Origin of the sequence: Streptomyces sp. NPDC007901 (genome assembly GCF_042959465.1) — a bacterium.
Lineage (GTDB): Bacteria > Actinomycetota > Actinomycetes > Streptomycetales > Streptomycetaceae > Streptomyces.
The window spans coordinates 57,446-104,762 of sequence record NZ_JBIBKW010000028.1; the positions used below are offsets into that span (position 1 = coordinate 57,446).

Consider the following 47,317-nt stretch of genomic DNA (forward strand, 5'->3'; position numbering starts at 1 on the left):
GGTCACGCACCGGCTGTTCGGACTGGGCCACGATGACGCCGGCCGTGCCCAGCACGAGGGAGGCCATGCCCTCGGTGATGTTGCCGAGACCGACGGCTGCGCACTGGTGGTCGCCGCTGCCGACGACCAGGGGGGTCCCCTCGGCCAGGCCGGTCTTCTCCGCCACCTCCCTGGTCACTGCGCCCGCGACGGTGCCCGACGGCACGTTCTTCGAGTACTTCGCCGCGTCGACACCGAAGATCCCGGCCAGCTTGTGGTCGTACTGGAAGGTGTCGCCGTCGACGATCTGCCACCAGCCCGCGTCGTCGGTGTCGTCGATGTAGTCGTCGGCGCCGTAGGCCTTCATGACGAGGGCGTGGATGCTGTGGATGAGGGCGGTGCGCTCGTACAGCTCCGGGTGGTGCTTCTTGACCCAGTAGATCTTCGACGAGGGCCAGACCTGCCCGAGGGGGAATCCGGTGATGTCGTAGAGGTCGTCGGCCGTCATGCCGTGCTCGGCCAGCTGCTGCTCCATCCAAGGGAGCATCTCGGCGTTGCGCAGGTCCTGCCACATGATGATGTCCCGGACGAAGCCGCCGTCCTCGTCGCGCAGCACGAAACTCGACCGCATCATGGTGAAGCTGATGGAGGCGATGTCCTGGGGGTCGATGCCGCTCTTGCCGATCGCCTCGCGGGTGGAGTCGTAGCAGTTGTCGATGATCGCCTGCGGGCTGCACTCGACCCAGCCGGCCTGCGGGTAGCGCAGCGGGTTCTCCTTGTAGCCCGACGCTATCTCGTCGCCGCGGAGGTTGAAGATGACGGTGCGGCATCCGGTCGTGCCCGCGTCGATGCCGATCACATATCTTTTGCTGTCCACTGAGATTCCTCCTTGAATTCAGTAGATTCAGACGTGCCGCCGTCCCGAGCGGCCCGATTTGTGCTGCACCAGAATCCGGTCAGGAAATTACCGGAGATCTGTCGCGAAGTGATTCAGTTGTTGTACATGTAGCGGCCGCCAGTGACGTCCACCGAGATGCCGGTGACGTACGCGCTCTCGTCGCAGACGAGGAACATCACGGCACCGGCCGTGTCCGAGGGCTGGGCGATCCGACCCATCGGCACGTTGCCGACCTGCTGGGCCTTCGTGGTGTCCGTGTGCGCTCCCTGGTCGGTGAGCGGGGTCTCGGTGACGCCGGGGCAGACCGCGTTGACCCGGATGCCGTCGCTGACGAAATAGCCGGCGGCGTACTTCGTGAGACCGATGAGACCCGCCTTCGACGCCACGTAGTGGGGGCCCGCCCAACTGCCGCCGCTCTTTCCGGACGTGGAGGAGATGTTGACGATGCGGCCACCGGTGAGCTTCATGTAGGGGTGGACTTCGCGCAAGCACCGGAACGCCCCGGAGAGGTTGATGTTCATGACGAAGTCCCATTCCTCGTCGGAACATTCAGGCAGTTGCGAGAACCGGGCGACGGCCGCGCCGTTGACCAGGATCGTGATCTTCCCGGTCCGGTCGAAGACCTCCCGGAAGGCACGCTTCACGGACGGCGAGTCGGAGATGTCCATGTGCACCGCGAAGGCTTCGCCGCCGGCCTCCTGGATCTCCTTGACCGTGTGCGCGTTGGCGTCGTCGTCGATGTCCGCACAGGCCACCAGCGCGCCGTGCGCGGCGAGTTCCAGGGCCACCGCGCGGTCGATGCCGGATGCCGCGCCGGTGACCACGGCGACATCGCCCTTGAGTCGTTCGCTCCTCATGGCTCCGCCTCAGTCCCTGGTGATCTCGATGTTCGAGAAGATCTCCTCGAACAGCGGCAGTTCACGGATGATCTGGTCACCCGCGCGCGTCCCGACGATGTCCGCCCCGGCGGCCACGCAGCCCAGCGCCACGGCGGTGGTCCAGAAGCGTCCGGTCCCGGCGAGCTTGATCCTGACTCCGGAGTCCTTGAGAGTGTCGTTCATCAGTTTGATGACCGCCATGTCCGGCCCGCCCTCCCGTCCGGTGGACGACTTGACGTAGTCGCCGCCGCCCTCGGCCACGCTGTTGCAGGCCGCGACGACCTCGTCCGAGGTCAGCCGGGACACCTCGACGATGAACCGGGTCTCCCGTCCCTGGGCGGCCTTGACCAGCTCCCGGACCTCCTTGGTGACCTTGTCGTACTCGCCGTTCTTGAGCGCCCCGAACTCGATCACGGGGTCGATGAGGACGGCGCCGCGCCGGACCGCGTCCTCGACCGCGGCGACCTTGGAGGTCAGGGTGCCGGTGCCGAAGGGGTAGTCGGTCACCACGTTCGGCAGCACGTCCGTGCCCTTGAGCTCGCTGACGATGTAGTCGAGGTAGTTCGGGTTCACGCAGCACGCGTGGACGTTGTGCTCGAGGCAGACCGCCACGAGCTCCTTGATGGAGTCCAGGGTGGTGTCGGGGTGGACCAGCGATATGTCGAGCATCTTGGCGAACGACTGCGCGTCGATCTTCTTGCCGCGAATCTTGATCACGATTTCGGACCTCCCTAGAGGCTGTTCTCAGTACCCCTGGATTAGATCTGTATATACAGGCAAGTACGAGATTGGACGAGAGCGTATGTGCGGCGCCTGGGCCAGTCAAGAGACTGGTTCAGGGGAGTTGGGCAGAGGTGTTCAGCATGGCCGCTCCGCAGGGCGGGAGGCCGCGCTGATCGACTCGCAGGCCGCGTCGGCCACGGCCTCGGCGGTCAGGCCGAAGCCGAACAGGCCGCGCTCGAAGCGGGCCGCCATCGCCATGCCGACAGCGTTGGCGACACCCTGGCCGAGCGGGCCCGTCGTGGTCTCGACACCGGGCGTGTGTCCGTGCTCCGGGTGTCCGGGCGTGCGGCTTCCCCAGCTGCGGAAGGCCTGGAGATCCTCGAGTTCGAGGCCGTATCCGGCGAGGAACAGCTGGATGTAGAGCGTCAGGCTGGTGCGGCCGGGGGGACAGTACGAAGCGGTCCCGGCCGGTCCGGTCGGGGTCTGCGGGGTCGTGCCGCATCAGTTTCCGGAAGAGCAGGCAGGCGGCCGGGACCAGGCTCATCGCCGTCCCGGGGTGGCCGTTGCCCGCCTTCTGCACGGCGTCCATCGCCAGGACGCGCGCGGTGTCCACGGCACGCTGGTCGATGTCGCTCCACTGCAGGTGGTCGGTGGTCGTGCGGGAGTGCACAGCTTTTTCTCCTTCGGAGTGACGGAAACGCTTTCTCCTCGGGGTGGTGCCGCGCCGCGGGCGGGTGGGGAGGCAGCCTGCCGCCCGCGGCGCGAGATCGGCCGGCTCACACGTCCGGGATGGCGTCCCATCGGGCGCGGGTGTACTGGCCCGGGTAGGGCGCCTGCGTCCACGGCATGCCGAGTTCGTGTGCGGCGCGCAGGGGCCAGGCCGCCTCCCGCAGGGCCACGCGCCCCAGGAAGACCGCATCGGCCTCACCGGCCGCCAGGACGGCCTCGGCCTGTTTGGGATCGAGGATCAGTCCGACGGCAGCGGTGGGGATCCCGTTGTCCTCGCGGATCCTGGCGGCGAGGGGGACCTGGTAGCCGCGCGTGGCGGGAATGTCGGCGGGGGCGATGCTGCCGCTGGACACGTCCACCAGATCCACGCCCCGCTCGCGCATGAGCCCCGCGAACCTGCTGGTCTGTTCGATGTCCCAGGCGTCCGGCAGCCAGTCGGTCGCCGAGACGCGCACGAACAGCGGTTTGCGGTCCGGCCAGACCTTCCGGACGGCTTCGACGACTTCCAGGGGGAAACGCACGCGTCCCTCGAAGGATCCCCCGTACTCGTCGGTCCGGTCGTTGGCCAGGGGCGAGAGGAACTCGTGCAGCAGATACCCGTGCGCGGCGTGGATCTCCAGGACGTCGGCACCCGCCCGGTGCGCGCGCCGCGCGGCGTCCGCGAACCGGGTGGCGACACCTTTCATCTCGTCCCGGGTCAGCGCCCGGGGCGCGGGGCGGCCCGGGTGTTCCCTCGTGGACGGAGCGACCGTGGTCCACCCACCCCGGTCGGGGGGCAGCACGCCGGACGGCTCACCGGGAAAGCCACGCCAGGTGGAGGCCTTGCGGCCGGCATGGGAGATCTGGAAACCGAACGCCGCGCCCTGGGCGTGCACGAAGTCCACGATGCGGGCCCAGCCCTCGGCCTGCCTGTCGTTCCACAATCCGGCGTCCTGCGGCGTGATCCGGCCGGCGGGATCGACCGCCACGGCTTCGGACATGATGAGCCCGAAGCCGGTCTGGGCCCGTGCGCCCAGGTGGGCCAGGTGCCAGTCGTGGGGCATGCCGTCCTCCTCGACACAGGAGTACTGGCACATCGGGGAGAGCCAGATCCGGTTGCGGACGGACACACCCCGCAGGGTGCAGGGCTCGAACAGCAGCGGCATGGTCACCGGTCTCCTTGGAGGTCTGCGGCGGGCGGAACGCCGGGTGTCGTCTGACGGGGTCGCTGTCGCGCCGGTCAGTCATGGCCGACCGGGGCCGTGGCCGCCGCGTTCATGAAGCGGCGCTGGTACGACACGACCTGGTTCGCCGAGGCGAAGCGCGCGAGGTACTCGGGCTCGGCCGTGATGACCAGCCGGTCGACGACGTCCGCGAACTCGGGATCGGTCATCAGCTTGTCGAGATCCCGGTAGTTGGCGCCCTCCATGCTGCACACGATCAGACGGGTGTCGGGCAGGTGGGACTGCTTGAGCAGGCGCAGGTTGTGCCGGACGGCGTCCAGGCCGTCCCACCCCTCCGCGTCGTTCAGGTGCCGGTAGGAGACGAGATCCTCGCCGTAGTGCAGGACGTCGATGAGTTCACGGTCGCCGCCCGAGGCGGACAAGTGGTCGGTGTCGACGAGGAACGTCCTCAACTGCTCGAGGCGGGACCTGTCCCGGGTGGCACGGTAGGAGGCGACGAGATCACGCACGTGCCTGGCCTGGGAGAGCCGGTGGCGGATGAAGCTGTTGATGAAGTACGGCTTCGCCTGCAGCGCCAGGGCGCTCTGGTACGGCTCGAACATGAGCGTGTAGTTGACGCGGTAGCCGTGCTCGCGCAGGGCCAGAGCGAGGGTGTGCGACCGGAACGCGTCCTGCGTGGACGGGGAGGCGTAGTGCGCGCCCAGCTTCCGGTCGCCGCTCATCAACTCGTGCACGTTGCCGGCGTTCACCGGGCCGGTGTGCGGGACCTTCACCACGAGCCGGTACGGCGAGAGGATCTCGCGGTACACCGCGATCTCGTCAAGGATCTTGTCGAAGTCCGGCTCGAAGGGGTTCTCGATCTCGACGCTGACGTCACAGCCGGGACCGAGGACGTCGCCGAGCTCCGTCATCACCTCCTCCAGCGTGTGGAACTTGCGCCCGACGTTCGCCTCGGGATTGTTGATGAACAGGTCGTAGACGATCCCGGGGTTGCAGGTGAGGTTGCCCAGCAGACCCGCGACGGGGGCGACCTCGTACGGGTTGGCGGAGTCCGCGGAGTACACGACACCGGTCGGCCGGCGAACGCCGTTCCCGTCGAAGCCGATGTCGCGCACGAGGTCGACCGACAGCAGACCGTCGGGCTCCAGTGAGCTCTCGATCCGGAAGCCTGCCGGGATTTCCCCCTCGGGCACGGCGAACGTCCTGATGACGTCACGGAACCGGTCCGTCACCGCCACCGCGCTCGCGCACCGGTTGAGCGCTTCGAAGTCCCGGCGCTCCAGAAGGAGGTCGCGAACCCGGCGGACGTCGCCCTCGTGACCGCGGGCCGCGTCCGCGGTCAGAGCGCCGAGCGTGTAGTGCACTCCGGTGCGCCCGGCACCGGCAGACCGGTAGTTGACATGGGGCATCTTCTCGCCTTCCTGCGCTACAGGAGGAGTACGCGGGAGCCTCACTCCACAAGTAGATACACCTGAGTTACTGAGGCATTACCTGTATATACAGGGAAAGCTAGGTGGTCGCTCCCCGCATGTCAACCGATCGGATCCATGACGTTCGCGCACGCACGCGTCCACACATCGAGAAGGCCGACACCATGTGGCCCACCCGGGAGGCTTCGGATGCGGGATGCCGAGCAGCCCACAGCGGGCCACCACAGCAGCACGAAGTCCGGCATGGCCGGCATCGGACGCGCCGTGAGAGCGGGGCGCCCGACGGCAATCGGTCAGGGACTTCGAAGGCACGGACGAAGTGGTTCCGGGCTGCCGGCAGCCCGGCTTCCGGGCGCCGGGGGCGGTGATGCAGGCTGTTCCGCACCGCCATGAGGGTTCACCACACCGAACGCCGCCACCCCTCGGCCGCGGGTGATCGCCTAACCGCCCGGTGACGACCTGTCAAAGCCCCGGCAGCGTCCCTCGCCGGGCAGCCGGCGGGTGCCGCCGGACGGCTCACCGACAGCGTCACTCGAGCGTGCGACGCTCACTCCGGCGGGCGGTGGAACTCGAAGGTCACCTTCATCTTGTCGCCACGGAAGAGCACGTGGCAGTACTCGAACGGCCCGCCCGAGGACGCGTAGTTGGTCTCCTCAAGCTGCAGGAGGGTGAAGCCGGGTTTCACCTGGAGCAGTTGGGCGTCGCGCTCGCTGGCCAACGCCGTCTCGACGGACTCGACGACCCGCGCCGGCTTCAGACCGTAGTCCGATTCCAGCACGTCGCGCAGCTGCACACCCTCCAGGTCCTTGTCACCCAGGTCCGGGCACACACCCACGGGGATGTAGGAGAGGTGGATGCTCAGCGGTTCGCCGTGCACGGTCCGCAGCCGCTCGATCCGGTACACCGTGTCGCCTTCGCCGAGCCCCAGCTCCTTGCGCACCCGCCCCGGCGCCTCCACCTTGGAGGAGTTCAGCAGAATGGTCTTGCTGGAGATCCCCAGGTCGTCGAGCTGGCGCTGGATGCCGATCGGCAGGTGCGCCCTGTTGGCAATCTTGGGTTCGGCCACAAAGGTCCCCTTGCCGGGAACCCTGTAGACCAGCCCCTGCTGGACGAGCCTCGTGATCACCGCCCGCGCGGTCATCCGGCTCAGTCCGTACGTCGCGCTCAGCTCGTTCTCGGACGGGATCTGCTTGTTCGGCAGCCACTCCTCGTCGGCGATTCTGTCCTTGATCGCCTCTTCCAGCTGTACATGCAGCGGCGTCGGGCTCGATCGGTCCAACATGGCGGCCCCCGTTTCGGCAACATGTATGTACAGGAACGGTCAGCATATCACCTGCTAGTGGCACGAGGGTGGGAGTTTGTCAACACCTCGGACCGCCGCGGTCACCAGGTGGCGGTGAGCACGATCTTGCCGACCGTCCTTCCCGACAGCACCTCCAGGTGTGCCCGGCGGATGGTGTCCGTCGTGATCCCGTGCAGAGTGGTGGCCATCGTGGTGCGGATCGTCCCTGCCTCGACGAGCTCGGCGGTGCGGTCGAGCAGCCGCCGGTGCGCGGCCATGTCCTGTGTCTCGAACATGGGGCGGGTGAACATCTTGACCCAGTGCCAGGTGACCGACTTGTCCTTCAGGGGAAGGATGTCGAGCGCCGTGGGGGAATCAAGCGCGGCCACCCGGCCGAACGGTACGGCGATTTCCGCGAAAGCCTGCACGTTGCCCTCGGTGTGCGGAGCCAGGATGTAGTCCACGCCCAGGGGCGCGGCCCTCTTCACCTCCTTGACCAGGTCATGGTGGTCGACGACGTGGTCGGCGCCGTGGGCCAGTGCCCACGCGCGGGACTCGGGCCGGGAGGCCGTCGCGATCACTCGCAGGTTCGTCAGCCGCTTGGCGAGCTGGAGGGCGATCGAGCCGACGCCACCCGCCCCGGCGAGTACCAGCAGGGTTCCCGTGCTCTCGGCGGAGAGCCCGAAGTGGTCGAACAGGGCTTCCCATGCGGTGATGGTCGTCAAGGGCAACGCCGCGGCTTCCGCGAAGGTCAGACCACGCGGCATCCGTCCCACGAGCCGGGCGTCCACCGCATGGTAGGTGGCGTTCGTGCCGTCACGCGTGACGTCGCCGGCGTAGTAGACCCGCTCCCCCACTGCGAACTCGGTGACATCGGCTCCGATCGCCTCGACAGTCCCTGCGGCGTCGTAGCCCAGGACCCTGGACTCCCCCTGCCCCATGCGGGCATGCAGCTTCGCGTCGACGGGGTTGGTCGAGACGGCGTGGACCCGCACGAGCAGGTCGCGCGGTCGCAGCCCGGGCGTCGGCAGGGTGCGGGTGAGGAACGCGTCCGGGTCCGCGGCACCGCGGCCTCCCTGCGCGACGATCCCTGTCATCGTGCCGCCCATCGCTGCCTCCATCAGATCGGTTTTGCGCGTCGGCGCCGCGCAGGCGCTCCGGCCGCCGGTCCGGACGCGGCGAAGAGGCGTGGATCATGCGCGGTCCCGTTCGCCCCACCATGCCATGGTCACGATCGCCGCTGCGTAGCCGACCGAGCCGGTCGGCCCCGGCCCGCCGCCGCGGCACCCGCTGCAGAGGAGGCAGCGCGGCCTCCACACCCGTGCTCCAACCTGCGCGACAAGCAAGGAAGTTGGACTCGGCGATCGCGGGTCTGCGTGCGAACTCCTTCCGCAGGAACCGACTTGGCCGACAGTCCGTGCGTGATCCCGAACGGGACTGGACGCGCCGCGGAGACCCGCCGCGCCGATGCTGGTGGAGTGAGGGATTTCGAGGCCCCGAGCGGCCCGACTCGGGTGCGAGTTCCTCCGGGACTCGCGATCGAAAGGAAAGTCGATCTTGCGAGAACGCGCATTGACACTATGCGCCACCCACTGTCCAGTCTTGCGACCAGCTGCCATCAGTAGCAAAATGCGGGACACCGTTCCGCAATACGACACATGTATGTAGGCCAGGGAGTAGCCCATGAGTGACAGTCCGCGCCTGAACCGTCCGGTCACCGTCCACTTCCGCGCAGACTGGGGGCAGGCGAACTTCCACCGGATCTGCGGTTGGCTGTCGCAGGAACTCGGCGACCGGTCGCCTGAAGGCTCCCGGTTCGCCGTGTGGAACGGCCGGGGCGGCACGGACCAGATCGCGGCGTTGCGCGCCAAGGAATGCGACATCACCATTGCCACGCCGACCGCGGCACTGAGCATGCTGCAGCAGGCCGGCGAGCTGGAGGGGCTGGCCGCCCTGGGCGTCATCCCCCAGCGGGACAGGCTCGTGGTCGCGGTGGATGCCGAACTCCCCGTGTCCACCGTGGCCGACCTGGCCTCCATCGACCGCCCTCTGACGATCGCGACCTCCCAGGACGACGGGGTGAACCTGATCGGCCTGGCCACGCACAAGGCGCTGCGGCTGGCCGGCCTCGACCTGGACCGGTTCTCGTTCTTCTACGACGAGCGCCCCTTCCCGCCGATCGCCCGGTTCGCGGCAGGCGAGGCGGACGTGCTCATCCACGAAGCCATCATGACTCCGCACTGGCAGAGCATCGACCGAGTCCGTCCGGTGAAGTACCTGCCCTGGGGCGACGCCGTGCTGGACGCGTTCGAGGCCGAGGGGTGGGGCCGGGCCGTGGTGCCCGCCGGCTACCTCCCGGGACTGGAGAAGGACCTCACCACGCTCGAGTTCTCCGACTTCGGAGTGCTGTGCCGCGAGGACCTGGCCGACGACCTCGCCTACCTGGTCACCTGGTGCATGGTCCGCACCAAGGCGGCCCTGGAGGGCCAGTACAAGCACATCCCCGCCGACTACTCCCCCGTCGGCTACCCCCTCGACCCGGCCGCGATGGCGCGCACCCCTCTGCCGTTGCACCCGGCCGCGGCACGCGCGTATGCCGACCTGGCCGACGCCGACCTCACGGCGGACGACGGCTCGGTCATCTGGAAGTGATCCAGTAACCGCGGGGTCGGGCGCACCAGCAGGGCTCGGCCCCGGGTCCCCGTCAGCGCCCGGTCTCGTCCCTCGACGTCCCGCTCAGTCGCGCACGGCCCAGCAACTCGTCCAGGACGGCCGCGTGCGGCTCGGCGGTATTGCGCACGTGGACGTGCAGCGAGGCCGGCCCGGTGTCGAGTTCCTGCGCCGGCCGACGCATGGTCACCTCAACAGCGTGGAGAGCAGCCAAGCCGTGCGCACGGGCGGTCGGATCGGCTGGACCCTGCCCGCACACAACACCGAACCGCGGGCACAGCTGGCCGAGGTGCGCGAACGCGGATACGCCGCCATGAACACACCCGGCGACGCCAGCGAGATCGCCGCCCTCGTCCGGGACAAGCGAGGCCGTCCGCGCGCCGCGCCCATCACGACTTCGCCGACACGGTCGTACGCATGGCCAAGGAGCTGAGCGACCGCGTCGGCTGATCGCGCATCCCCACGAGCGGCCGGAACTCCCCAGGGAGTCCGGCCGCTCTACGCATGCCGAAACGCAATACCTCCGGCACGACGGTTGCCGAGCCGCGTATTTGGTATCACACTGACGGCCAGTGTTCCGCATAGCGCTACAAGAGCCTTCCCGTCCGTTGCGATCTTCGCAAAGGAGCCCGGTATGTCTGCCCTTGAGCCCAGCCTTGACGAGGTCGAGAAAGCGGTGAGCGTGATGCGCGCTCGGTCCGCCGAACCGGCCCAGGACTCGCTGCTGAACAACATCAAGCCGCCCGCGGACGGCGGCCAGCAGGTTTTGCTGCGCGTGGACCCGCTCGCGGCTCTGTGGGCCGACCACCGAGTGCGACTGCTGTGGCGCGGGGTGCTCGACTTCAGCGACGACGGCACATGGCTCACCGGTATGGGCCCGTGCCGGCGCCGTCGTCCCCTGCGGGAACGTTCTGCAGGGCGGCCCGGCGCAGGAGCACGGGCAGTTCTACCACTGGCACACTGTCTGCGACGTCGTGATCCGCTACGGCGCCCACAACTCGCCTCTGTCGCCCGGGCAGATCATCGCCACGCAGAACCTGCACGGAGTGAACTCGCGGTTGAGGATTGCCGTTCCGAACTTCTGCGCCACGAGTACGACGCCTCGCCACCGGCCCAGGGGGCGGACGAGGCGGTCCGTCAGTTCCCGACCATGGTCGGTTCCACCCAGTTCGCGGCACTGCGCAACAGGGACGAGATCCGCACGTGCAAGGAGTGCGGTCACGTCAACAGTCCTTTCCCCGTGGAGGGTTGGGGCCGGCCACGGCAGGTCCGCCGGACAACCGCGGTGCGGGCCGCCGAGGCCGCCATGCGTGAGGCCGCCGTCACCGACGCCTGACAACGCTCCAGCTCTGGGTGGAGCACGGCCCGTGCATGTGCCCGTGCTCCACCTGTGTCCCTCGCCGTAGTCGCCCACGCCGTTCCCGGAACGCCGACCGCTCACCCACGGCCGCCGCATCACCTTGCAGCATTACGCGTCCTGTTGCTGCCGCACGCCCGAGTCAGAGCCGCAAGCACGCCGCCCTTCCAAGGCCTTTCGTGTCCTGCTGCGCCGCAACCCCGCACAGGCCCCGCGTCCTTGCGCCCCGCCGGTTGCCCCGTTGCCGTCCCTCACCTCATCAGAGGAGTACGAGCCGTGTCCTCTTCCCTTCAGCCAGCTGCGGCGGCCGAGACCGCCGACAGCCGGCCCGCCGTATCCCGACCGCTCGCAGTGGCACTTCTTCTCGTCTGGCCCGCCCAGCTGCTGACCGTCGTGGGATCGATCGGCAGCAACGCCATGCCACAGATCGCCGAGCACATGCGCACCCCACACATCGCCTGGTTCACAGTGACCTTCGTCCTGGTCTCGCTGATGACCGTGCCGTTCGCCATGAAACTGGGCTCCGTCTTCGGCAAACGCCGCATCATGGTCATCCTCACCGCGGCCGGCCTGGTCGGTGACATCGTCGCGGCGGTGGCCCCCAACTTCACGGTCATGCTCATCGGCCGCGCCATGGGAGGCTTCTACGGGCCGGTGGTGCCGCTGGTCATGGCGAGCGTACGCGAGATCTTTCCCCGGGCATGGGTGTCCACGGTGTACGGGATCATCACGGGGTCGATCGGCATCGCGCAGGTCGGCAGTCCGCTGCTGGCCGGTTGGCTCATCGACGACTTCGGCTGGCGTGCGGCCCTTTGGTCACTGGTGATCTCGACCCTCGTGGCGGGAGCATGCCTGCTGGCGATGCCCGAAACACCCCGCAAGGGCACCGTCAGGAACTTCGACTGGGCGGGCGGTCTGCTGCTCGGCGGTGGGGTGGCCCTGCTCGTCTTCGGAATCGGCAAGGGCGGCAGCTGGGGATGGACCGCGGCCGGCACCATGATCTGCCTGGTGGCGGGCGTGGCCGCCCTCGTGGGCTTCGTGCTGGTGGAGCTGCGCGTCCAGCAGCCGGTCGTCCACGTGCGGATCCTCGCCAGGCGTGCGGTCGCCGCAGCCGTGATCGTGCCGTCACTGGTGCAGGGCGTGTTCTTCGTCGTGCCGACGGTCCTGACCTTCCTCGCCCTGTATCCGGCCATCCCGCACGTCTCCGACGGCCTGGGGTGGAGTGTCACCCACACCGCGGTCGTCGGTATCGCGGCCGGCGTGGTCACCGTCCTGGCGGGAGTAGCCGTGGGTCGGCTGCTGCGCAGAACGGGCCCCCGGTTGCTGTGGTTCGTCAGTACCGGCACTCTCTCCGTCGGCCTGCTGCTGGCCGGGCTCTACCACGGCGACGAGGTGGAGATCATCCTGACGGGCGTGGTCATCGGTCTGGGGGGCGGCATGCTCGTGTCCACCGTCGGCTCGATGATCGTGTCCGTGGTGTCGCTGGAGGACCAGCCGGCGGCCAGCGGCATCTCCTCCCTGCTCTATCAGGCATCGGGAGCGCTGACATACCAGTTGCTGTTCCTTCAGTTGGACGATCACTCCACGGTGATGCGGGGTGTGACGTTCTACGCGGACGCCGGCTTCCGCAACGCCTACTTCGTGCTCGCCGGCCTCGTCGCCGTCGGCTTCCTCCTGACGCTGGGAATGCCGCGGCTGCAGCGCCCCGAGCAGGCGCTGCAGAGCTGACCGGGAGCGAACCCCATCCCGTCCGGATACCGAACCGAACGACACCCCCTCACACACGCGTCCAGGAGGCGCCCCCATGTCCGACCAGGTTCCCACGCTCCGGCGCCCTGTCACCCTTCACTTCCGCGGTGACTGGGGACAGGCCAACACGCAGCCGGCGGCAGTCCCCGCAGCAGTACGCCGGGGCGCCGCGGCGGATCGCCAACGTCATCCGGGTCGTACCACCACCGCGATCATGTGCGCCGTCAGGACCTGAGCCGCCACGAGTCCAGCCGTACTCCCGAGGGCGGATGGGGAGGTTTCGCATCCGCCCTCGCGGTCATCCGAACACGTGATACTCACGCGTCCCGTTCCGAGGACGCGGAAGGGAACCGCGGCGGGCGCTTCTCATGGAACGCGGTGATTCCCTCCAGCGCGTCTTCCTGGTAGAAGTCGATGGTCTCCAAGGCGACGGACAGTTCGAAGGCAGGTGCCGCCAGGCGAAGGACGTGGTTGAGAGCCCGCTTGGTGGACCTCACCGCTCGTTGCGGTCCCGCGCCGATCCGGTCGGCCAGATCGTAGGCCCGCTGCAGCACTTCGTCTCCCGGCACCGCCAGGCTCACCAAGCCGATGCGCTCGGCCTCCGCGCCGGTGACGAAGTCCGACGTGAGGAGGTAGTACTTCGACTTGGCCATCCCGCACAGCCATGGCCAGAGCATCACGGCGTGGTCGCCGGATGCGACACCGAGACGCATGTGGCCGTCTGTGATGCGGACCGTCTCGTCGATGATGCTGATGTCGGCAGTGAGCGCGACGGCAAGGCCGGCGCCCACAGCAACTCCATTGATCGCGGAGATGATGGGCTTCTTGCAGTCGAGCATGTTGTTGACGATGTCCAGCGCGACCTGGCCCGACCTCAGCACGCGCTCGCTTCGCAGGGCTGCGCGGGGATCGGCGTCCTGCTTCAGATCGCCGCCCGCCGAGAACGCGCGCCCGCGCCCGGTGATCACGGCCACGCAGGCGTCGGGATCCTCGTCGAAGGTTCGCCAGACAGCTGCGAACTCGTCGTGGAGTCGTTCGTTGGCGGCGTTCAGCCGTTCCGGCCGGTCAATGATGATCACGAGGACGCCGTTCGGGCGGCGCTCGAAGGACAGATGCTCGTAGTCGTCGTACCTCATGTCACTCGGCCGCCGCGTCGCGCTTCTTGGCGTATGCGAGCGCGGTCGCACACAGGATCTCGAACATGATGTTGGCGGCGTTGAGCGCTGTCTGGCCACTGGGGTCGAACGGCGGTGACACCTCCATGACGTCGCCGCCGATGACATCGAGACCCTGGAATCCTCGCACGAGCGCCAGGGCCTGCTTCATGGACAGACCGTCGGGCTCGGGGGCTCCGGTTCCGAAGGCGTAGGGGACATCGAGGACGTCGATGTCGAAGGTGACGTACACCGGCGAGTCGCCGACGACGCGGCGCACCTCGGCGAGCGTCCCGTCGACCCCGATGCGGTCGATGTCCTCGATGGTCAGCAGGGTCATGCCATGGTCCTTGTGCCAGCTTCGGTCCTCGTGAATGAACCGGGTTCCGTGGATACCGAGGCTGATGGTCTTGGTCGCGTCGACGTAGCCGTGCTCGATGGCGGCACGGACGGCGTTGCCGTGGTGGATGTAGTCCCCGCCGAAGGGGTCGTCGTAGGCGTCCGGATGCGCGTCGAGGTGGATGAGGGCGATCGGCCCGTTGTCGCCGACCAGGCCCTTGATGGCGGAGTAGGTGACACCGTGATCGCCACCGGCGGCGACAACCGCGGCGCCGGTCGCGGCGATGCTCGCGACGAACTCGGCGGCCAGGTCGATGCTCAGCTTCGGGTCCATCGGGTTGACCGGTGCGTTGCCGGCGTCGACCACATCGCAGAGCTCGAACGGTGCTACCCCATGGAAGCTGAGCTGGCGGATGAGACCGGACATCTCACGGATCTGCGCGGGCCCGAGCTTCGCCGATCCCCGCCCGCTCTGGAACTCGAACGGCAGACCGACAAGGGCGATCTCCGCACCGTCGAGTTCGGGCTTGTAGGGCCGGCGCATGAAGGTGGAGAGACCGGCGAAGCGGGCGATGGACCGGCGTCCCAGCTCGGCGGCCACGTCATTGATCTGGTTCGTCATCTTCCTTCTCCTTGGGTGCAGTTGTTCAGTCGTTGGCCAGAGCCAGGACGGTGGCCGCCAGGACCCGCGTTCCCGTTGCCAAGTCGGTCAGGTCGGTGTACTCGTTCGGGTTGTGGCTCAGACCGCCGCGGCTGGGTACGAACACCATTCCGGTCGGGGCGTGCCCGGCCAGGTGCAGCGAGTCGTGGAAGGCCCCGGAGTCGATCGGCACCGCCGGGATGCCGAGCAGCCGGGCAGCGTCCGCGATAGTCCGCTGGATGACCTCGTCGAACGGGGTCGGAGGCATCTCCATGACCCTTGCGATCGTCGCGCCGTCCTGTGAAGCCACGATCGAGCGCAGCGTGGACTCGGCCGACTCAAGTGTCGCGGTTTCCGGATGCCGCAGGTCGACGCTGAAGGAGACGCGTTCGGGAATGACGTTGATCGATCCCGGTGCGACGTTCATGCGGCCGATGGTCAGCCGCAGGTTGTCGTCACCCGCGGCGAACAGGCGGTAGGCATCGGATGCGATGGCGGTCGCCTTGCGCAGGGCGTCGTCGCGTGCGCCTTTGGGGGTGCTGCCGGCGTGTGCCGCGACACCGGTGGTCTCGACCTCGAACCATCGGGTTCCCTGGATCCCCCGGACGACGCCGACGGGGATGCCGACCGCCTCGAGGATCGGTCCCTGCTCGATGTGGGCTTCGACGAAGGCCGCCAAGGGAGCACCCAACGGACGTGAAGGGACATCGGAGAAGTCGGCGACGACAGCGGACAGCTCCTCCTCGACGGTGATGCCGTCCTTGTCGGCGGTCCCGAGGAAGCCTGCGAGCAGCCCTGGGTCGGTGAACGCGGAAGCTCCCATCGATCCGGGAGGGAAGCGGCAGCCCTCCTCGTTGGTCCAGATCACCGCCTCCACCGGACGACGGTGGGACACACCGCTGTCACGGAGCGCAGCGAGCACCTCGATGGCCGCGCATACCCCGTAGGCGCCGTCCAGCTTCCCCCCGGTCGGCTGACTGTCGGCGTGGGAACCTGTGACGACAGGCAGGGCGTGGGGGTCTGACCCTTCGACCCGGAAGAAGAGGTTGCCGATCGTGTCCTGGTGGGCAGTCGCACCGTAGCCTCGGGCGAGGTCGATGAGAAACCGGCGGCCCCGAAAGTCGTCCTTGGTGAGGGCCTGCCGGTTCACGCCGCCGTCGTCGCGGGCGCCGAAGGCAGCCAGGTCGTTGATCAGCCTCCCCAGACGATGCTCATCGACCGCCGTGGCGAGCGCGCGGACGTCCTCGCTCGAAGGCCCTCTGGTGGTTTGATTTGTTGACGAAGCAGTCACACGCTCAGCAGCTTTCGGTCGGCCTGGCCGGTTTCGGATCCAGGAGCGGTTAGGTCGGGCGGTATTCCGGTTACGCCGCGAGGCGGGCGGCGCCGCTCACTCGGCTGCGGTCAGGATCGTCGCCGACCGGGGAAAGTTAGTCGTGGACGAGGCCGTCCAGCGCGTCCGCCGCGCATGTGGTGTGCCGACTGCGGCGATACCGCCTGAGAGCGAGTACCACTCGTGTTCGGCGGTGTACTGCGGTTCCTTGGGGAGAGTCATGTCTTCTGTTCCTCTTCGGTCCTGCGGTCTCACTGCGGACGTCGGTAGCAGGGCAGCTCCGCGACGACGACCGTCTCGTTGATGCCGCGGGACGCCGACCGCGAGTTGGGTGCCCCTGCTCGCGTGGTCAGGGCTCACGTAGGTCATCGCCACCAGGCTGCCGCTCGTCGGGGCCGGTGCCGACCTGGGCGCCCGTCACCCGGTCGACCACTGCCTGTCCGGCACGCGGCGAGCGGCTTGCTCCGGCGAGTCCGACGGAGAGCCTGGTCCGCCCCGCGTCGAAAGGGGTGAGGTCCCCGGTCAGCTCGTGGCCGTACGGCATTCCCGCCTCCAGGCGGAGGGTGTCTCGACACGCGAGTCCGGCAGGGCACGGCACCGAAGCCGGGGCCGGATCAAAGGAGAGCCCGCCGGATTCCTCCGGCATCGACGACTGGCACGAAGATCTCGAAGCCGTCATCGCCGGTGCGGGCCGGCTGGAATGACGTCCCACAGGTCCCGATGGGATGGACGGTCAGACGCCGGTGGTCTCGCGTACAGGGTGATGTCCGGCCGTCTCCGACGAGTGGCGCAGTGGCATGTCCCACCCGGCGGACTCCGTCATGGCCGCCCAGGTGTTTCCGGTGGCCCTGGGCCAGGGGAACGTGTCGGAGAGGCTGGGGCACGGTGGTTCCGGTGGCTTCACTCATTTCTTCGTCGCCGTCGTGGCCGTATCGATCGCGGCCGCGTAGGTGTCGCGAAGCCGGCGCTTGAGGATCTTCCCGTAGGCGCTTGTCGGCAGCGCGTCGGTGAACCAGACGTGGCGGGGCTTCTTGTAGGAAGCCATGTTGGCGCGCGCGAAGTCGATGACCTTCTCGGCGGTCAGGTCCGCGCCGGGGACCGGGACGATCACCGCGGCGACGACTTCCCCCCATATGGCGTCAGGGACGCCGATGATGGCGATCTCATGGACGCCGTCGAGCTTGCCGAGGACGTCCTCGACTTCCTTGGCGTAGATGTTCGAGCCGCCGCTGATGATCATGTCCTTGATGCGGTCGGTGATGAACAGGTAGCCCTCTTCGTCCAGGTAGCCGGCATCGCCGGTGTGGAGCCAGCCGTCTCGGATCGTCTCCGCGGTGGCGTCGGGGCGGTTCCAGTATCCGCCCATCACCAGTTCGCCGCGGACGCAGATCTCCCCGGTCTGGCCTGCCGGGAGAGCGTTGCCTTCCGGATCCATGATGCGGATGCGGGTGGCCATCGTCTCCCGTCCGGCGGACCGCAGTCGTTTCAGGGCGGCCGGGTCGCCATCGATCCGATGGGCCGCCTTGGGCAGACACGTGATGGTCGCAGCGGCCTCGGCCTGGCCGTAGAACTGGATGAAGACGGGCCCGAAGACGCGCAAGGCTTCTTCCAGGTCCTTCAAGGGCATGGGTGCCGCGCCGTAGACGACCGACTTCAGGCTGGACAGGTCGAAGTCGCCTGCGTCGGGCGCGTCGAGGAGCATGCGGATCATCGTCGGGGCGAGCATGGTGGCCGTGACGCCGAGCTTCTCGATGGTGCTGAAGACGGCGGCCGGGTCGAAAGACAGGTTCTCCGGGAAGGCATGTGCGGCACCGACGGCGATGTGGGGCAGCCCTACGCTGGTCGAGCCGTGGGAGATCGGAGCGAGGTGAAGGATCACGTCGGTGGCGGCCAGGTCCGGACCGAGCTCGACGAGGAAGTGCTGCGTCATCGCCAGCAGGTTCCGATGGGTCTCGATCGCCCCCTTCGGCTTGCCTGTCGTCCCGGAGGTGTAGAAGACCCAGGCCGGGTCATCCGGGTCGATGAGGATGTCGGGCCGTGTCGGTTCCTCGGCCGAGATCCAGTCCTCCCACGCCTCATAGCCCTCGACCCGGCCGCCGAAGGCGACCCAGTGTTCGACCGTGGGCAGGGTGCCGCGCAGGTAGGCGATGCGGTCGGCGAGGTCGATGTCGACGATGACGATGCTCGCACCTGAGTCGGTGATGGCGTGGCGGTGGTCGTCGGTGTGGCCACGCGGGTTGAGTGTCACGGCACCGCACCCGGCGGCGATGACACCGAAGTAGGACTCCATGCCCTCGTACCTGTTGGTGGTGAGGATGACGACACGGGAGCGCTGTTCGGTCCGCTTCAGGATCGCGTTGGCGAGCGCTGCGACTCGGGCCGCCCCTTGAGCGTAGGTGACCGTCTCGCGATGGGTTGCCACCCACAGCGGTCGGTCCGGGTGTCGCTGGGCGCTGCGGAAGAGAAGGTGGGCGAGATCCATGTGATGTCGATTCTGCGTGGCGGTTCGCGGGCTCATGCCTTGAGGAAGCCGTGGGCGTGGAGCTGGTCGGTGAGCAGCCCGAAGGTCTTGTCGATGCGGCTGACGATGCTGTCGACCTGCTCGGGGGTGATGATCAGGGCGGGCGTGAGCATGAGGTACTCACCGAAGGCGCCGTTGTTCATGCGCCGGCCACCGATCAGCAGACCGTTCTCCATGGCGATGCGGCGGAACTCGATCGCCGCTCTGGCTGTTCCGGGGAACGGCCGCTTGGTCTGGCGATCGGCCACGATCTCGATGCCGCACATCAGTCCCCGGCCGCGGACGTCGCCGATGATCTCCCAACGTCGGGCGAGATCGTCGAGCCGGGACCGAAGCAGGTGACCCATCTCGGCGCCGTTCTCGATCAGGTGGTGTTCACGCATCTCGTCGAGGACGGCGATTCCGGCGGCGCAGGAGATGGGGTTGGCGTTGTAGGTGTGGGACAGATCGAACCCGCCCACCGCGCGAAGGCGTGCGACAAGGTCGGCTGAACAGGCGATGGCCGCCAGGGGAACGTATCCGGCACCGAGGCCCTTGGCGATCACGGCGATGTCCGGGAGGGCGTCCGGGACATGGTGTGCGGCCAGGAACCGTCCGGTTCGGGTGGCGGACATGACCTCGTCGAAGACCAGGAAGACGTCATGACGGTCGCAGATGTCACGCACCGCGCGCAGGTAGGAGTCCGGTGCGACGTTGGCGCCGGTCGCCGTGCCTCCCACAGGCTCCATGATGAACGCGAGCACGTTCTCCGGCCCGAGCTCGACGATCGTTCGCTCCAGCTCCGCGGCAGCCCACAGCGCGCCTTCCTCGGACGTCATCCCCGTCGGCGGACGGTAGGTCAACGGCGCCGGCACCTTGGTCGAGGGCACCGTCATGTCGCCCCACAGAGCGGAGTACTCGGCGTCGCCGCTCCAGCCCATTGTGGCCAGGGTGCCGCCGTGGTAGCCCGGGTTCAGGGAGATGACCTTCCGCTTGGCCGGCTTGCCCGCCAAGTAGGCGCACTGGCGTGCCAGTTTGATGGCCATCTCGTTTGCCTCGGAGCCGTCGTTGGAGAGGTGAACCCGTTCGAAGCCGGGGCCGGCCATCTCTGCAATGCGTGCGGTGAGTTCGAAGTTTGCCTCGTGACGGCTGAAGCGGACGTAGGAGAACGACATCCGGCGGCCCTGCTCCACCATCGCGTCGACGACCCGCTGATTCCCCAGTCCGATGTTGGCCACTGCGGCACCGGCGTTGGCGTCGAGGTACCTCGTGCCGTCGGCGGTGAGGTAGTAGAGACCTTCCGCCTTGACAATGAGAGGGCGCGGGACATCGGACGGTGAGTAGAACGCCTCTTGGTGGTTACCCAGGCCCTGACGAATCACCAATGTGGTCCTCCTGGTTGCCAATCGTTTGGCTTAACTGTAGGACCATGCTCTGTGCCGGTTCAACGTAGGTCATGAGCAATTAACAAACGGACCGGAAACGAAACTTGCACGGCATATCAGCCAGGCAGTCTTGGCCATCGCTTGTAATTTGTTACTCGCGTGGCGACGACGTTCGGTTCTGGGGGAGGGCGGTGCCGGTGTGGGGGGTATGACGATGAAAGAGCTGGCCGATTTGGCCGGCGTCGATGTCTCGACCGTGTCCCGCGCGCTCCGAGGAGACACCAAGAGGGTTGCCGCCGCCACCATCGAACGCGTTCAACGGCTCGCGGCCGAGAAAGGCTATGTGCCCCATGCGGTTGCCTCAAGCCTGCGTAGTGGTCGCTCGCGGACGCTCGGACTCGTGGTGCCGACCCTGAGTGACATCGTCATGGGAATACTGGTCACCGCGATGGAAGAGGCCGCGGAAGAACTGGGATATGTGTCCACCGTGGTCGCCACCCATGGCCAGCCGATGCTGCGCAGGCAAGCGGTCGGGCGGCTCGTCAACCGGAAGGTCGATGGGCTCGTTCTCTGCGATGGACAGATCGGCCATGACGATCCCGTGACCCATGCCCTGAACGACGTGCCGCACATGTACGCGATGCGTCGGGGGGCCAGCGCGGCCTCGGTCGCGGCTGACGACCGCCGTGGTGGCGCCCTGGTGGCCAAGCACTTCCTGGAGCTGGGACATCGGGCGATCGCGGCCGTGCCCGGGCCCCTCGACGCTCAGACGGCCCATGACCGGCTCCAGGGTTTCACTGCCGCGCTTCACCGCCACTCGGTCGGCGCTCTGTCGGTTTCCGAGCACGGCGGGTTCGAGGTCCAGGACGGGCATCGGTACGTGCACGCGTTGCTCGACCGTCCGGAACGACCGACCGCGATCTTCTGCACCAACGACCACACTGCGATTGGCGCCGGCCGCGCGATCGCGGACCGCTCCCTGAAGATCGGCGAGGACATCGCCCTGGTGGGGTACAACGACATCCCCCAAGCGGCATTCTTGGAGACACCGCTGAGCAGCGTGAGCACCGACCTGACGCTCATGGGAACGTCAGCCGTCCGGCAACTGGTCGGGCTGATCGAGGGGAATCCCGCACCCGGGCTGTTGATCGAGCCGACTCTGGTTGTCCGGGCCTCCTCGGGTCGGAGCATCACGCCGGGATGATCGTGTTCGTGGCTGCTGACGGGCTCGCCGGTGACGCGGTCGACGCGGGAGCGCCGGTTGATCCGGCACCGGGTCAGGACCGCGTGGACGATCGAGGGGGGACATGCCCGGCAGGCCGACGATCCGGACCGGGCCCAGACGCTGTCCGAGCATGGACTCGACCGACCTGCCCGGCAGTGAACCTGGACTAGGTCAGTTCACGCGGGATCTCGGCGACTGAGCGGTGTTCATAGAAGTTCTCGCCGTTCTCTGTCGCTCTGAGCACTTCCTCCACGAGGTACTGCTCGGCATCGAAGGTCACCGCACACGTGGCACTGACCTCGACCCGTGTCGTGTGCCGGTTCAGGGTCCGCGTCACCTGCGTCTGCCAGCGTGCCCGGGTGGGATGGACGCTGTCGGTCTCGGCGACACACCGGTCGGCATAGCCGGCGACGACATCGACGCCGTCAATGGGCTCCTCGGTGTATGCGGTCTCGGTGACCAGGGCGACTCGGCTGTCGGCAGCACGTGGTTCCGGCACCGCCGTCCAGTCGGGTGCCGCGTCCGTTCTCAGGGCGGGTGCCGTCGCCGCTTGCGCCGGCGGGACGTTGTCCAGCAGCGTCAACGACAGTGAACTCGTAGGACCCGTTTCCAGGGTGAGGGCGACCCTGTGAGGGGGCAGGGCGGCCACCGGCCAGAACGTCGACGAGACGGCCACCCGGATGCGGGAACCCGTGCGGATGCGGCGGGCCACGAAGCGAAGGTCGAGCCCGACGTCGTAGAACTCGCCTGGTACGAGTGGCGCCGGCCGTTCGGAGCCGTCGCGGTGGGTCAGGTTCAGGACGCCGAAGCTCACTGGCCAGGACCTGCCGTCAGCCGTGACCTCGGTAAGGCGAACACCCAGCATGGCGACGGGTTGGTCGGCGGACACCCGAAGACGGACCCGGGGCCGCCCGATGAAGACGACGTCGTTGCCGAGCGGTTCGGAGTCGAAGGTGAGGCTCTTCTCGTCGTCGTCGGACTGGTCGCCTGCCACATGGGCGGCGCCCTTGTCGGGAGCGCCCCATTCCGGCCATCTCAGCCCGACCACACCCTTGTCGGGTACCGGGAGCCGCACAGGATCTGCCGTCTCCGGCACGAGCCGGTCCACATCGAAGTGGTAGGTCAGGCCGGCACCGGCCGACGGCCACGAGTCAACGCTCGCCCAGTGGCCCGGCGCATCGGAGCCGAGACCCGATTGCGCGGCGGCGCCGTCTTGGACGTAGACCCGCAGCACCGGCTCCCGCATGAGCTCCGACTCGTCGCCGGCCAGCCAATGCCGCCACCACCGCAGTTCCTCGGCCAGCCAGTCCATCCGGGGTCCCGGCACGCCGTGCTGCGGGAAACTGTGTCCCCAGGGGCCGATGATCGCCTTGCACGGGCCGCCGGTGTTCCGCAGCACGGAGTCGGCCTCGTCGACCCACCCGTCGAGCTGGCCCCCGACGAAGTAGATCGGGCAGTCGATCGCCCCGTACGCGGCTCCGGGGGAACTGGTCGCCCAGTAGTCGTCGGCCCGCTGGTGGGTCACCCAGAGCGCCCCGACGGCGTCGACCGCCGCAAGCCTTTCCCGCCACATGTCCCGCCACCGCTCGCCGACCACGGCCGGGTCCGGGGGCATACCGAGAACGGTTCTCAAGGCCGCTGCCCACTGCACGTTGGTCAGACCGAGAGAGCCGCCGTGCCAATGCAGGTCACGCGCGAAGCGGTCTCCGCAGGCGCAACAGACGACGACGGCCTTGAGCGGGGCGGGGTTGCGCGCCGCAGCGTACAGGCCCACGTTCCCGCCCCAGGAATAGCCGCGCACACCAACTGACCCGTTGCACCACGGTTGACGTGCGAGCCACTCAATGATCTCGACGAGGTCGTCGGTCTGTGATTCCTCGAATTCATCGCCTGCCACGCCCGCGGACTCGCCCGTGCCGCGGATGTCCACCCGGATGAAGGCGAAGCCGCCGGCGGAGAGCCGGTCGCCGGTCTCGTCGTCGAGCGAACGCGTGAGGTCACGGGTCCGATACGGCAGATATTCAAGGACGACGCCGACGGGCCGGGCGGCGGCATGACCGGGGAGCCACAACCGTGCGCTGAGCCGGGTGCCGTCGTCGAGGGGTACCCAGAACGGTTCGACGCGCCGGATGCGGGCGTTGTCCGCCTCCCTGAGGAGCAGCTCACGATCGGTGTTCTGCTTCGTCACGATCCGCCTTTCCCTGGGCGTTGGTCGTGCGGGCCGACGGAAATGGTGATCACCGTCCTCCGGGACCTTCATATCGTCTGCGGCGGCGTGCTGGCGACCAGCCTCGGCGACGCCGACACGAGTTCGCGGGTGTAGTCCTCTGCCGGGAGGCTGAAGAGCTGGTCGGTCGAGCCTTCCTCGATCACTTCGCCGTCGCGCATGACGAGCGCCCGGTGGGCGATGGTACGGACCACGCCGAGGTCGTGGCCGACGAAGACGATCCCGGTTCCCGTCTGCTGCGACAGATCGGTGAGCAACTCCAGCACAGCCGCTTGAACCGACACGTCGAGCGCGGAGGTCACCTCGTCGCACAACAGCAGGCGCGGCTTCGCGGCGAAGGCACGAGCGATGGCGACGCGCTGCCGCTGACCTCCGGAAAGCTCGCGCGGAAACCTGTGCGCGAACGAGGTCGGCAGGCGCACGGAGTCGAGGAGCGCGGCGACGGTGGCGGCCTCCTCGCCTCGGTCGACGTCGTCACGGAAGAGGCGGATCGGGCGGGTCAGGATCTCTGCGATCGTGTGCCGGGGATTGAGCGTCGAGTCATGGTTCTGGAAGATCATCTGGATCCCGCGGCGGACCTCCTTGGGACGGTTCGCGATCTGCGGGTCGAGCCGCTCGGCGTCGAAGGCGAGGTAGCCGTCCCACTCGGGGGCCAGGCCGGCGATGACGCGCAGGAGCGTCGACTTGCCGCTGCCGCTCTCGCCGACTATCCCGACGCGTTCCCCCGGACCCACCCGCAGTCGCACCCCGCGGAGCGAGGGGACGGACGCGCCGCGATACGTGAACCAGATGGCGTCGGCGCTGAGCAGCGGACGCGCCGCTTGTCCCGTGCCCGAGGTGAGTGCCGGCCGGGGACGGCCGAGGACACGGTGATCATCGAGTTCGGCGACCCGCAGGCACCGGACCGTGTGCGATGAGCTGACCTCGACGACCGGCGGATGGGTCGTGGTGCACTGGTCACTCGCCGAGGAACACCGCGGAGCGAAAGCGCAGGCGTCAAGAACGACGGAGCCCGACGGAGTACCCGGAATCCCCGGGACGAGACGGCCTTCCTCGCTGCCCGCCGTGACGTCGCACAGAGCGCGCGCGTAGGGGTGGCGCGGCCTGGTGACGAAACTCGCCATGCCGCTGCGCTCGACGATCTCCCCGGCGTACATGACGGCGATGTCGTCGGCGACTTGCCCCAGGAGGGCGAGGTTGTGGCTGATGTAGAGAGCCGACAGCTCGCGCTGCTCGACAAGGCCCCGCAGCAGCTCGGTCATCCGGGCCTGGGTCGTCACGTCCAAGCCGGTGGTCGGTTCATCGAGCAACAGGACCCGTGGCTCTCCTGCCAGCGCGATCGCGAGCGAGAGACGCTGCTGCTGGCCGCCGGAGAACTGAAACGGATACCTCTCCAACGCTCGGGCGGGGTCTGGAAGGCCCATCTCGGTGAGCAGGTCGATCTGGCGATCGCGCAGCGCCTCACCCCGAAGACCGGTGTGCTGTCGCAGTACCTGGGTGAGCTGCTTGCCGACCGTGGTCCCCGGATTGAGCGACATCGCGGCGCTCTGCGGAACGTAGGCGATCTGGCTGCCCCAGAGCTTGCGCCGGTCAGCCATCCGCAGTGTCAGGAGATCGGTCTCGCCGTCCAGCAGCGATTGGCCACCGAGGACCCTGACCCCCCGCTTGACATAGCCCAGCGCGGCAAGCGCCGCGGTGGACTTGCCCGACCCGGACTCGCCGGCCAACCCGAGGACCCTGCCCGGCCGCAACGAGAAGTCGACCCCCTCGACAACGCGCTTCACACCGCCGCCCGCGGTGACGTAGCCGACCGAAAGGGCACGCACTCCGAGCGTCACCGCATCATCCATGCCGACCGTCATTTCTCGACCACTTTCTCGTCCCCGGCCACGTGCTGCGCAATGGCTTCCGCAGTCAGATTGAAGGCGACCGACACCAGCGCCAGCGCCGCTGCGGGTGCCAGGACCGCGAGGGGCGAGAAGGTCAGTCCCCCGCGATTCTCGTTGATCATCAGTCCCCAGTCCGGGTGCGGAGGCTGCGCGCCGAGACCGAGGAAACTGAGGGTGGCGATCGCGATGATGCCGTACGTGATCCGCAACGCGACGTCAGCCGCCACAGGCGCCACGATGTTGGGCGCGATCTCGCGCAGCAGCACCGAGGACATGGACTCTCCCCGCGCCCGTGCCGCCAGGACGTAGTCCGCGCTGATCTGATCGTTGACCAGCGTGCGAACGGTACGCCCGGCGCGCGGGGCATCCGCGACCACCACGACCAGGACGAGGACCCAGAAGGAGGGCTTGAGAGCGGCAACGGCGATCAGCGACAGGAGAAGCACCGGCATCGAGATCACCAGATCGAAGGAGCGCCGAAGAAACCCGTCGAGGCGTCCACCCCGATACGCGGCGACCGCGCCGAGTCCGCCCCCGATGAGAACGCTGATCACGACCGCGACGAGCGGAATGAGAAGGACTTGTCCGCCGCCTTCCAGGAGCCTGCTCAACACGTCGCGGCCCAGTTCGTCCGTGCCGAGGAGGTGAGCGCCGGACGGCTTGCTGAACGGAGGCGCCAGATTGATCGCACGTGGGTCATAGGGCGCCACGAAGCGACCAAAGACGATCACCGTGAGAATGACACCGCCGAGCCCGACACCGATCTTCCCCGCGACCGACGAGAGTGTCCCCCGTATCAGGCCGACGCGCGGTGCGAGCGAGAGCTCTTGCGTGTCCAGCGGCGTTGGCGTGGTGGTCATCGGCTCAGCCTCAGTCGCGGATTGAGAGCGAGCGTCAACAGATCAGCGAGGAGAAAGACCACGAGGACCACCGTGGCGAGGATCAGCGCGATCGCCTGGACCGTGATCGCGTCACCCTGGGCGATGGCCTGGACGAGGTGATCACCGATTCCGGGAAAGGACGTCACTGTCTCGATGGCGACAAGTCCACTGACGGCGAACACGATGTTGAAGGCAGCGGCGTTGATGATGGGAGCGGCGGAGTTGCGCATCACAAAGTCCCAATGGATCGTTCGGGATGGGAGACCGCGAAGTCGCGCCGCCTCCACGAATGGAGCCTGAAGTCCCTCGTGAACGGCCGTGCGCACGAAACGGTACATGTGAGGGATGATCGCGACAGCGACCGTGAGCGCCGGCAGGACGTAGGCCATGATCTGCTGGGTGCCGGTGCCGAACGCGAACGCCGAGCCACTCTCGATGGGCAACCAGCCCAGCCACACACCGAAGATCATGAGCAGCCCGAGTCCGATGACGAATTCGGGTGTCGCCGCCAGAGCCACACTGGCCATCAGGAACCCGATATCGCTCCGGCTCCCCTTGCGTCGCGCCATGAAGGTGCCGAGCGCGATGGACGAGGGAATGCCGATGACGACCCCCAGTCCGGCAAGCGTCAATGTGCGGGCGAGTTCAGGCAGGATCACTCCGGCGACCGGCCGATTGGTGATCGGTGAAACTCCCAGATCCCCGGTCACGGCATGCCCGAGCCAGGACAGATACCTCGTGGGAAGCGGGTCGTAGAGCCCGTGAGCCGTCGCGTACGCGTCCAACTGGTCACGGGTCGCCGTCCGTCCGACGGCTGCGCGCGCGATCTCCTCGGGGGACTTGTAGTTCATCGCGATGAAGATGAGGACCGACAGGACTCCGAGAGCCAACAGCGTCCAGCCGATCCTCGCCGCGAGCCTAGTGGCCGTCCGCATGACCGGGCCTCCAAGTGCAGTGGGCTGCCGGCGCCGCATGTCCCGCCATGACAGTCGAGGGCCGAACGGCGGGTCCAGGTGCCGGCTCGGGCAGGGTGTGCGGCCCCGTTAGGCCTTGAGCCACATTCGCTCCCATGCGTACATCGGGCTGTAGAGGTCGCCCTGTACCCGAGCGCGGGATGTCTGGACGATGGGCACGAAGAAGTCGATGATGCTGCCCGAGTGGTTCGCCGTATACGCCAGAGCTTCCGTGAGGATGGCGTTGCGCTTGCTGTCAACGGGCTCGGACAGCACCCGGTCGAGGTATGCGGTCAGCTTGCCGTCATTGTCGAAGCCGGTTCCGTTGTAGGCGCCACCCTTCTGGAAGAAGTTGTTCAGGACCGAGTAAGCCGACACCCGCTGGGCATAGTCGTGGAACATCGGCACCTGACCGAACACGCGGTCGAAGTAGGTGTCGACAGGGACCTGTTGCACCTTCACTCGGATGCCCGCGGGCTTGACGACCTCCGCGTAGGCCTGACTGAAGGCTGTCATGCCGGGCTGGAACTCGGCTGTCGGAAGTTCGACGTCGACTCCGTTCGCGTAGCCGGCCTCCGCGAGCAGCTGCTTCGCCTTGGCTATGTTCTGCGGTCTTTCCCCGATCGACCTGGGATAGGTCGCGTCGTCCAGCGGGACCGGCACGTCTCCGGTGATCGTTCCCAACTCGCCCAGCACGGCCTTGCGTATCGCATCGCGGTCCGCCGCCAGCTTGAAGGCCATCACGACACGGGGATCGTTGAACGGCTTCTTGTCGAGCTTCATGTGCAGGAAGTAGGTTCGAACAGCGCGCTGGTCACCCGTCAGGGCCGGGGACGTGAAACGAGAGTCACCCTTCAACTGCCCCACGGACTTGGGATCCAAGGAGTCCGTCCAGTCGATGGTGCCGGCACCGAGTGCCTGCAGCACCGTCGACGCGTCGACGTGGGTGTTCTGAATGCCGTCCAGGTACGGCAGGCCGGCCTCAAAGTAGTTCTCGTTGCGGACGACCTCGAAGGACTCGCCAGGCTTGAAGGACTTCAACTTGAACGGGCCGGTGCCGATCGCATTGCTGGTGCCGAACGACGACTGCTTCTCCTTGACGACGCCGGCGGCGTAGCCGGCGAGCGCCTCACCGAGGAATACGTTGGGGGTCTTGAGGGACAGCTTGAGCGTGGTGTCATCCACCACCTTGATGCCGTCGGGGTCGAGGCTGCCGACAAGCCGTGCCCTGAGCGGCGATCCGACGCCCTTGTCGAGGAGCCGAGTGATCGTCCAGGCGACGTCTTTGGCCGTCAGCGGCGTGCCGTCGTGGAACTTGACGCCGGAACGCAGATGGAAGACCCACTCGGCACCGTCCTTGTTGATCTCCCAGCTCTTCGCGAGCTGCGGCTGGAGTGTGAAGTCGAGACCGGTTCGGACGAGAGTGCTGTACAGCATGCTCGCCAGCCAGCCTGCCGTCGAGGAGAAGCCCACCGCCGGGTCCGTGCTGTCCTTCGTGCTGACGTCGCCGATGGCAGTGCGAAGGGTTCCGCCCTTACGGGGCTTGCCTGTGCCCCCGGCTGTCGACGTCTCGCCGCTCTCCGAACTGCACGCGGTGAGGAAGCCGCCGAGCGTCAGTACCGAGATCCCGGCCGTGGCGCCACCAATGAACTTTCGTCGCGACACGTTGCTCTTCGCCGCGTCTGTGACGAAGTCACGATTCTCATGGTTCACGTTCTTCCCTTTGCTGCTCGGCAGGGCCGGGACCGGCCGGTGCCCCGAACTGTTCACCAAACGATTGGCATGAGGCTAAGGGCGATGTGTTACGTCTCAATGCCAGCATGTCGGGACGTCGTAAAATCGATGTTTCAATCCGGCTGTACGAATTGTCGGTGCCACCGCCCAGGGCATGTCTGAGTGGGTGGCGGTTGAAGTAGGCGGGTCGGCCTTGATGCCTCGATCGGGTGGGCGCCGGGTTCCACTCTCCGGCAGGTCGGTCAGGTCGTCGCAGGAAGTGGAGCTTCTTGGGTTCCCAGCGGCGGGCGGGCCCGGTCAGGGCGAGCATGGGCAGCCAGGCCGGCAGATGGAGCGCGATCTGGACGATCTCCAGCCAGATCTGGTTCTGCGCGGTGCCGTGCAGGGGCAGGTTGCGCAGGCCGGTGTCACGGGCAGCCCGGATGCGGTCCTCGGCCCGGGCCCGCTGGCGGTGCCGCAACTCCAGCCGCGCGATCGGCGTGCGCTGGGTGTTCGTCGCGAAGCAGGTCAGCAGCATCCCGTCGGCGTCGGTGAAACGCAACTGCGCTCCGGGATACCGCCGGCGGGCACTGTCTCCTGGTCGTCAAGGGCAACCAGAAGAAGCTGCGCCGGCAACTGCGCCGCCTGCCCTGGCGGCAGATGCCGCTGCTGGACCGCACCCGCACCACCGGGCACGGACGTCGCGAGGTCCGGCGGCTGAAGGTGTGCACCGTCGAAGCCGGGCTGCTGTTCCCGCACGCCGTCCAGGCCATCGAGATCAAGCGACGCCGCGTCAACACCAAGACCGGCAAGGTCCAGACGAAGACGGTCTACGCCGTCACCAGCCTCACCCCCGGCCAGGCCGACCCCGCCCGCCTGGCCGAACTTGTCCAGGGCCACTGATCCGTGGAGGCCCTGCACCACGTGAGAGACGTGACGTTCGCCGAGGACGCCTCCAAGATCCGCACCGGCAGCGCGCCCCGCGCCATGGCCACCCTGCGCAACCTCGCCATCGGCCTGATGCGCCAGGCCGGCTGGACCAACATCGCCGCGCAGCAGACCACTATCGTTCACGCCCCGACTACGCCACCGCACTCCTCAAGATCACCTGCTGAGAACGCATCAGCCCTGCCACACCACCCAGCTGGGGATCCCTCACTGAGCGGCTCGCCAGCTCGGGTGCGGCCGGCATCACAGCGCCGAACTGCTCGTACGCATGGGTGTGCGCGTGGACTCCCGAGCAGCCAGGAGACTCGTCCGAACACGCTCCTCCCGGTGCCGCGTGGGGCACCGGGAGGAGCGGCCGCAGGCTCCGTCAGCAGCCGTGCCGGGGCCTCAGGTCATGAGCACATCGGGTTGATCTTGTTGGTTTCGTTGACGGCGTCGGCCCACGAGAACTCGTCGTTGTCGCTGAAGTAGTAGTAGGTCGCGCCGTTGGGTGCCATGGCCACGGTGATGCCGCCGTAGCCGGACATGAACGGGACGTAGAAGGAGCAGGAGTACTGCGGGTAGGACGACGGGGTGAACTGGAGCGCCCACAGGCCGTTGTTGTACTTGAAGGCGGTGGTGCCGGTGGTGGTGACGCCCCGGTCCGAGGAGGTCTTCTGCATCGTGGCCGCCAGAGCCGTGGAGTTGAGCACCTGGGTGCCGTTGATGGCGCCGCCGTCGTTGTTCAGCAGCTTCGCCACTTTGGCGATGGAGTCCTGGGTACAGAACAGCCCGTAGCCGCCGAGGGGCACACCGGTCGCGGAGTTGTCGGTGCGCTCGGTGGTCAGTGAGTCGGGGCCGACGCCGAGGGGTTTGTAGACGTCGTCACGCACCAGGTTGAAGATGTCCGCGCTGCTTCCCGCCTTCGACTGAAGGTAGTTGTTCTCCGCGCGGGCGGCGAGGAAGTAGTCGGAGGTGTGGTAGACCCACTGGCTGCCCGAGGTCGACCTGTGGGGATAGGACAGCGCCGTGGACACCTTGGAGCTGTACGACTCGGCGGTGAAGAAGTTGGACATGGTGGTGCCGTCCTCGTCCGCCTCGAAGCCGGATGAGGAGTAGTTGCCGGTCGCCATGTCCAGCGCGTTGTTGAGGGTGACGCTGGACCAGTCGCCCGAGGACGAGGACGTCTCGGACACCCAGTTCTTGACGAGTTCACCGGCGACGCTCGTACCGTAGAGCTGTTCCAGCCGCATGGCGGCGATGCTGGTGAAGGCGCTCTTGGCCGTGGAGTACGACGGCAGCAGCATGTCGGAGCAGAACGCGTAGCTGCCGTAGCGGGTCGTACAGCCGGAGGTGTAGTTCACACCGTTGATGTAGACGCCGTAGGCAGTCATGCTGGAAGCGGTGACACCGGAGCCGAACTTGCTGGTGTCGACGCCCGAGTTGGGATAGTCGGTGGCCAGGGCGCTGATGGACTTGGTGGGGAGGCGGCCCGCCACCTCGGCGGCGTAGGCGTTCTCGATGCTGGTGGCGTCGCTGACGGTCTGCGGGGTGTAGGTGCCGGACAGCTGGCCCCACATGTTGAACTTCTGGTAGTCGCAGGTCTCCTGAGTGATCTGGTAGCGCACCTTGCTGATGCTGCCGGCGTCGAACAGGAAGGTCATCTCCCCGTTGTGGACGCGGTTGGCGTTGCGCTCGACGAGCGCGAAGGGGAAGGACGCGCGGGTCATACCGTTGTCGGAGGTCTCGTCCCAGGCCCGGCCGGCGCCGACCTCCAGGTTCCAGACGGTCGAGCCGGTGTACTGCAGTCCCCGAACGGTCGGGATGAGGTGACTGCCGTTCTGGACGAAGGTGACCGAGAACGACGGCAGGTGCTTCCACGCCGAGTCGGCGTTCGACGTCCGGTTGTAGGTGTCCACGAGCTCGCTGAACCCGCCGCCCGTGGACGTCCCGCTGAGCGTCAGCGTGCCCTGGAAGGTGTGCGACGGCGCCGCCGCGCCGGCGGGAAGCGCGAAGGCGGAGTCGCTGACCGGGGCGGTGGAGGTTCCGGTGGTGAGGTCCGTCCGGGTCAGCAGGGTGCGGCTGACCGCGCCGCTGCCGGTCAGGGGGTCGTCGGAGACTGCGGTGAGGGTGTCGGCGGAGGCGGTGGTCGCCGTGGCGGTCAGCCCGGCCAGCAGAAGCAGGCAGGACAGGGCGACGCGGAGTCGCGGGCTGGGTCTCATGTCGCTGAAGGTGGCCCCGGTGACGGGAGGTTGTCGAATGCCCGTTGGTACCGGACGTCATGTCACCTGCGTATGACCGCTCTTGGTACCGGGAGGCGAGGCGAACAGGTCACGGCAGAAGACGGTGAGCCGGTCGAGGCAGGAACGGATCTGGGCGGAGGCATAGTGCGTGGAGTCCCAGGCTCCGAAGAGGGTGACGTGCAGAGGCCCGTCGGCGAGCCGGATCGGCAGTGACCGCAGGGCGAAGCGCGGGTCGTCGGAGACGACGCACACGCCCTTGCCCGCCGCCGCCAGCGCCTGCGCGACGGCCGGTGCCCTGGCCACGTACGAGGCGTTGTAGCCCAGCCCCGCCTTGGCGACCGCCTCGTCCAGGACCCGCCGCACACCGTGCAGTTCGTCCATGACGATGACGCGGTCCGTGCTCAGGTCCTCCAGGGTGACGTGGTCGCGCCCCGCCCAGGGATGGTGAGGGCGCGCGTCGCGATGGTCCGTGTGGCGGCGGGGCCGCTCCTGCCGGTGCGGGTGGGGGCGACCTCGGGGCGTTTGAGATACACGCGCCAGGCGCGGTCGAGTTCCGGCGCGTCGGCGGGAGGGTCTTCCTCCTCGTCGGCTGCCGTGGCGCGTTCGCTCAGCAAGTCGCACACCGAGCGGACGTACTGGGTGACTTCCGATGCGGCGACGCGGCCGACGTAGCCGTCGTCGCCGAGGTCTTCACGCCGGGGGAAGGCCAGTGCGGCGATGGCCAGGTGGATGATGCCGTACAGGACGCGCTCGGTCTCCCGGTGTTCCCGCATGCGGACCTGGCGTGCGAACTGGTCCATTTTCGTCTCGAACACCGATCCGGGCAGCGCGGCGTGGACCATGCCGGAGCGTGCGGAGACGCCGACGACCTGGAGGCCCATGCCGGCAGCGCACCGCTTGACCAGGCACGCGAAGTCGGGGTCTTCCTGGTAGCGCCTGATGAGTGCCTGGTAGGAGTCGTCTCGTGCGGGAGTGTGCTTGGGGCGGAATCCGTAGCCGATGAGCCGAGCTGCGGCTTCGGTGTCGTCTCCGAGGATTTCGTCGGTCACGATCCGGGCTCCTGTTCGGGCTCGTCGGTGATCGCGGCGTTCGGTGTGAGCTGTGCGGCGGTGACGAGCAGGTCGTCTCCGGCGAACCCGGCCTGTGCGAATGTGGTGCTGGCCGGCACGGCGATCAGGACGTGGTCCTGGCCGTGGCGCAGTGCGGGGCCGATCTGGGGGCTGAAGGCGCGCAGGACCAGCAGGGCGACGAGTTCGGGAAGCGGGGGATCGATCAGGGCGGCTTCCTGTAGCAGGTGGGACAGGCGTCGGGCGGCGTCGGGCAGGTCGAGGAGCGCGTGGGCCGCGCGCCACTGTTCGTCGCTGAAGCCGCCCTCCTGCTCGGCGGGTGTCGGCTCGGGTTCTTCTTCCTCGTCGGCGAACCGGCTTCGCTGCACCGGGGGTGCGAGCAGGGCGGGTATGAGGGTGGCCAGCCCGGGCTGGTCGGTGCTGGTCGGCCCGGCGGAGTGTTCGACGAACACCGACAGGGGTGGGGTGGCGGCGGTCCCCGTTTCGGCGAGGATCGGCTGCAGGAGATCGCGGTGGAGGTCCACGGCTGCTCGGCGTGTGGCCGGGGCGAACAGTTGCCGGTCCTGTTCCTGCCGGAACTTCTCCCGTGCGCCCAGCAGTCGCCGGTGCAAGGCGGTGTGCCGGCGGATGCAGTCTTCGACGATGTCGACGAGTTCGGCGGCTCTGCGCTTGTTCGCCGCGTCCTGTGCCTTGTCACGGTCGTCGGTGATCGACTGGGCGATCGCCTGTTCCTCCTTCTGCCGTGACTCCACGTGGGCGAGTGCCTCGTTGAGCAGGTCGGGAACGTGGTTGAGCCAGTCGACGGCGGCGACGTTGCGCTCGGTCGCCTCGAGTTGGGTACGGATGGTCTCTCCGTACTGGATGGTGCGCAGCCGTGCCTGTTCGGCGACTGCTTTGGCGTCGGCCAGCCGGCCGCGGGCGATCAGGTTGCGCAGCCGTACCTCGGCGGCGATCTGCGCGGACTCCACGTCCGTGTCGAGTGCTCCGACCAGGACGTTGAGTGCTTCGTTGGAGGCCCGCAGATAGAGATCGCCTCTGCTGTCGCTGCGTTCCTCGAGGATCTTGAAGTCGAAGGTCTTCAGCGAGTATCGGCCCTCGGTGTTGATCCATCCGTATTTGCGGGTGAATCCGCGGTCGACGTCGCGGACGTTGATCAGGCTTTCCAGCACCCACACCGCGATCCGGGCGTGTTCTGCGCTGGGACGGTCGGAAGCCTGCCGGGCGATGAAACGCTCGGCCCTCGACAGGACCTGGGCGTGGCGTGCCCCTGATTCGAAGTCCATCGCGATGGCCACCTGGTCGATCATGTCCAGGGCGACTTCGGCCATTTGGTAGCGGTCGCGGATACTCTCCTCGAGCCAGGGCTGGTTGGCCTTGCGGACCTCCAGATCGTGCAGCGGTGCCGTGCAGGCGAGGGCCTTCAGTCTGCGCGTGAGGCCCTCGTCGGCCAGCGGGTCGGGTTCCCCGCCCAGATCACTCATAGCTGGCACCGTAAAGGGATGCGCCAGCCCATCTGGGCTCTTTTCTCACGTGTGGCGCAATGTCATCGTCAGTCCGGCGCGTCTCCCCTGTTCGGCAACGGGAACCGACGGGCCGCCCGCGGGGACGGCGGAAAAGGTCATCGACAATGGGAGGCTGGTCCTTCGGCAGATGAGAGACCACCGGCACGGCACGATGGCGATCTTTAGTTTGGCGAGCCGATCGATCTGCTCGCGGATCGCCGTGTCCAGCTTCGCGCCCTGCAGGCCGAATGAGGTGGCTGAGCAGAATCTCACTGCTCTGTCCGACCACTCGCCCGTCAGGAGGTCATGGACTTCCTGCCTGGTCCTGGGCGCGGTCAGCGTCTCGGCCCACCGGGACGGGAGCGTGATGCAGTCCCGGCCGCCGGATTCGCAGTGAGCCAGGTCGGGCGAAAGCCGCACGTAGGCGCCGATCTCGGCTTGTGCCTGTCCTGCCGGACCGAGGCCATTCATCTCGCTGCCCCCTTGATCGGTCCCGGTGCCCACAGCCACCGAGCCCACCGCCGACGGTCCGCGCCGGCGCACAACGCGTGCGCACTTCCACGGGAACTCGCGGGAACTCCCAAGTAGAAGCGGGATGTGCCCCGCCAGGGAAAAGGGGCCCACCAGGCCAAGAGGCCGGGCCAGAGCAACGATGGCAGACGAGTCGGGCGTACGCCCAGTTCCGTCCTCCACGGCACCGACACAAAGGGAGCTTCCGCGACGCCACCCGATGCGGTTCCTCCCCGAACAACGTGTTCCGAACCTGGCTGTTCATCTGGCACAGCATTGGCCTTCTCGATCTCCACGCGGACCGCTTCGAAGTTTCAGCATGTCAAGGCCGTTCCGTGACCGCGGGACGTTCCGATCTTCACTTCTTCGGGTGAATCGCTCCTGGTCCTCGCGCACTTTGACACCCTGCGGGCATGTCCTCAGTGCGGGGCAACTCGGCGACCGACAGGAGGCGTCGAACATGGCAGCGCATAGTGCCGTACCCCGACAGGCGCCTGGCCCGTCGGCGGGCCACGGGGTCCTGACCCGGTGGGCTCACGATTCCACCCTGCACGCTGTCCCCAACGACTGCCCGCACATGGGTGGCCTGCGGTTCGCGTTCTATGGACGGGTCTCCACCGAGGACCACCAGGACCCGGCCACGTCACGAGCCTGGCAGCTGCTGGGCGCCCAGGCACTGGCGTCCGGGCACGGGCGGATCGTGGCCGAGTACTTCGATGTCGGCCGCAGCCGGACCGTGCCCCGGGCCCGCCGTCCGGAAGCAGCTGCGCTGCTCGCCGCGATGGCCGACCCGGACCGGGACTTCGACGCAGTCATCGTCGGCTCCAGCGAACGCGCCTTCTACGGCAACCAGTTCGCCACCATGGCCCCGCTGTTTGAGCATTACGGGGTGGAGGTGTGGGTGCCGGAACTGGGCGGCGCGATCGACCCGCAGATCGCCGGCCAGGAAGAACTCATGATCCTCCTCGGCATCCTCTCCAAACGGGAGATCGCCCGCGCCCGTATCCGGGTCCGCGGCGCGATGACCGTGCAGACCCGCGACCAGGGCCGCTACCTCGGCGGCCGGCCCCCGTACGGATACCGGCTCGCCGACGCAGGCCCGCACCCCAACCGGACTTTCGCCCGCCGCGGTGTCCGCATCCAACGCCTGGACATCGATCCGGAATGCGGCCCCATCGTGTCCTGGATCTTCACCCAACGCCTCGCCGGGCACAGCGTCGCCCGCATCACCCGCGCCCTCAACGATGTCGGCATCCCCAGCCCGTCCGCCGCCGACCCCCACCGCAACCCGCACCCGACCAGCCGGCGATGGGTCCTCACCACGGTGCGCACCATCCTGGCCAACCCCCGCTACACCGGCCGCCAGGTCTGGAACCGGCAGCGCACCGACCACGACCTCATCGACCCGGCCAACACCAGCCTCGGCCACCGCGACGTGATGCGCTGGAACACCCCCACCGACTGGATCATCTCAACGAAACCGGCACACCCGGCACTGGTCAGCGAAGCCGACTTCGTCACGGTCCAGCACACTCACGCCGACCGGCTCACGGCCCCGGGACGGACATACGCCCTGGCGGGACTCCTGCGCTGCGGAATGTGCGGGCGCCGGATGGATTCCCACTGGACCCGCCGCCCCGCCTACCGGTGCCGGCACGGCCACTCCAGCGCCGCCCCGCCCCTGCCCCACCGGACGCCCAACGCCTACGTCCGCGAAGACCACGTCCTGCCCCACCTGCCCGCACTGGTCATCCGCCTCACCGACCACAAGACCGACCTGAGCGGAACGACGGCTCCGCCCTCACCGGCCGCCGCCGTGGAATACCTCCGCACCGAATCGATATCCGTGATCTTCGACCCGGCCACCCGGACCCTGACCGCAGACACTCCACAAGGAGAAAGGATCGCCATCGGCTGACCGGCACCGCAGCAGCACACGCAAGCTCATAAAGGAGGAAGTCACAAGCCTGCCGAGACGACAGAGCACCCGCGCCCGGCCGGGAGCCGGAGGCGGGTGCCAGTCTGCCCTGCCCGCAAAACGGGCCTCAGGGGGCAATGATGTGTCCGAGGTCGGAGTTGAACCAAAAACCCACCCAGTCGTGCTGCGGGCCGATCTTCAACTCCAGCGGAACGGTCGGGGAAGCAACGGAGCGGAAGAGGCCCCCGAGTCCGCACCGCAGGATCGACCAAAACCGTCCCTCCCGGACGACCCGATTGACCCGCGGGGCAGGGCAACATGAGGAGCCGACCGCAGCCGCCACCGCGGACCTTGCTCGAACCTCGACGGTCTCGTGAACAGGCAACAGCCTTCCGTTCCGTCACCGTGATCATGGGCACCGTCGTCGGCCTGACCTTCCTGTTCGGCTTCGGTAACGTATGGGCCCTGGCCACACGCCTCGGCGTCCCCGGCCTCGTCGCACCACTGGTTGCACCCGCGGTCGACCTCTCAGTCCTCGGCCTCCTCCTCGCCATCCGCTACCTCACCTTGCAGGGCGCGCCCTCCGAACACCTGCGCCCGGCACGCCGGTTGCTGATGGTGTCCAGCCTGATGACCCTGGCCCTCAACGTCACAGACCCACTCCTCGCTGGCCACACCGGCAAAGCCGCATTCGACTCAGTAGGCCCTCTACTGTTGATCGGCTGGGCCGAAGTGGGCCCCGGCCTGCTCCAGGCGATGAATGGCGTGGCAGAACAGGACGGCACGAACCTGACGGCGACGCAGGGGCCACCGGACCAAGAAGCGGTGCAGTACGGGCCACGACCGATACGGACCCCACATGACGCCCTCCTGGAAAGGGCCCGGAGAGAGGATGCCGAACACTGGGAACTACACCGACGGCCGATCTCCGCTGAGACTCTGCGCAAGCGACTCCGCATTGGTGCAGCACGGTCCAGGACTCTTGTGGCCATACTCCGTGATGACAGGAAAAAAGGCTTGGACATTGAGCCCTATCCCAGCGTCAGAACAGGCTGGGTACCCGAGTGCGAGCAGACGTGATCGCGTTGCGGAGCGTTTTGCCCTCCTCGCGACCAGCCGAAGACATAGTCCCGTTGGCCGTTAGAGACGTGGACCCCGAGCGTGGCGGCCATGTCGTCGATCTCATCGCGGCTGATCACTCGCACATTGCCACCGACCGCAGGAGTAACCGCCATGCCGTTTCCGAATCGCTGTCGGAGCCAGCACACGAGGCGGCGGCAGTCGGACGCGACCCCTGCTCCTGGAGGCGGTCGCGTCCGGCCCAAGACGCTCTGTATTACGCGCGAATAGCTGTTCCCTCGTGTGCTGATTCCGTCTCGCCTGATCAACGCGGGTCGTCATGGGAGTCTTCGGCGAGGTGTCCGTGGTGGCGGTACACCATTTCGTCGGGGTGGCGTGTCACTCGTGCCAGCCGCCAGGCCGCATCGTAGGACATGCGGCCGCGTTCTTGAGCACGAAGCCGCATGGCCAGGACGCTGGTTGCCGGGTCGAGCAGCCAGCGCAGGGCAGGTAACTTCACCGGGCCGTGCCCGCCTCAGTGACGGAGCGTGGCTCTCCCCCGTCGCTCCCGACACCTACCACCGAATCACCGGCCGATGGTTCGCCCGGCGTCAGCCAGTCGAGCGCATCGTTCCACCCCATCTGATCCAGGACGGTGCGGACGGTGGCGGTGAAACGTGCATGTTGTCCTGGGTTGTCGCCGAGTTTCTCCCACGCGTAGAGAAGGGTTCGGGAGATGCGTTCGGCCTTGGACTGGATGTCGTCGGCCGCCCCGACAAGCGGGAGGATCTTCTCCTTGAAGACGCCCCAGTCGAGGGAGCCGAGATCGTCCAGATGGCGGTCGAGCCACCAGATACGCGTGGCGTCCGGCGTCTCGAAGACTGCTTGTCTGAACCGTTCTCGGCGTTCGTCTTCCTGCGCGAGTTGGAGTGTTACCTCGCGGAGGGCGTCTTGGTATCTCTGAGCCCGCTCGGCGTCTTTCCCGGACAGCATCAGGTTGATGTGCGCCTTCAGCCAGAGGCCGGGGGTGTCTTCGGGTGTGTGCCAGCGTGCCGCGGCGAGCGTGAGGCATTCCTGCGCGGTGGTGAGCTGTTCGGGGAAGTGACGCCCGGTGATGCCCCGGCCGAGCTCGTCCAGGGCGAGCCGTGCGGCGGCTCGAGCCGTGGCTGAGCCACCAGTCTGGAGAGAGACGTGCGCTCGGTAGGAGAGGGTGCCGTGGGCGCAGAAGCGGATACCGGGCAGACAGGTTGGCCACTGGGCCCGGATCCGACTGCGCCGGCGGCTCCACCACGGGCTAGGTCCGTCGATCCTCAACAGATCGATGCCTCCTCGGACGCCCGGTAGCGGCCGACAGCCCGTTCCAAGACCCCCCGCCAGAACGGATCGATCGCCTCCTCCGTAACCATGAGCCCGTCGAGGCCGGAGCGGCGGCTGGGTGGGGCGAAGATGTCTGTGAGGAGGTCCAGCACCGGTTCCCGGCGCTCAGGGTCGTCTTGGAAACGCTCTTGCCACCGCCTCAGTTGCCTGTCAACGGCCTTCACAGCGGCGTCGGTGGACAACAGCCTCTGCCAGGCACGGACGAGCCGCAGCCGGGCCTCGGGCGTAGGCACTTCGCTAAGGACCAGGTCTGTTCCCTCGTCGCTGGAGACGAGGGCGAGGAAGGCCCCCAGAGTCTGGCGGCGCACAGTCGCATCGGCTTGTCCGCTTTCGACGTCGCTGAGCCATTGGTCGACCGCCTTGCGCACCTCGTTCGGCCGCTGCAGGGCGAGTTGCTGGAAGGCATGGACGACGGTCGCGGAGCCGAATTCCTTGTGGCCTGCCGCCTTGCCCAGCCGTGTCAGCGCGAGGACTGGCTGGTCGATGCCCCAGGCACCTGCGCAGATCTCGATGACAAGGTCAACTTTGTTGGCCGAGGGAGTCTTGGCATCCACCCATTGACGCAGACGATTACTGGCGTAGCGGCCGAACTCGGGGTTCCCGGCTGCTTTGGTCAGGGTTTCCACGGCCAGAACCCGTCGGGGACCAGAGAGGTCACTGGCCAGCCCGTCGATGATGGCCCGGTCGTGGCGGTGCACTGCCAGCGCCAGCAACGCGCTGGTGACACGGCGGGCATCCTCTTCTGGAATCGTGCGGTCTGCGGCAATGCCGATGGCCCATGTGCGTAGAAGGTCGCGTTGGGTGGGGAACTCGTCCCACAGGTGGCGCAGGATGGCTGCGGGCAGGCCTTCCATCGTCTCGTCGTGGAGCGCCCGGTCCCCACTGCGGGTGATTTTCGCGGCTTCCAGTCGGCTCGATGTCGTGGCGTCGGTCAGGACGTTGGCCGGTTCGCGTGCGAAGTCGAGCTGGGCCAGAAGGTCGTCGGCTGCCTTGATGACGGACCTGCTCTGCCCTCCGTGCAGCAAGGCGCCGGCCCAGACCATGACCCGGGTGGACAGCAGCTGCGCCTCGCTCCCCTGGACCCGGTCCTCGCTGAGAAGGTTCTCGATTTCGAAGTGCCAGTCGCCGAAGTCCTTGACGATCTCCGGGATCTCCTCGGGGCCGGATGCCCGGATAAGACGGCCGGCCAGACGCCACGCCGCACGTGCAGAGGGATTGGCCTTCCAGATGTCACCGAACTTCTCCTCCAACCAGGCCACACGATCACCGCGATGGTGCGCTCGCAGTTCGGCCGTGACGAGGGGCCTGGCGTCCGGAGACTCCAGTCGAACAGTGAAAGGCAGCGTGGGTTCGGCCCAGTGGCCGTACCAGTCGGCAGGCGTGGCAAGGATGACGAGGAAGGAGTTCTTCTTGCGCAAGTCCTCCCCATAAGCGACCAGGTCAGTGCCCAGTCGGCCATCGGGCCGCTCCGGCAGGTCTGAGAGGTCGAGAACGTATCCCGCCGCTGCCTCTTCCGGCAGCGGACGGACTGAAGGCTTGGACCATTCCGGGTCGAGGTCGAAGATCGCCGGCGCAGGGTTGGTCACCGTACGCAGCAGGCGCATGGCAGCGGTGCGTCGACCACTGCCTTGGGCTGCGCACAGCACGACGATTCCGTGTACGTCCAGCTGTTTGGAAGCGGCTACCCACTGGTCGGAGTTGCGCGGCGGGACGAACCGTCCCTCCTGGCTTGCCTTGTAGTCGGCGTCGCTCTCGGTGATCGGGACAGGGGTGACCTGATCACGGTTCAAGTGCAGGTTGTAGGCCTGGATGCCGTGCTTGCCGGAGTGCGTGAAGTTCACCGAGTCGGGATGCGAATGACCGTTCGACTCGCCGCCTTGCGGTAGTGGAGGGTTACCTGCGGGCTCCTTCGGTGCCGTGAGTTCCGCTGTGGGTGCCGTGGAGCCCGTACGGTCTTGCTGATCGTGCTCGTGGTCGATCATCACTGCCCCCGTCCAGCGCCGTAGTGGTTGTAGGACTGGATGCCGTGCTTGCCGGAGTGGCTGAAGCTCACCGCGCCCGGGGCCGAGGGAACAGCCTGAGGTGCTGCTCCAGGTGCAGGGACCGGCTGCTCCGTGGCCGCATCCGTGGCGTCGACGGGTTCGAAGATGTCCGGGTCCGCGAGCCGCCAGTCGAAGCCGGGGACGTGGATGTAGGCTGGCTGCTGGAACTTCTTCACCTTCACCAGGTGCCGCGTGAACTGGTCGGGCAGGACGTCGCCGTTGACACAGCCACTTTCGAAAACGTCCTCGTAGACGCGTTGCGAGATGATTACCGCTGTGTTCGTGATCTCCGGGTTCGCGCGGTTCAGCAGGGTGCGCAGTGCGTCGTCGTCTAAGAGCCGGTGGGTGTGCACCATCGGTACGCCCAGTCCGGTGTGCGGCAGCGGGCCGACGTGGATGCTGACCCTGAGCTGCAGGGGTGTACTGGCGGGGGCATCGGCGCGTCGGCGGGCCAGGACCTGCCTAAGGGCACCGGGAAAGCAGCCCACCAGCGCCGGCAACACCTCTGGGTCCATGCCGGCGACGTAACTGTCTCCGGCATGCTGGCCAAACATCCGCCGCTGCCACTGAGCGCTCACGTCGCTGGCGCTGAGCGCCTCGGACAGCAACGGCAGGATGTCGGCATTCACTTGCTGCATGGCCTTGCTGTCCAGCGCGCTGAAGTTGCGGGCGTCCACGGCCAGTACCGCCCGGTAGGGCCACAACGGTTCCCATGACGGCAACATGTGCCGCTCCTCTCGTCGGGTGCTGTGCCGCGAATCACGGCGAACACGACCTTCGCGGAGCAGCAGGGACGAGATGGTCCAGGATTGGACGGTACGAGCGTGCGCTGAATCACATGGCGGGTGTGTCGTCCTGGCAGGTGATGTCGCCGGGGCCTCAGCACAAGACGCTCCAGAGAGTCCGTTCTCGGCCAAAGTGCCATAAGTGGGTTTTCCACCTAGTTGCTGTGACCAGACTTCAGCCCGGGACAGGCGGGCGAACGCCTGGATTACAGCTAGGGGGACGGCTTGATGGCGGTTGAGCCAGCGGAGACAGCGTGGCGGATTCAGGCAGCTGTTGCGGATTGGACGGCCAAGGCGGACTCGAAAGCGTCATTTGCCCTGACGATGCAGTCCACAGCGTTGGCTGTTCTTGGGCTGCTGGCGACTTCCAAACGATCTGCTGGTGATTTCGACTCCACGGTGCCGCAACTGTTGTTGTGGATCGGCGTAGTGCTCATGGTGGCTGGAGTGAGCTTTGCAACTTGGGCGATCTCGCCGAACCTCCGCAAGGAGCGACGCGGGCCGGAGAGCGACGACGACTTCCTGTATTTCGGGCATGTTCGACACTTGGATCCGGCAGTCCTGGAAGCAGCGCTCCGGGATAAGGACCCGTTGCCGTCGCTGTCCCGGCAGGTGGTGGTGATGAGTGAGATCGCCTGGAACAAGCACCGCCGGGTGCAGTGGTCGCTAATTTTGGCGACCGCCGGTTGTGCCGCCTTCGGCCTCGCGACAGTCGTCGGATGACACAGACGGAGGGCATCGCGATGAACTTCCGCTCCTTGGTATCCACCGACGTATGGCGGGACTTGATTGACCGCGGTCGCCCGCAAACGTACCCATACAAGTCTGTGCTCCTCGCCCAGGGCGAGTCGCCCGACTGCGTGATCGCATTGGTCGACGGCCTCGTGAAGGTCACGCAGAGCAATGAGGGCGGAGACCACCTGACATTAATGCTCCGTGGTCCGGGTGAAGTCCTCGGAGAAATGGGAGCCTTACTTGATCGTCCGCGCTCGGCCACCGTCACAGCGACCCGCCGCTGCACCACAGTCGTCCTGGCCGCTCATGCCTTCCGGGGCTACGTGGAGCGCCATCGTCTGGAGACGGTCATCTACCAACTGACCGTGGAACGGCTGAACAGCCACGAACGCCTGCGAGCAGACCTGGTAAACCTACCCTCCACAGCGCGTGTGGCCAGAGTAGTGATGCTCCTCGCTGACGAAATCGGCCGTGCCCAGGGGACCAGAGGTCTACTCGTGGAACTAGGCATGCCGCGCACAGAACTGGCCACCATGGCGGCGATGCGTCGCTCATCAGTACTTGCGGCCCTGGGAGAGCTCCAGTCCGCCGGCATCCTCATACTCGGTCGTCGGCGCCTGGTCATCACAGACCTGCACCGCCTCCGGACGGTCGCCCGCGGCGAGGAGCTCCTCGGTTGCAAGAGCCGCAAGCCTGCCACGCCCGCCATGTGACTCACGGCACGCCCGTACCGTCCAACGCTGGACCATTCCGTGTCTACTCCTCCACAAGGGTGGCCTTCGCCGTGATGCGCGGCGAAGCACACGTCACCTAAGGGCTTGCAGATCATCAAGGTGTTGCTTCCCGTCCCAAGGCTCGTTGGTGTGGTATGCGCATCCCGGACGAGATCCGTACCCAACTCGCCATGAAATTCTCAGTGTTGTTCCCGCATCTGGATGAACGTCAGCGACGGCTGCTGATGGCCGCAGAGGCCCGTGTCCTGGGACACGGTGGTGTTCGGTCCGTCGCGCGGGCGGCCTCGGTGAGTGAGACCACGGTCCGCAAGGGCGTGTTCGAGCTGGAGACCGGTGAGGAGCCTCTGGGGCGGGTGCGGCGGCCAGGCGGAGGCCGCAAGAGGGTCGCAGATCTCGATGCGGGGCTGCGGCCGACGCTGCTGGCGCTGGTCGAGCCGGACGAGCGCGGTGATCCCATGTCACCGCTGCGGTGGACGGTGAAGTCGACCCGCACGTTAGCGCGGGAGCTGGCTCGGACCGGGCACAAAGTCAGTGCGGACACCGTCGCGGACCTGCTGCGGGAGGAAGGCTTCAGTCTGCAGGCCAACGCCAAGACCATCGAGGGCAGCCAGCATCCGGACCGGGATGCCCAGTTCCGTTATCTCAACGAGCAGGCCCGCGATCACCGGGACACCGGCCAGCCGGTGATCAGCGTGGACACCAAGAAGAAGGAGCTCGTCGGCGAGTTCAAGAACAACGGCCGTCAGTGGCGGCCTGCGGCTGATCCGGTGCCGGTGAACGTCCATGACTTCGCAGACCCGCAGCTGGGCAAGGCCGTCCCGTACGGGATCTACGATCTCGCGGCGGACACCGGCTGGGTCAACGTGGGCACCGATCACGACACCGCCGCGTTCGCAGTGGAATCGATCCGCCGCTGGTGGTCCGGCCAGGGCCGGGCCGCCTACCCGCAGGCGACACGACTGCTCATCACCGCCGACGCGGGCGGCTCGAACGGCTACCGGACCCGGGCCTGGAAGCTCGAACTCGCCCGGCTCGCCGCCGAAACAGGACTGACGATCACCGTTTGCCACCTGCCGCCAGGCACACAATGCCGTTGCTTGAGCTAGTCAACTATTGCCCGATGGAGAGTGATGACCTTGGGGGCGATGCGTCTGGTCGGCTGCCGGTCGCGGGTGTTGATCCGGTAGGAGAGCTTCGAGGAGTACTTCGAGTCCGGCCGTTTGAGGTGCCGGTCTGCCTCGCGCAGGCGCCGGGCGCCGTTGTCGAGCTTCCGGCGAACCTTCGCCGCCAGTACGGCCAGGAACTTCTTGACTTTCATGGGTGTGTCGGCGCACTGACGAACCACGCTGCGCCGGGTGTGCTTGAGGACCTTCACGAACGAGATCCGGTCCGGGTCGATGCCGTTGTCATCGGCGAGGGACATGATGATCCGTGTGAGGCAGTGGTGCACCACCATGTGCGCCCAGACCTCCTGCCGCACCAGTTCCGGGGCCGCCGAGCGTAGGACCTCGGCGGGCCCGCGCTGGAAGGTCTTGATCTGCCGGAATGCTGATTCCGCCTCCCACCTGGCGTGATAGAGCCGGGCCAGCTCCGCCGCCGGATACGCGTCCGGGTCCAGCAGATCCGTCAGCAGCCTGACCACCTCGCCGCCGTCGACGCGGTACTCGACCACCCGTACCGTCACCCCGCCCGGGTGCGAGGCTCGTTGCCCCGCCAGGCTGATCCTCGCCAGGTAGGTGCCGTCGGGCAGGTGCTGCACCGGACGACACGCGACGCAGGAGCGCGCCCGCAGCAGCAGGTGCGCGCCGGCGGCGGTGTAGGTCTTCCACAGATCCACTCCAGGAAAGCCACGGTCCATGATCACAAGTATCCCGGCGGCCGAGACCGCCATGGCGACGGCCAGGTCGCGTTCGCCGCCGTTGAAGCCGCCCACTACCGCGTCGATCTGGGCGTGCGTGCCGCACTCGGTCAGCGTGACCACCCTCACCTGGGGAAACCCCGCGGGCAGGCCGTTCTTGGTCGGACCTCCGAACGCGGCCCGGTTGGCCTTCGTGTCCGGCGCGTCCAAGACGAACCCGTCCACCGCGGCCAGCCGCATCCCCTGATAGAAGGAAGCCTCCAGACCGACCGGCGCCAACGGGCCAGCCAGCTCACGGAACAAGGTCTCCAGAACCTGCGGCCCCAAGCGCGTGCGCGCCCGCGCGAACGAGGACTTGTTCGGAACGCTGGCGCTCAACTCCGACATGCTGCCGACCAGTTGCTCGGCGACATCGTCATAGGAGTCCTGCTGGAACAACGCCAGGGCGGGGGTGTAGTAGACCATGAACCCGGCCGGCAGCGCGCCGGGCTTCTTGTCCCGGACCCCGCACCTGCCCAGCACCGCGGCGACCAGTTCCGGAGTCACCCACCGGGTCACCACACCCAGCCGCACCCGATCAGACAACCCCACCCAAGGATGCATGCCGGGCTCAACGACCGCCCCTGCTCCAATGTTACGAACTGTTTGACAAGCTCAAGCAACGGCATTGTCCCGGGACTTCGAAGTGGAACCGGATCGAGCATCGGCTCTTCTCGCACATCACCATGAACTGGCGCGGCCGCCCGCTGACCAGCCACGAAGTCATCGTCCAGTCCATCGCCGCGACCACCACCCGCACCGGACTGCGCGTCACGGCCGAGCTGGACACCAACACCTACCCCACCGGAGTCCAGATCGGCGACGCGGAGATGGCGGCCCTGCCACTGACCCGACATGCCTTCCACGGCGACTGGAACTATGCCGTGCACCCCCAGTCGTGCTCCGCCGTCCCAGCGCCGCGGGCTCCGCAAAAGCCGGCCCCAGAGTGGGACCATGCTCTCCTGTCCGACCCCGGCCTGACCGGCATGTCCCGGCAGCAACTGAGCGATCTCACCGACACTTTGGCCGTCGACGGCGACGTCAAGCGCGGCCGCCCGCCCCGGCTCGCCTTCTCCGACCAGGTCCTGGCGGCCGTCCTTCACCTGCGGGTCAATCTGGCCGCGGAACCCCTCGCGGTGCTGTTCGACAGCAGTCGGACCGCCATGCACCGCACCCTGCTGAAGATCAGGAGGCTACTTAAGACGCACAGCATCGTCATCCCGCCAGCGGCCACTCCACCCTCCGCCCTCACAGCCCTCCAGGCTCGGGTTCGAGCCCAGACCGGCGACCCCAACAGCAAGATCAAGACGACGTGTTAATGATCTGCAAGCCCTTAGTAGGACTCCGTTAGGTCGTTCTTGATCTCGGTGTTCTGTGTGTCCTGCTGGGCAGCGGCTGTTGGCAGGTGGTGCAGATGCCGGTCCAGC

Annotated in this window: 38 protein-coding genes and 5 pseudogenes (1 of these 43 only partly in view); 12 read left to right on the plus strand and 31 right to left on the minus strand. The window is 67.4% G+C overall.

From position 1 onward, the window contains the following. From ACFZDK_RS48810 to ACFZDK_RS48845, 8 genes and pseudogenes are all read right to left on the minus strand, one after another. A protein-coding gene (locus ACFZDK_RS48810; protein ID WP_390983880.1) for an FGGY family carbohydrate kinase crosses the window boundary here: on the minus strand, nt 1-856 show its 5' portion. It extends 707 nt beyond the left edge of the window; only the first 856 of its 1,563 coding nucleotides appear in the window; the start codon lies at nt 854-856; the stop codon falls past the left edge of the window. Nucleotides 857-969: 113 nt separating this feature from the next. After that, complete coding sequence (locus ACFZDK_RS48815; protein WP_390983883.1) at nt 970-1,734, minus strand: SDR family oxidoreductase; 765 nt, start codon at nt 1,732-1,734, stop codon at nt 970-972. A gap of 9 nt (nt 1,735-1,743) precedes the next feature. Next, a complete protein-coding gene (gene deoC, locus ACFZDK_RS48820) occupies nt 1,744-2,472 on the minus strand; it encodes a deoxyribose-phosphate aldolase (RefSeq protein ID WP_330351172.1) in 729 nt (242 codons plus the stop codon). 228 nt (nt 2,473-2,700) lie between these two features. Next, nucleotides 2,701-3,067 (minus strand): annotated as a pseudogene (locus ACFZDK_RS48825) (transketolase); the annotation flags it as partial. A 187-nt stretch (nt 3,068-3,254) separates the two neighbouring features. Further along, nucleotides 3,255-4,352, minus strand: coding sequence for an NADH:flavin oxidoreductase/NADH oxidase (locus ACFZDK_RS48830; protein ID WP_390983887.1), 1,098 nt, complete (start codon nt 4,350-4,352; stop codon nt 3,255-3,257). Nucleotides 4,353-4,426: 74 nt separating this feature from the next. Then, complete coding sequence (locus ACFZDK_RS48835; protein ID WP_390983890.1) at nt 4,427-5,779, minus strand: hypothetical protein; 1,353 nt, start codon at nt 5,777-5,779, stop codon at nt 4,427-4,429. Between the two features lie 568 nt (nt 5,780-6,347). After that, complete coding sequence (locus tag ACFZDK_RS48840; protein WP_390034318.1) at nt 6,348-7,082, minus strand: GntR family transcriptional regulator; 735 nt, start codon at nt 7,080-7,082, stop codon at nt 6,348-6,350. 101 nt (nt 7,083-7,183) lie between these two features. Next, nucleotides 7,184-8,191: a zinc-binding alcohol dehydrogenase family protein gene (locus ACFZDK_RS48845; protein ID WP_390983894.1), complete on the minus strand. Its 1,008-nt coding sequence runs from the start codon at nt 8,189-8,191 to the stop codon at nt 7,184-7,186. Between the two features lie 574 nt (nt 8,192-8,765). On the opposite strand from ACFZDK_RS48845, the gene ACFZDK_RS48850 reads away from it, so the two are divergent. Continuing rightward, nucleotides 8,766-9,734, plus strand: a complete 969-nt coding sequence (locus ACFZDK_RS48850) for a TAXI family TRAP transporter solute-binding subunit (protein WP_390983897.1) — start codon at nt 8,766-8,768, stop codon at nt 9,732-9,734. A gap of 97 nt (nt 9,735-9,831) precedes the next feature. Here ACFZDK_RS48850 and ACFZDK_RS48855 read toward each other — a convergent pair. Further along, nucleotides 9,832-10,032 (minus strand): annotated as a pseudogene (locus ACFZDK_RS48855) (hypothetical protein); the annotation flags it as partial. Between ACFZDK_RS48855 and ACFZDK_RS48860 the strand changes: the two are divergent. The 3 genes from ACFZDK_RS48860 (at nt 9,952) to ACFZDK_RS48870 (ending at nt 12,837) form a co-directional block, all read left to right on the plus strand. Further along, on the plus strand, nt 9,952-10,185 hold the full coding sequence (locus ACFZDK_RS48860) for a hypothetical protein (protein ID WP_390035212.1): 234 nt from the start codon (nt 9,952-9,954) through the stop codon (nt 10,183-10,185). The pseudogene ACFZDK_RS48855 and the gene ACFZDK_RS48860 overlap by 81 nt on opposite strands. 717 nt (nt 10,186-10,902) lie before the next feature. Then, the gene (locus ACFZDK_RS48865; RefSeq protein ID WP_390983899.1) at nt 10,903-11,088 is read left to right on the plus strand and encodes a hypothetical protein; all 186 of its coding nucleotides are present in this window, start codon (nt 10,903-10,905) and stop codon (nt 11,086-11,088) included. A gap of 297 nt (nt 11,089-11,385) precedes the next feature. After that, on the plus strand, nt 11,386-12,837 hold the full coding sequence (locus tag ACFZDK_RS48870; protein WP_390983902.1) for an MFS transporter: 1,452 nt from the start codon (nt 11,386-11,388) through the stop codon (nt 12,835-12,837). A gap of 338 nt (nt 12,838-13,175) precedes the next feature. On the opposite strand, the gene ACFZDK_RS48875 is transcribed toward ACFZDK_RS48870, so the two are convergent. The 7 genes from ACFZDK_RS48875 to ACFZDK_RS48905 form a co-directional block, all read right to left on the minus strand. Further along, nucleotides 13,176-13,994, minus strand: a complete 819-nt coding sequence (locus ACFZDK_RS48875) for an enoyl-CoA hydratase/isomerase family protein (protein ID WP_390983905.1) — start codon at nt 13,992-13,994, stop codon at nt 13,176-13,178. 1 nt (nt 13,995) lies between these two features. Continuing rightward, nucleotides 13,996-14,973, minus strand: a complete 978-nt coding sequence (locus tag ACFZDK_RS48880) for an arginase family protein (protein WP_390983907.1) — start codon at nt 14,971-14,973, stop codon at nt 13,996-13,998. A 25-nt stretch (nt 14,974-14,998) separates the two neighbouring features. Next, nucleotides 14,999-16,282 (minus strand): hydantoinase/carbamoylase family amidase, encoded by a 1,284-nt coding sequence (locus ACFZDK_RS48885; RefSeq protein ID WP_390983910.1) that lies wholly within the window; start codon nt 16,280-16,282, stop codon nt 14,999-15,001. A gap of 96 nt (nt 16,283-16,378) precedes the next feature. After that, a complete protein-coding gene (locus ACFZDK_RS48890; protein ID WP_390034326.1) occupies nt 16,379-16,543 on the minus strand; it encodes a hypothetical protein in 165 nt (54 codons plus the stop codon). Between the two features lie 127 nt (nt 16,544-16,670). Further along, nucleotides 16,671-17,000: a hypothetical protein gene (locus ACFZDK_RS48895; protein WP_390983914.1), complete on the minus strand. Its 330-nt coding sequence runs from the start codon at nt 16,998-17,000 to the stop codon at nt 16,671-16,673. A 225-nt stretch (nt 17,001-17,225) separates the two neighbouring features. Next, nucleotides 17,226-18,803 (minus strand): AMP-binding protein, encoded by a 1,578-nt coding sequence (locus ACFZDK_RS48900; RefSeq protein WP_390983916.1) that lies wholly within the window; start codon nt 18,801-18,803, stop codon nt 17,226-17,228. Nucleotides 18,804-18,835: 32 nt separating this feature from the next. After that, nucleotides 18,836-20,203 (minus strand): aminotransferase class III-fold pyridoxal phosphate-dependent enzyme, encoded by a 1,368-nt coding sequence (locus tag ACFZDK_RS48905; RefSeq protein ID WP_390983956.1) that lies wholly within the window; start codon nt 20,201-20,203, stop codon nt 18,836-18,838. A 211-nt stretch (nt 20,204-20,414) separates the two neighbouring features. Between ACFZDK_RS48905 and ACFZDK_RS48910 the strand changes: the two genes are divergently transcribed. After that, a complete protein-coding gene (locus ACFZDK_RS48910) occupies nt 20,415-21,410 on the plus strand; it encodes a LacI family DNA-binding transcriptional regulator (protein ID WP_390034329.1) in 996 nt (331 codons plus the stop codon). A 187-nt stretch (nt 21,411-21,597) separates the two neighbouring features. Here ACFZDK_RS48910 and ACFZDK_RS48915 read toward each other — a convergent pair whose 3' ends face one another. The 6 genes and pseudogenes from ACFZDK_RS48915 to ACFZDK_RS48940 form a co-directional block, all read right to left on the minus strand. Next, nucleotides 21,598-23,619 carry a CocE/NonD family hydrolase gene (locus tag ACFZDK_RS48915; protein WP_390983920.1) on the minus strand — a complete coding sequence of 674 codons (2,022 nt, stop codon included), beginning with the start codon at nt 23,617-23,619 and terminating at the stop codon, nt 21,598-21,600. A gap of 68 nt (nt 23,620-23,687) precedes the next feature. Beyond that, nucleotides 23,688-25,520 carry an oligopeptide/dipeptide ABC transporter ATP-binding protein gene (locus tag ACFZDK_RS48920; protein WP_390034331.1) on the minus strand — a complete coding sequence of 611 codons (1,833 nt, stop codon included), beginning with the start codon at nt 25,518-25,520 and terminating at the stop codon, nt 23,688-23,690. Next, complete coding sequence (locus tag ACFZDK_RS48925) at nt 25,517-26,407, minus strand: ABC transporter permease (RefSeq protein WP_390034332.1); 891 nt, start codon at nt 26,405-26,407, stop codon at nt 25,517-25,519. Before ACFZDK_RS48925 ends, ACFZDK_RS48920 begins: the two co-directional genes overlap by 4 nt. After that, nucleotides 26,404-27,363 carry an ABC transporter permease subunit gene (locus ACFZDK_RS48930; RefSeq protein WP_390983925.1) on the minus strand — a complete coding sequence of 320 codons (960 nt, stop codon included), beginning with the start codon at nt 27,361-27,363 and terminating at the stop codon, nt 26,404-26,406. Before ACFZDK_RS48930 ends, ACFZDK_RS48925 begins: the two co-directional genes overlap by 4 nt. Nucleotides 27,364-27,471: 108 nt before the next feature. Next, nucleotides 27,472-29,094, minus strand: a complete 1,623-nt coding sequence (locus ACFZDK_RS48935) for an ABC transporter substrate-binding protein (RefSeq protein WP_390034334.1) — start codon at nt 29,092-29,094, stop codon at nt 27,472-27,474. A 283-nt stretch (nt 29,095-29,377) separates the two neighbouring features. Continuing rightward, nucleotides 29,378-29,677, minus strand: a pseudogene (locus ACFZDK_RS48940) (transposase); the annotation flags it as partial. Between the two features lie 77 nt (nt 29,678-29,754). Between ACFZDK_RS48940 and ACFZDK_RS48945 the strand changes: the two are divergent. After that, nucleotides 29,755-29,997 carry a hypothetical protein gene (locus tag ACFZDK_RS48945; RefSeq protein WP_390034335.1) on the plus strand — a complete coding sequence of 81 codons (243 nt, stop codon included), beginning with the start codon at nt 29,755-29,757 and terminating at the stop codon, nt 29,995-29,997. A 437-nt stretch (nt 29,998-30,434) separates the two neighbouring features. On the opposite strand, the gene ACFZDK_RS48950 is transcribed toward ACFZDK_RS48945, so the two are convergent. Genes ACFZDK_RS48950 through ACFZDK_RS48970 form a run of 5 tightly spaced genes read right to left on the minus strand, consistent with a single transcriptional unit; the run spans nt 30,435 to nt 35,343 of the window. Continuing rightward, a complete protein-coding gene (locus tag ACFZDK_RS48950) occupies nt 30,435-32,243 on the minus strand; it encodes a hypothetical protein (protein WP_390983930.1) in 1,809 nt (602 codons plus the stop codon). Between the two features lie 57 nt (nt 32,244-32,300). Further along, a complete protein-coding gene (locus ACFZDK_RS48955; protein WP_390983958.1) occupies nt 32,301-32,678 on the minus strand; it encodes a LysR substrate-binding domain-containing protein in 378 nt (125 codons plus the stop codon). Beyond that, nucleotides 32,666-33,313, minus strand: coding sequence for a hypothetical protein (locus tag ACFZDK_RS48960; protein WP_390983964.1), 648 nt, complete (start codon nt 33,311-33,313; stop codon nt 32,666-32,668). The genes ACFZDK_RS48955 and ACFZDK_RS48960 overlap by 13 nt, the downstream gene beginning before the upstream one ends. Beyond that, nucleotides 33,310-34,812 carry a hypothetical protein gene (locus ACFZDK_RS48965; RefSeq protein ID WP_390983932.1) on the minus strand — a complete coding sequence of 501 codons (1,503 nt, stop codon included), beginning with the start codon at nt 34,810-34,812 and terminating at the stop codon, nt 33,310-33,312. Before ACFZDK_RS48965 ends, ACFZDK_RS48960 begins: the two co-directional genes overlap by 4 nt. A 45-nt stretch (nt 34,813-34,857) precedes the next feature. Further along, nucleotides 34,858-35,343 (minus strand): hypothetical protein, encoded by a 486-nt coding sequence (locus ACFZDK_RS48970; RefSeq protein WP_390983935.1) that lies wholly within the window; start codon nt 35,341-35,343, stop codon nt 34,858-34,860. A gap of 460 nt (nt 35,344-35,803) precedes the next feature. On the opposite strand from ACFZDK_RS48970, the gene ACFZDK_RS48975 reads away from it, so the two are divergent. Both ACFZDK_RS48975 and ACFZDK_RS48980 read left to right on the plus strand, forming a co-directional pair. After that, complete coding sequence (locus ACFZDK_RS48975; protein ID WP_390983938.1) at nt 35,804-37,261, plus strand: recombinase family protein; 1,458 nt, start codon at nt 35,804-35,806, stop codon at nt 37,259-37,261. A gap of 411 nt (nt 37,262-37,672) precedes the next feature. Beyond that, nucleotides 37,673-38,341, plus strand: coding sequence for a SpdA protein (locus tag ACFZDK_RS48980; protein ID WP_390983941.1), 669 nt, complete (start codon nt 37,673-37,675; stop codon nt 38,339-38,341). A 495-nt stretch (nt 38,342-38,836) separates the two neighbouring features. Here the strand turns inward: ACFZDK_RS48980 and ACFZDK_RS48985 are convergent, their stop codons facing one another. From ACFZDK_RS48985 to ACFZDK_RS48995, 3 genes are read right to left on the minus strand one after another with little or no spacing between them, the layout of a single operon-like run. After that, nucleotides 38,837-39,634 carry a hypothetical protein gene (locus ACFZDK_RS48985; RefSeq protein ID WP_390983944.1) on the minus strand — a complete coding sequence of 266 codons (798 nt, stop codon included), beginning with the start codon at nt 39,632-39,634 and terminating at the stop codon, nt 38,837-38,839. Then, nucleotides 39,631-41,679, minus strand: coding sequence for a hypothetical protein (locus ACFZDK_RS48990; protein WP_390983946.1), 2,049 nt, complete (start codon nt 41,677-41,679; stop codon nt 39,631-39,633). Before ACFZDK_RS48990 ends, ACFZDK_RS48985 begins: the two co-directional genes overlap by 4 nt. Continuing rightward, nucleotides 41,679-42,416 carry a hypothetical protein gene (locus ACFZDK_RS48995; RefSeq protein WP_390983949.1) on the minus strand — a complete coding sequence of 246 codons (738 nt, stop codon included), beginning with the start codon at nt 42,414-42,416 and terminating at the stop codon, nt 41,679-41,681. Before ACFZDK_RS48995 ends, ACFZDK_RS48990 begins: the two co-directional genes overlap by 1 nt. 336 nt (nt 42,417-42,752) lie before the next feature. On the opposite strand from ACFZDK_RS48995, the gene ACFZDK_RS49000 reads away from it, so the two are divergent. The 3 genes and pseudogenes from ACFZDK_RS49000 to ACFZDK_RS49010 all read left to right on the plus strand — a co-directional run. Further along, the gene (locus ACFZDK_RS49000; RefSeq protein WP_390983961.1) at nt 42,753-43,247 is read left to right on the plus strand and encodes a Pycsar system effector family protein; all 495 of its coding nucleotides are present in this window, start codon (nt 42,753-42,755) and stop codon (nt 43,245-43,247) included. Then, complete coding sequence (locus ACFZDK_RS49005) at nt 43,244-43,972, plus strand: cyclic nucleotide-binding domain-containing protein (protein WP_390983951.1); 729 nt, start codon at nt 43,244-43,246, stop codon at nt 43,970-43,972. Before ACFZDK_RS49000 ends, ACFZDK_RS49005 begins: the two co-directional genes overlap by 4 nt. Nucleotides 43,973-44,127: 155 nt before the next feature. Then, nucleotides 44,128-45,078, plus strand: a pseudogene (locus ACFZDK_RS49010) (ISAzo13 family transposase); the annotation flags it as partial. Between the two features lie 17 nt (nt 45,079-45,095). On the opposite strand, the gene ACFZDK_RS49015 reads toward ACFZDK_RS49010, so the two are convergent. Next, nucleotides 45,096-46,442 (minus strand): IS4 family transposase, encoded by a 1,347-nt coding sequence (locus tag ACFZDK_RS49015; protein WP_390983954.1) that lies wholly within the window; start codon nt 46,440-46,442, stop codon nt 45,096-45,098. 80 nt (nt 46,443-46,522) lie between these two features. Here ACFZDK_RS49015 and ACFZDK_RS49020 point away from each other — a divergent pair. Continuing rightward, a pseudogene (locus ACFZDK_RS49020) lies at nt 46,523-47,209 on the plus strand (ISAzo13 family transposase); the annotation flags it as partial. Nucleotides 47,210-47,317: the final 108 nt, after the last annotated feature.

Excerpts from the sequence above, each read along its gene's own strand:
- ACFZDK_RS48880 (WP_390983907.1), bottom strand. The coding sequence starts at position 14,973 with ATGACGAACCAGATCAATGACGTGGCCGCCGAGCTGGGACGCCGGTCC.
- ACFZDK_RS48975 (WP_390983938.1), top strand. The coding sequence starts at position 35,804 with ATGGCAGCGCATAGTGCCGTACCCCGACAGGCGCCTGGCCCGTCGGCG.
- ACFZDK_RS48965 (WP_390983932.1), bottom strand. The coding sequence starts at position 34,812 with ATGAGTGATCTGGGCGGGGAACCCGACCCGCTGGCCGACGAGGGCCTC.
- ACFZDK_RS48930 (WP_390983925.1), bottom strand. The coding sequence starts at position 27,363 with ATGCGGACGGCCACTAGGCTCGCGGCGAGGATCGGCTGGACGCTGTTG.
- ACFZDK_RS48945 (WP_390034335.1), top strand. The coding sequence starts at position 29,755 with ATGCCGCTGCTGGACCGCACCCGCACCACCGGGCACGGACGTCGCGAG.
- ACFZDK_RS49005 (WP_390983951.1), top strand. The coding sequence starts at position 43,244 with ATGACACAGACGGAGGGCATCGCGATGAACTTCCGCTCCTTGGTATCC.
- ACFZDK_RS48845 (WP_390983894.1), bottom strand. The coding sequence starts at position 8,191 with ATGGGCGGCACGATGACAGGGATCGTCGCGCAGGGAGGCCGCGGTGCC.
- ACFZDK_RS48950 (WP_390983930.1), bottom strand. The coding sequence starts at position 32,243 with ATGAGACCCAGCCCGCGACTCCGCGTCGCCCTGTCCTGCCTGCTTCTG.
- ACFZDK_RS48900 (WP_390983916.1), bottom strand. The coding sequence starts at position 18,803 with ATGGATCTCGCCCACCTTCTCTTCCGCAGCGCCCAGCGACACCCGGAC.
- ACFZDK_RS48910 (WP_390034329.1), top strand. The coding sequence starts at position 20,415 with ATGACGATGAAAGAGCTGGCCGATTTGGCCGGCGTCGATGTCTCGACC.
- ACFZDK_RS48980 (WP_390983941.1), top strand. The coding sequence starts at position 37,673 with ATGGGCACCGTCGTCGGCCTGACCTTCCTGTTCGGCTTCGGTAACGTA.
- ACFZDK_RS48830 (WP_390983887.1), bottom strand. The coding sequence starts at position 4,352 with ATGCCGCTGCTGTTCGAGCCCTGCACCCTGCGGGGTGTGTCCGTCCGC.
- ACFZDK_RS48895 (WP_390983914.1), bottom strand. The coding sequence starts at position 17,000 with ATGACGGCTTCGAGATCTTCGTGCCAGTCGTCGATGCCGGAGGAATCC.
- ACFZDK_RS48875 (WP_390983905.1), bottom strand. The coding sequence starts at position 13,994 with ATGAGGTACGACGACTACGAGCATCTGTCCTTCGAGCGCCGCCCGAAC.
- ACFZDK_RS48990 (WP_390983946.1), bottom strand. The coding sequence starts at position 41,679 with ATGATCGACCACGAGCACGATCAGCAAGACCGTACGGGCTCCACGGCA.
- ACFZDK_RS48835 (WP_390983890.1), bottom strand. The coding sequence starts at position 5,779 with ATGCCCCATGTCAACTACCGGTCTGCCGGTGCCGGGCGCACCGGAGTG.
- ACFZDK_RS48890 (WP_390034326.1), bottom strand. The coding sequence starts at position 16,543 with ATGACTCTCCCCAAGGAACCGCAGTACACCGCCGAACACGAGTGGTAC.
- ACFZDK_RS48840 (WP_390034318.1), bottom strand. The coding sequence starts at position 7,082 with ATGTTGGACCGATCGAGCCCGACGCCGCTGCATGTACAGCTGGAAGAG.
- ACFZDK_RS48850 (WP_390983897.1), top strand. The coding sequence starts at position 8,766 with ATGAGTGACAGTCCGCGCCTGAACCGTCCGGTCACCGTCCACTTCCGC.
- ACFZDK_RS48815 (WP_390983883.1), bottom strand. The coding sequence starts at position 1,734 with ATGAGGAGCGAACGACTCAAGGGCGATGTCGCCGTGGTCACCGGCGCG.
- ACFZDK_RS48925 (WP_390034332.1), bottom strand. The coding sequence starts at position 26,407 with ATGACCACCACGCCAACGCCGCTGGACACGCAAGAGCTCTCGCTCGCA.
- ACFZDK_RS48865 (WP_390983899.1), top strand. The coding sequence starts at position 10,903 with ATGGTCGGTTCCACCCAGTTCGCGGCACTGCGCAACAGGGACGAGATC.
- ACFZDK_RS49000 (WP_390983961.1), top strand. The coding sequence starts at position 42,753 with ATGGCGGTTGAGCCAGCGGAGACAGCGTGGCGGATTCAGGCAGCTGTT.
- ACFZDK_RS48920 (WP_390034331.1), bottom strand. The coding sequence starts at position 25,520 with ATGACGGTCGGCATGGATGATGCGGTGACGCTCGGAGTGCGTGCCCTT.